General features: G+C 59.7%; 58 protein-coding genes and 1 pseudogene (2 of these 59 cut by a window edge). 31 read left to right on the top strand and 28 right to left on the bottom strand.

Annotation, left to right across the window (positions count from 1 at the left end):
* The 6 genes from K5E40_RS12015 to K5E40_RS11990 form a co-directional block, all read left to right on the top strand.
* On the top strand, nt 1-454 hold the final stretch of the coding sequence (locus tag K5E40_RS12015; RefSeq protein WP_221730917.1) for an alpha/beta fold hydrolase. It extends 1,997 nt beyond the left edge of the window; 454 of the gene's 2,451 nt are visible here — the last part of the coding sequence; the start codon falls outside the window, past its left edge; it ends in the stop codon at nt 452-454.
* Nucleotides 451-1,179: a hypothetical protein gene (locus K5E40_RS12010; protein WP_221730916.1), complete on the top strand. Its 729-nt coding sequence runs from the start codon at nt 451-453 to the stop codon at nt 1,177-1,179. Before K5E40_RS12015 ends, K5E40_RS12010 begins: the two co-directional genes overlap by 4 nt.
* Nucleotides 1,180-1,216: 37 nt before the next feature.
* Complete coding sequence (locus K5E40_RS12005) at nt 1,217-1,717, top strand: hypothetical protein (RefSeq protein WP_221730915.1); 501 nt, start codon at nt 1,217-1,219, stop codon at nt 1,715-1,717.
* Between the two features lie 96 nt (nt 1,718-1,813).
* Nucleotides 1,814-2,215, top strand: coding sequence for a hypothetical protein (locus K5E40_RS12000; RefSeq protein ID WP_260455738.1), 402 nt, complete (start codon nt 1,814-1,816; stop codon nt 2,213-2,215).
* Nucleotides 2,202-2,534 carry a hypothetical protein gene (locus K5E40_RS11995; protein ID WP_221730913.1) on the top strand — a complete coding sequence of 111 codons (333 nt, stop codon included), beginning with the start codon at nt 2,202-2,204 and terminating at the stop codon, nt 2,532-2,534. The genes K5E40_RS12000 and K5E40_RS11995 overlap by 14 nt, the downstream gene beginning before the upstream one ends.
* A complete protein-coding gene (locus tag K5E40_RS11990; protein ID WP_221730912.1) occupies nt 2,515-2,676 on the top strand; it encodes a hypothetical protein in 162 nt (53 codons plus the stop codon). Before K5E40_RS11995 ends, K5E40_RS11990 begins: the two co-directional genes overlap by 20 nt.
* Before the next feature lie 114 nt (nt 2,677-2,790).
* Here the strand turns inward: K5E40_RS11990 and K5E40_RS11985 are convergent, their stop codons facing one another.
* Both K5E40_RS11985 and K5E40_RS11980 read right to left on the bottom strand, forming a co-directional pair.
* Nucleotides 2,791-3,162, bottom strand: a complete 372-nt coding sequence (locus tag K5E40_RS11985; RefSeq protein WP_221730911.1) for a DUF6124 family protein — start codon at nt 3,160-3,162, stop codon at nt 2,791-2,793.
* Between the two features lie 388 nt (nt 3,163-3,550).
* Nucleotides 3,551-4,168, bottom strand: coding sequence for a hypothetical protein (locus tag K5E40_RS11980; protein WP_221730910.1), 618 nt, complete (start codon nt 4,166-4,168; stop codon nt 3,551-3,553).
* Between the two features lie 231 nt (nt 4,169-4,399).
* Between K5E40_RS11980 and K5E40_RS11975 the strand changes: the two genes are divergently transcribed.
* Nucleotides 4,400-4,783: an SCP2 sterol-binding domain-containing protein gene (locus K5E40_RS11975; RefSeq protein ID WP_221730909.1), complete on the top strand. Its 384-nt coding sequence runs from the start codon at nt 4,400-4,402 to the stop codon at nt 4,781-4,783.
* Nucleotides 4,784-4,959: 176 nt separating this feature from the next.
* Nucleotides 4,960-6,315, top strand: coding sequence for a hypothetical protein (locus tag K5E40_RS11970; protein WP_221730908.1), 1,356 nt, complete (start codon nt 4,960-4,962; stop codon nt 6,313-6,315).
* A 97-nt stretch (nt 6,316-6,412) separates the two neighbouring features.
* Here the strand turns inward: K5E40_RS11970 and K5E40_RS11965 are convergent, their stop codons facing one another.
* The 6 genes from K5E40_RS11965 to exbB form a co-directional block, all read right to left on the bottom strand.
* A complete protein-coding gene (locus tag K5E40_RS11965) occupies nt 6,413-7,813 on the bottom strand; it encodes an aminoacyl-tRNA deacylase and HDOD domain-containing protein (RefSeq protein ID WP_221730907.1) in 1,401 nt (466 codons plus the stop codon).
* Nucleotides 7,814-7,892: 79 nt separating this feature from the next.
* Entirely contained in the window at nt 7,893-9,968 is a 2,076-nt protein-coding gene (recG, locus tag K5E40_RS11960; protein WP_221730906.1) for an ATP-dependent DNA helicase RecG, read from the bottom strand.
* 9 nt (nt 9,969-9,977) lie between these two features.
* On the bottom strand, nt 9,978-10,907 hold the full coding sequence (locus K5E40_RS11955; protein WP_201229284.1) for a hydrogen peroxide-inducible genes activator: 930 nt from the start codon (nt 10,905-10,907) through the stop codon (nt 9,978-9,980).
* A gap of 267 nt (nt 10,908-11,174) precedes the next feature.
* Nucleotides 11,175-11,921 (bottom strand): energy transducer TonB, encoded by a 747-nt coding sequence (locus K5E40_RS11950; protein ID WP_221730905.1) that lies wholly within the window; start codon nt 11,919-11,921, stop codon nt 11,175-11,177.
* Entirely contained in the window at nt 11,918-12,346 is a 429-nt protein-coding gene (exbD, locus tag K5E40_RS11945) for a TonB system transport protein ExbD (protein WP_221730904.1), read from the bottom strand. The genes K5E40_RS11950 and exbD overlap by 4 nt, the downstream gene beginning before the upstream one ends.
* Before the next feature lie 6 nt (nt 12,347-12,352).
* Nucleotides 12,353-13,345, bottom strand: a complete 993-nt coding sequence (gene exbB / locus K5E40_RS11940; RefSeq protein ID WP_221730903.1) for a tonB-system energizer ExbB — start codon at nt 13,343-13,345, stop codon at nt 12,353-12,355.
* Nucleotides 13,346-13,533: 188 nt separating this feature from the next.
* On the opposite strand from exbB, the gene K5E40_RS11935 reads away from it, so the two are divergent.
* The gene (locus K5E40_RS11935; protein WP_221730902.1) at nt 13,534-14,391 is read left to right on the top strand and encodes an SDR family oxidoreductase; all 858 of its coding nucleotides are present in this window, start codon (nt 13,534-13,536) and stop codon (nt 14,389-14,391) included.
* A 141-nt stretch (nt 14,392-14,532) separates the two neighbouring features.
* Here the strand turns inward: K5E40_RS11935 and K5E40_RS11930 are convergent, their stop codons facing one another.
* From K5E40_RS11930 to K5E40_RS11905, 6 genes are all read right to left on the bottom strand, one after another.
* Nucleotides 14,533-15,273 (bottom strand): hypothetical protein, encoded by a 741-nt coding sequence (locus K5E40_RS11930; RefSeq protein ID WP_221730901.1) that lies wholly within the window; start codon nt 15,271-15,273, stop codon nt 14,533-14,535.
* 69 nt (nt 15,274-15,342) lie between these two features.
* Nucleotides 15,343-15,723: a RidA family protein gene (locus K5E40_RS11925; protein ID WP_221730900.1), complete on the bottom strand. Its 381-nt coding sequence runs from the start codon at nt 15,721-15,723 to the stop codon at nt 15,343-15,345.
* A 24-nt stretch (nt 15,724-15,747) separates the two neighbouring features.
* Nucleotides 15,748-17,853, bottom strand: a complete 2,106-nt coding sequence (gene spoT, locus K5E40_RS11920; RefSeq protein ID WP_007920338.1) for a bifunctional GTP diphosphokinase/guanosine-3',5'-bis pyrophosphate 3'-pyrophosphohydrolase — start codon at nt 17,851-17,853, stop codon at nt 15,748-15,750.
* Nucleotides 17,854-17,910: 57 nt separating this feature from the next.
* Nucleotides 17,911-18,174 (bottom strand): DNA-directed RNA polymerase subunit omega, encoded by a 264-nt coding sequence (gene rpoZ / locus K5E40_RS11915; RefSeq protein WP_003177259.1) that lies wholly within the window; start codon nt 18,172-18,174, stop codon nt 17,911-17,913.
* 167 nt (nt 18,175-18,341) lie between these two features.
* Nucleotides 18,342-18,962, bottom strand: a complete 621-nt coding sequence (gmk, locus tag K5E40_RS11910; RefSeq protein WP_221730899.1) for a guanylate kinase — start codon at nt 18,960-18,962, stop codon at nt 18,342-18,344.
* 12 nt (nt 18,963-18,974) lie between these two features.
* A complete protein-coding gene (locus tag K5E40_RS11905) occupies nt 18,975-19,838 on the bottom strand; it encodes a YicC/YloC family endoribonuclease (protein WP_221730898.1) in 864 nt (287 codons plus the stop codon).
* A 270-nt stretch (nt 19,839-20,108) separates the two neighbouring features.
* On the opposite strand from K5E40_RS11905, the gene rph reads away from it, so the two are divergent.
* From rph to gltS, 3 genes are all read left to right on the top strand, one after another.
* The gene (gene rph / locus K5E40_RS11900; RefSeq protein WP_095187917.1) at nt 20,109-20,831 is read left to right on the top strand and encodes a ribonuclease PH; all 723 of its coding nucleotides are present in this window, start codon (nt 20,109-20,111) and stop codon (nt 20,829-20,831) included.
* Nucleotides 20,832-20,859: 28 nt separating this feature from the next.
* Nucleotides 20,860-21,228 (top strand): DUF4870 domain-containing protein, encoded by a 369-nt coding sequence (locus K5E40_RS11895; RefSeq protein WP_221730897.1) that lies wholly within the window; start codon nt 20,860-20,862, stop codon nt 21,226-21,228.
* Between the two features lie 403 nt (nt 21,229-21,631).
* Complete coding sequence (gltS, locus tag K5E40_RS11890; protein WP_221730896.1) at nt 21,632-22,840, top strand: sodium/glutamate symporter; 1,209 nt, start codon at nt 21,632-21,634, stop codon at nt 22,838-22,840.
* An 80-nt stretch (nt 22,841-22,920) separates the two neighbouring features.
* Here the strand turns inward: gltS and K5E40_RS11885 are convergent, their stop codons facing one another.
* A complete protein-coding gene (locus tag K5E40_RS11885) occupies nt 22,921-23,700 on the bottom strand; it encodes an exodeoxyribonuclease III (protein WP_007920349.1) in 780 nt (259 codons plus the stop codon).
* Between the two features lie 82 nt (nt 23,701-23,782).
* Between K5E40_RS11885 and pyrE the strand changes: the two genes are divergently transcribed.
* A complete protein-coding gene (gene pyrE / locus K5E40_RS11880; RefSeq protein ID WP_221730895.1) occupies nt 23,783-24,427 on the top strand; it encodes an orotate phosphoribosyltransferase in 645 nt (214 codons plus the stop codon).
* A gap of 70 nt (nt 24,428-24,497) precedes the next feature.
* Here pyrE and argB read toward each other — a convergent pair whose 3' ends face one another.
* The 4 genes and pseudogenes from argB to coaBC form a co-directional block, all read right to left on the bottom strand.
* Nucleotides 24,498-25,403, bottom strand: a complete 906-nt coding sequence (gene argB, locus K5E40_RS11875; RefSeq protein WP_221730894.1) for an acetylglutamate kinase — start codon at nt 25,401-25,403, stop codon at nt 24,498-24,500.
* A 17-nt stretch (nt 25,404-25,420) separates the two neighbouring features.
* Nucleotides 25,421-26,824: pseudogene (locus K5E40_RS11870) on the bottom strand (phosphomannomutase/phosphoglucomutase); the annotation flags it as partial.
* A 240-nt stretch (nt 26,825-27,064) separates the two neighbouring features.
* Nucleotides 27,065-27,520, bottom strand: coding sequence for a dUTP diphosphatase (dut, locus tag K5E40_RS11865; protein WP_221730892.1), 456 nt, complete (start codon nt 27,518-27,520; stop codon nt 27,065-27,067).
* Nucleotides 27,521-27,525: 5 nt separating this feature from the next.
* Entirely contained in the window at nt 27,526-28,734 is a 1,209-nt protein-coding gene (gene coaBC, locus K5E40_RS11860; protein ID WP_221730891.1) for a bifunctional phosphopantothenoylcysteine decarboxylase/phosphopantothenate--cysteine ligase CoaBC, read from the bottom strand.
* A gap of 135 nt (nt 28,735-28,869) precedes the next feature.
* Here coaBC and radC point away from each other — a divergent pair, with 135 nt between their 5' ends.
* The gene (gene radC / locus K5E40_RS11855) at nt 28,870-29,544 is read left to right on the top strand and encodes a RadC family protein (RefSeq protein WP_221730890.1); all 675 of its coding nucleotides are present in this window, start codon (nt 28,870-28,872) and stop codon (nt 29,542-29,544) included.
* Nucleotides 29,545-29,681: 137 nt separating this feature from the next.
* Here the strand turns inward: radC and K5E40_RS11850 are convergent, their stop codons facing one another.
* A complete protein-coding gene (locus K5E40_RS11850) occupies nt 29,682-31,268 on the bottom strand; it encodes an ABC transporter substrate-binding protein (protein WP_221730889.1) in 1,587 nt (528 codons plus the stop codon).
* Between the two features lie 80 nt (nt 31,269-31,348).
* On the opposite strand from K5E40_RS11850, the gene K5E40_RS11845 reads away from it, so the two are divergent.
* From K5E40_RS11845 to rpmG, 3 genes are all read left to right on the top strand, one after another.
* Complete coding sequence (locus K5E40_RS11845) at nt 31,349-31,525, top strand: hypothetical protein (protein WP_221730888.1); 177 nt, start codon at nt 31,349-31,351, stop codon at nt 31,523-31,525.
* A 191-nt stretch (nt 31,526-31,716) separates the two neighbouring features.
* Entirely contained in the window at nt 31,717-31,950 is a 234-nt protein-coding gene (gene rpmB, locus K5E40_RS11840; protein ID WP_007920377.1) for a 50S ribosomal protein L28, read from the top strand.
* An 11-nt stretch (nt 31,951-31,961) separates the two neighbouring features.
* Nucleotides 31,962-32,117: a 50S ribosomal protein L33 gene (gene rpmG, locus K5E40_RS11835; RefSeq protein ID WP_016772554.1), complete on the top strand. Its 156-nt coding sequence runs from the start codon at nt 31,962-31,964 to the stop codon at nt 32,115-32,117.
* A 74-nt stretch (nt 32,118-32,191) separates the two neighbouring features.
* Here rpmG and K5E40_RS11830 read toward each other — a convergent pair whose 3' ends face one another.
* Entirely contained in the window at nt 32,192-32,401 is a 210-nt protein-coding gene (locus K5E40_RS11830) for a hypothetical protein (protein ID WP_221730887.1), read from the bottom strand.
* 161 nt (nt 32,402-32,562) lie between these two features.
* Nucleotides 32,563-32,925 (bottom strand): cupin domain-containing protein, encoded by a 363-nt coding sequence (locus tag K5E40_RS11825; protein ID WP_221730886.1) that lies wholly within the window; start codon nt 32,923-32,925, stop codon nt 32,563-32,565.
* Nucleotides 32,926-33,162: 237 nt separating this feature from the next.
* On the opposite strand from K5E40_RS11825, the gene K5E40_RS11820 reads away from it, so the two are divergent.
* Entirely contained in the window at nt 33,163-34,656 is a 1,494-nt protein-coding gene (locus K5E40_RS11820) for an aldehyde dehydrogenase (RefSeq protein WP_221730885.1), read from the top strand.
* A 185-nt stretch (nt 34,657-34,841) separates the two neighbouring features.
* A complete protein-coding gene (locus K5E40_RS11815) occupies nt 34,842-35,987 on the top strand; it encodes an MFS transporter (RefSeq protein WP_221730884.1) in 1,146 nt (381 codons plus the stop codon).
* A gap of 30 nt (nt 35,988-36,017) precedes the next feature.
* On the opposite strand, the gene K5E40_RS11810 is transcribed toward K5E40_RS11815, so the two are convergent.
* Entirely contained in the window at nt 36,018-37,586 is a 1,569-nt protein-coding gene (locus K5E40_RS11810; protein ID WP_221730883.1) for a phospholipase D family protein, read from the bottom strand.
* A gap of 332 nt (nt 37,587-37,918) precedes the next feature.
* Between K5E40_RS11810 and K5E40_RS11805 the strand changes: the two genes are divergently transcribed.
* From K5E40_RS11805 to K5E40_RS11790, 4 genes are all read left to right on the top strand, one after another.
* The gene (locus K5E40_RS11805; protein WP_221730882.1) at nt 37,919-38,578 is read left to right on the top strand and encodes a DUF1120 domain-containing protein; all 660 of its coding nucleotides are present in this window, start codon (nt 37,919-37,921) and stop codon (nt 38,576-38,578) included.
* A 163-nt stretch (nt 38,579-38,741) separates the two neighbouring features.
* Nucleotides 38,742-39,449 (top strand): fimbria/pilus chaperone family protein, encoded by a 708-nt coding sequence (locus tag K5E40_RS11800; RefSeq protein ID WP_221730881.1) that lies wholly within the window; start codon nt 38,742-38,744, stop codon nt 39,447-39,449.
* Nucleotides 39,449-41,890, top strand: coding sequence for a fimbria/pilus outer membrane usher protein (locus K5E40_RS11795; RefSeq protein WP_221730880.1), 2,442 nt, complete (start codon nt 39,449-39,451; stop codon nt 41,888-41,890). The genes K5E40_RS11800 and K5E40_RS11795 overlap by 1 nt, the downstream gene beginning before the upstream one ends.
* Nucleotides 41,891-41,904: 14 nt before the next feature.
* A complete protein-coding gene (locus tag K5E40_RS11790) occupies nt 41,905-42,444 on the top strand; it encodes a hypothetical protein (RefSeq protein WP_221730879.1) in 540 nt (179 codons plus the stop codon).
* A gap of 138 nt (nt 42,445-42,582) precedes the next feature.
* Here K5E40_RS11790 and K5E40_RS11785 read toward each other — a convergent pair whose 3' ends face one another.
* On the bottom strand, nt 42,583-44,007 hold the full coding sequence (locus tag K5E40_RS11785; RefSeq protein WP_221730878.1) for a PLP-dependent aminotransferase family protein: 1,425 nt from the start codon (nt 44,005-44,007) through the stop codon (nt 42,583-42,585).
* A gap of 179 nt (nt 44,008-44,186) precedes the next feature.
* On the opposite strand from K5E40_RS11785, the gene K5E40_RS11780 reads away from it, so the two are divergent.
* A complete protein-coding gene (locus K5E40_RS11780; RefSeq protein ID WP_221730877.1) occupies nt 44,187-44,432 on the top strand; it encodes a DUF1127 domain-containing protein in 246 nt (81 codons plus the stop codon).
* 116 nt (nt 44,433-44,548) lie between these two features.
* Here K5E40_RS11780 and K5E40_RS11775 read toward each other — a convergent pair whose 3' ends face one another.
* On the bottom strand, nt 44,549-45,859 hold the full coding sequence (locus K5E40_RS11775) for an FAD-binding oxidoreductase (protein WP_221730876.1): 1,311 nt from the start codon (nt 45,857-45,859) through the stop codon (nt 44,549-44,551).
* A gap of 147 nt (nt 45,860-46,006) precedes the next feature.
* On the opposite strand from K5E40_RS11775, the gene K5E40_RS11770 reads away from it, so the two are divergent.
* Nucleotides 46,007-46,360 (top strand): YkgJ family cysteine cluster protein, encoded by a 354-nt coding sequence (locus K5E40_RS11770; protein ID WP_221730875.1) that lies wholly within the window; start codon nt 46,007-46,009, stop codon nt 46,358-46,360.
* A gap of 112 nt (nt 46,361-46,472) precedes the next feature.
* Here the strand turns inward: K5E40_RS11770 and K5E40_RS11765 are convergent, their stop codons facing one another.
* Nucleotides 46,473-46,961 carry an Lrp/AsnC ligand binding domain-containing protein gene (locus K5E40_RS11765; RefSeq protein ID WP_221730874.1) on the bottom strand — a complete coding sequence of 163 codons (489 nt, stop codon included), beginning with the start codon at nt 46,959-46,961 and terminating at the stop codon, nt 46,473-46,475.
* Nucleotides 46,962-47,114: 153 nt separating this feature from the next.
* Here K5E40_RS11765 and dadA point away from each other — a divergent pair, with 153 nt between their 5' ends.
* The 6 genes from dadA (at nt 47,115) to K5E40_RS11735 (ending at nt 53,206) form a co-directional block, all read left to right on the top strand.
* A complete protein-coding gene (gene dadA, locus K5E40_RS11760) occupies nt 47,115-48,419 on the top strand; it encodes a D-amino acid dehydrogenase (protein WP_221730873.1) in 1,305 nt (434 codons plus the stop codon).
* Nucleotides 48,391-48,744, top strand: coding sequence for a RidA family protein (locus K5E40_RS11755; protein WP_221730872.1), 354 nt, complete (start codon nt 48,391-48,393; stop codon nt 48,742-48,744). Before dadA ends, K5E40_RS11755 begins: the two co-directional genes overlap by 29 nt.
* 94 nt (nt 48,745-48,838) lie before the next feature.
* On the top strand, nt 48,839-49,912 hold the full coding sequence (gene alr, locus K5E40_RS11750) for an alanine racemase (protein WP_221730871.1): 1,074 nt from the start codon (nt 48,839-48,841) through the stop codon (nt 49,910-49,912).
* A gap of 88 nt (nt 49,913-50,000) precedes the next feature.
* The gene (locus tag K5E40_RS11745) at nt 50,001-50,549 is read left to right on the top strand and encodes a cupin domain-containing protein (RefSeq protein ID WP_221730870.1); all 549 of its coding nucleotides are present in this window, start codon (nt 50,001-50,003) and stop codon (nt 50,547-50,549) included.
* 182 nt (nt 50,550-50,731) lie between these two features.
* On the top strand, nt 50,732-51,148 hold the full coding sequence (locus tag K5E40_RS11740; protein WP_221730929.1) for a cytochrome c5 family protein: 417 nt from the start codon (nt 50,732-50,734) through the stop codon (nt 51,146-51,148).
* Between the two features lie 135 nt (nt 51,149-51,283).
* Complete coding sequence (locus K5E40_RS11735) at nt 51,284-53,206, top strand: acetyl-CoA hydrolase/transferase C-terminal domain-containing protein (RefSeq protein WP_221730869.1); 1,923 nt, start codon at nt 51,284-51,286, stop codon at nt 53,204-53,206.
* Between the two features lie 126 nt (nt 53,207-53,332).
* On the opposite strand, the gene K5E40_RS11730 is transcribed toward K5E40_RS11735, so the two are convergent.
* Both K5E40_RS11730 and rep read right to left on the bottom strand, forming a co-directional pair.
* The gene (locus K5E40_RS11730) at nt 53,333-53,905 is read right to left on the bottom strand and encodes a xanthine phosphoribosyltransferase (protein WP_007920398.1); all 573 of its coding nucleotides are present in this window, start codon (nt 53,903-53,905) and stop codon (nt 53,333-53,335) included.
* A 60-nt stretch (nt 53,906-53,965) separates the two neighbouring features.
* On the bottom strand, nt 53,966-54,368 hold the end of the coding sequence (gene rep, locus K5E40_RS11725; RefSeq protein ID WP_221730868.1) for a DNA helicase Rep. Its footprint extends 1,607 nt past the window's final position; only the last 403 of its 2,010 coding nucleotides appear in the window; the start codon falls outside the window, past its right edge; the stop codon is at nt 53,966-53,968.

Here is a 54,368-nt window from a genome sequence, read left to right as displayed (position 1 = left end):
GCGCGGCTACTACCTGCAAGTGCGCGAGTGGTATCGCGACAACCTGATGCGCATCTTCTTCCGCCTGCACCACGCCATGCCGTTGGCGGATCGCGAGCATTGGTTCGCGCCGCATCCCGACGTTCGAAGCCGCGACGGCAGCTTCTGGCAGGACGGTCGCGAAGGTGCGGAGCAGGCCACCGGGTTCATGATTTATCCGGGGCAGGTGCGGGGCATCCTCGGCGAGGATATTTTGCTTGAAGACACCCTCGATCCGGGGCGTCATGCGCACTATCAAGCCGCGCGGGCGGTGATTGCGCGAATGGGTGGGCGGTTGTCCCATGGCTCGACGTTGCTGCGGGAGTTGCGCAAGCCGTCGGCGGTGATGCCGCAGGTTGATCCGGCGTGGGTGGGGTGTGAGGTGGTGTATCGGGATGGTGAGTTGGAATTGATGAATTCGAAGGATATGAAGTGAGCATTCAAGGCTTTCGCGGGTTGCTCTTCGGTTTGTTTGCGCTTGCACAAACGGGCTATGGCGTTGCCGCAGATACCGTGCTGCTCGGTAGCGCGCCCGGCCAGTCGACCATTGCCAGCGGCCCTGCCGAGACCGTTGTCGACATGGGCTCTTGCCGCTTTTCCATGCCGCTGGTGCAGGACCAATGGTTGACGTTCGACGATTTCTATCCGGTGTTTGTCGCGGCCAAACAACTACCCAAACCCTCCAGCGCCCCTCGGCTGTGGCAAGCGCAAACGTCCAGTGGCGCCGAGTGGCACTTCGAGAAACCTGCCAACCTCAGTCAGCCGTGGTTTGGCCTGATGTGTGAAAACACTGAGTACTTTTCCCTTCTCACCGACTGGAAACCTCCAGAGGACGATGCGTTTGCGGTGCAAGTACTGCGTGATGACAACGACCGGAGGTGCCCGGCGACGCTCACCGATCAGGGCTGGGTGCCCAATTCGCTGGCGGGTCGCGCGAACACCTACACCTTCGAGCAATGGGGCGGGGAAAAGTCGTCGGGGTTCATCTTCGGTTTCCACGACAAGTCACGACGCCATATCACCCGCGTCGCCTTTTGCCTGCTGCGGGGCAAAGACGTGCTGATCGGCTCGGCGGAATCAGGCTCAGCCACGCCGTTGTCGATCAGCGCCCAAGGGTTCGAACAGATCAAGACAGCGGTGCGTGGCATTGCCTTCCAATGAACATCCCGACGGTATGTCGCATAGATGGAGTTACAGCGTGAAAGGATTTTCGGTTTTACTCAGCGTCATCTTGTTGGTCGCCGCTTCACTGGCATTCGCCGCCGACCCCGACTTCAAGGATTACCCCGTCACACCAGTTTTCACCGGCACCCACCATGCACTGGTGCCGCAGGAAAACAGTAATCCGGTGATGGACAGTGCGCGATCAAAAGCCTTGAAAGGCAAGGTCAACTTCGCCGGCCATTACATCCTTAACCCGTTGGGTTGTGGCGGCGGTGCTATTTGCGCCGAAGTGCTCGATGCACAAACCGGTGAAGTCGCTGGCGGGCTGCCGAATGCCTACGACGGCAGCACGTTCGCCATGCTCTACCAACCCGACAGCCGCTTGATTTTCATCACAGGGATTTCCCTTGATGGCGAAGTAGACGCACAGGGCAATTCGCTGGAGAGCGTTAACCGCGACCGTTACTACGAGTTTGTGAACAACGAGTTTCGATTGCTGACGATAACCGACACGGACTCGCCGCCGTTTGAATAAGGATGATGGGATGAACCGTTTTTTCATTCGGCCCGTGCTGAGTGTGCTTCTGCTTCTGCTTTTGCCTTACGCCATGCGTCCTGCCGATCGGTGACGGTGGATGACGCAGAAACCCACCTCATCCCGGTCTGCTCAGACCAAACGATCAACATCGGCGGCAAGGTGCTGCGGCGTGATGTCGGCAAGGTTTCGCAACTCACCTCCGACGGTGCGAAGACGAAGATGCTGAGCAACGTGGTGGTGGCAATGGATTGCGTGACAGGCAGCAAGGGCTGCCTTGTTTCAATCGGCGGCTACGGCGGTTGCGGTGCCTGTCCGGAGTGGCGCGGCTATTACTCGACGGCGGGGCGATTGGAGCAGTACAGCTTCGATAATAACCAGCGCTCATTTGGCTCGAAGGGTTCGCGAGAAGCACTGATTGAGGCGTATGGCGTTAGCAAAAGACAACTGCAATCGGAGAGCCCTGCAGTGAAAAGGATTGAATATGGCCAGCCTTAAGTGGGTGTTGATCGGCAGCCTGTTTGCCACCGCCAGTGCCTTTGCCGAAGAGCCACCAATAGTCGGTATCGACGGGCACACCGTGACGTTACAGGCAAAAAAGTGGACTTCACCTGTGGTGGAGTCTGCCACTGCCTGGTTCACGGCGAATGGAAAGACGTTTACGCTCTTCCATGCCGGCATTGGTACTCAGGCCTATCCCGAATGGCTTAGTCCCGATAAGAAAGCGTTGTTGGCGACCCCGGTGGAGTACGGCGTAGTCATAGGTGAGAACGGTGAAGAAATAGCGAGAGGTTTCCATGAAAAAGTCCAAACATGAACCCAAGCCTATGATGGCTGCCCGGTTCCAGGCTGAAGCTCGTGAAGCTTTGGCCAAGCGTTCCGGTAAGCGCAGCCGCTTTCTGGATGTTGCTCTGTCCAACGGCTGTGATTTCGAGCCTGTCGGTCGACTGGCCGGTTGAAGGTTTTTGATTCTCAAAAAAGCTGCCCTGATTGGCAGCTTTTTTGTGTCTGGATTTTTGCAGGCAATTGCAGAAAGGGGACTTAACGTCCCCTTTCTGCATCCGCAAATCGCTTCACGGCTTGGTCGGCGTACTGCGCACTTCAATGTGGTCGAGCATGCCTTCGACCATCAATCTCACGCCGTCCGACATTCTGCTCAGTGCCAGCGCGACTGAGCGGCGTGAGCCTTCGAGGTCGTCGGCCAGGTCGGCGGAAATGACGCTGATGGACAGAAGGTCTTCGGAGGCGTTGGCCATGAGGGCTTCGGCGTCGGTTCCGGGGGAGAGGCTGAAGAGGCCGCCCTGGCGTTTTGGTCGTGGTTCGACGGCGGGTTTGAAATGGTGATCGAGGGCGCGCTCGGCGGCTTCGTGGAATTTCTTTGATTCCAGAGATTCGTAGGGCGAAACGTCTGGGTTTTTTGGGGGATTGGGTGTTGGTTTGATCATTCGGTCTTACTCCAGTTAAAGAAGCCGACACCGTTTCGCTCGCACTTCGAAAGTGGTGGCAGCTGTGCATAGGTGTGCAAGACCGGTGGAGTAACCCGGCAGACCCGAAGGTCTCCCATACACAGCAGCCATAACGATCCGCGAGCATAGGAAAACGCTCGGCGAATTGCCATAACCAATGTGTACTCCCGCCGGACTTGCACGTCCGTATCGCCGATTTTGAGGCGACACACAGAGCCTATCCACATCGCACCAACTCGCCTAGTTCATGAACACCCCGGCGCTTTGCAGGAAATTTCCCATAGGTTTGCGGGGTGGAAGATCAAAAGATCGCAGCCTTCGGCGGCTCCTACAGAAATGTGTGTCGGCAGGTGTAGGACCGAGGTTATTAGCCGACCTTAAATATATAGATATCCCGGATGCCCCAACCCCAGTAGCAATCGCGTAGCTTCTGCCTTACTTCTTGTGCGACCACGGCGTTGGTGGCACCAGCCTGCCAGCTATACCGACCCTCGTTAACATCAAGAAATTGATAGATCCCAGCTCCAGTACGCACCATGGCGACAGTGTGCCCCCAGTTCTGTGCGGTGGCGGGTTGGTTGGCATCGGAGCCAAACATAACGATGACCGCGCCGCTGCCCGCAGCTAATGCAAGGTGAGGGGCCATTTGAATGAGGCTATGAACGTGATGGGCATGAAACGGCCGTCCTTGGCGTCGCGCCGGGTCTTCGATAAATCTTTGGGTGGGGGATGCGGCAATCTGCAGATACTGGGCATATTGGGCACCACCCCAATTGCCTCTGAGTGCATATTCCCATCTGAGGGCATAGGCCCTTTGGTGAGACACCCCACGCAAATACGCAGTCTCGATATCCCAAGGTTGATTTTGCAATGTGGTAAGAACCCACTCAGTCGACATGGCATGACAGACGCCACCCAGACTTTGAAGATCTATGACATTGGTGTTGAGCCACGTTACTTGATCAAGCGGAATGTCCAAATTCATCGAATCTTCCTTTTTCGATTGGTTGGAAAACTGGGGGGATGACCCAAACGGCACGATTGTGGGTATAGCACACAAAACCAGCGCAGGTAGTTGCCTGGCGAGATGGCGTGACTTGGCAGTCATCATGCGAGAAAAGCGCGGCATCGTCTTCTAACCATCGGCGATAGTGGCGAATCTTTCCGAATCCCTTAAACTGCGCCGGCCGTTCATTTTCCTTTTGAGGCTGTGCGCATGAAATTTCGTTTTCTTCTGTGGATGCTGGGTCTGTTGATGGGTAAGGCCAGTCGGACAAATCCTGCGTTCCAGCAGCAGTTGGGTGACAAGGCATTGGTGTTTCAGCTACAGACCCTGGACGGGAAAGTGGCGCGGCATTTCGTGGTGAAGGATCAGCGGATCACCAGCAAGTCCGGCACGTATGCCGAGCCTGCGTTTGCGATTGCCTTCAAAGATGCGGCATATGGCTTTGCCACGATGCAGGCGAAGAACAAGCAATTGGCGTTCATGCAGGGGATTCAGGACAAGTCGATCCAGATCAAAGGCAACCCGGCGCTGGTGATGTGGTTTCAGGGGCTGACCAAGTATTTGAAGCCGAGAAAGGCCAAGCCGAAGGCTTGATTGTTGGCGCGAGGGGAGCTTTGCGGTTCTCAGCCTTGGCCTCTGGCGTGGGTGTTTTGGCTTTCAAAGACAGTCGAACTGTCATTTCTATCAGGTGTGGACGCGCCATTGGCAGTGTTCTACTCAAGTTAGAGTCTCGTAGCGCGGGACTTCCCGAAACTTGCTGGAGCACCCACATGGCTCAATCCACATGTACCACCCAGGCAGGCACGCTCGATCCCTCCTTTGCCAATGACGGCGTGCTCAATTGGGGCTTCCCCGAATTTTCTGCTAAGGCCCCGCAAGCGGTCATTTCGTTGCCTGACGGCAAGTTGTTTGCAGTGAGTCGCTCGTCCGGGAGGCCTGCCAGTTTTGTGGTAGTTCGGTTGACCGCTACCGGGGAGCTTGATTCAGGGACGGGGTTTGGTCAAAACCAGCAAGGTTTTACCGAGATATCTCTTCCCGGTACGCACGTTAACTTCATTTACGGCATTAGTCTGTTAGCGGATTACGGGGTGCTGATTACTTGTCAGTACCAGAGCGAAGAGAATCTCGCAGATGCAGTCGTTCGCCTGTTAAAGGATGGTCGTCTTGACGAACGCTTTGGTGAGGGCGGAGTTGTTTTTTTCGATCCTCTGAGTGGCGGAACACCTGAGCAAGTGCTTGGAATCCAAGCGAGAATCGCCGAACGAAGAGCCGCAGGCGATGGCCTCAAAGAGCTCAGGTTCAGTAGTCCATCTCCAACTACGGCAGTTGAGCAAACGGATGGCAAGATCGTCTTGATGACCTCGGCGGCTGATTATTCTGTCGGTGAACTCAAGGGCTTGGTCGTTCGGTTAAATCCGGATGGCACGTTCGATAAGTCGTTTAACGAAACCGGTAGTGCTTTCGTCCAACTAGAAGGGGTCATCGAAAATTACGGTAGAGGCTTGGCCGCCCAGCTAGATGGCCAACTAGTCGTATTTGGTGAATATCGTACTCATGGCGATCCCGGCTGGTACGTCACACGCTTTAACGCGGATGGAAAACAAGACGTGCAGTTTTCGACCTTGATGTTGCCAAACCCGGGATATCTCTTGTCGATTTACAGCATTGCGGTAAGGGAGAAAGATGGCTTGATCGCCCTCGTCGGCGGGCTATTTGAAACTGTTCATACAGGGGTGGGAGCAATTTTGGTATTGAACCGTGACGGTGCATACAACTTGGTGTTTAACCAAGGGAAGCCCTTGTATTCCAAATTGATGGACATGGGCCAGCAGTGGAGCCGTTGTGCGTTTGGCTCAGAGGGGGGCGGTCGTTTGATTCTGTCGGGAACCGGGGGGAGCGAATTTGTGACCGATCACACATTTTCGATCAGTGCGCGTTACTTACTGACTGGGGAACTGGATCTGACATTCAACAAACAAGGTTGGGTGGTGTTCGATGATCGGGACGGATTGGAAGTGGCCAGAGATATGGCAATCACCGCAGACGGTCGGATTGTTGTATGCGGTGAAGTGGTATCCAGACAGGGTTCAACCCAAGGTGGTTGGATAACTCGATATCTGGGGTGAAGGGTCGGCAGTCAGGTCAAGTTGCATTCATCGCGGGCAAGCCCGCTCCCACAGGGATCGCGTAGATCTTGTGGGAGTGGGCTTGCCCGCAATGCGTTTAGGCCTGGCTGAACTGCGAGGCCAGTTCGCGCAGCAGAACTTCAGCTTCAAGCACTTTGCTGACGACGTCGTTGGCTTTATCGCGGGTCAGGCCGACGCGTTCGAGCAGGGCGTCGGGGATGTCTTCATCCGGGCCGGAACCGATGCCACGGCTGCGGAGCAGGCGCACGGCCAGGCACACGAGGTTCGGGTATTCGGCGTAGGCGCCGTCGTAGCTTGGGTCGTGCTGGAAGCGCAGGGCGGTGGCCAGTTCGTCCGGCATGTCCCAGTAGCGCATCAGCCACGAGCCGATCTGTTCGCGGCTGATGCCCAGCAGGTGTTGCTCGACATAGCTGTGGCACAGGTGCGGGTTGACCTCCAGGTGGCGGCAGATCAGCGAGAAGTGCGGCGGGAATACGTGGGCCAGCAGCAAGTAACCGAAGTTGTGCAGCAGACCGGCCAGATACGTCAGACCGGCCTCCGGGCGCTGGGCGCGCGGCATGGCGCGGGTCAGGCCTTCGATGACGGCGGCGGTGTAGATCGACTGCTGCCAGTACGGCGTGGTGTGCTGCGGGTGGTCTTTGGGCAGGCTGAGGGTCTTGCCGAGGGCCAGGCCCAGCGCGAGGTTGATCACCAGGTCGAAGCCGAGCACACGGACGATCGCGTCTTCCACCGAACGAATCTTGCCCGGCGAAGCGTAGTACGGCGACGCTGCCCAGCTCACCACTTGCGCGGCCAGCGCCGGGTCGGTTTCGACCACGCCGGTGATGTCGTCGATGGTGGCGTTGGGGTCGACGCGCAGTTTGATTATTTTCTGTGCTGTTTCGGCCAGCGGCGGAATCTCGATGGTCGCTTCCAGACGTTGCTGGATGCGCCGCGCGGTGAACGCCTGCACGGCCTGGGTAATTTCCTCGCGGTCATCGTCCGGGCGGTCGAGGTTCGGGCGGATGCTGCTCAGGGCTTCGCCGAAGTTGGCGGCGCTGGCCTTGGTCAGCATGGTCTTGAAGGCTTCGCTGGTGATTTCCAGCAGCAGGCCCGGCTCGCCGGAGTTGATCAGCAGCTTTGGCTCACGCAGCAGGCTTTCTTCGTAGAGGCACGGCGAACTGGTCAGCGCCGGCAGGCCCGGCAGCAGGCTTAGGCTGTGCTTGCCGAGCATCTTTTCCAGGCGCTCGGTGGACACGGCGGTCAGGCGCCGGCCCGTCAGTTCGGCGAGGCGATTGAGGTCCAGCAATTGGCTCTGCGGAAACAGCACCATCAGCGCGCCGACGGCGTCGTCCAGCAACACGGCTTGTACCTTGCGCGATGCATTGAGGCCGTGGTGGTCGAGCACTTCTTCGTAGGCGATGCCCAGCTTGCCTAGCAGCAGCCGAATGACAGACGGCGCGTGCGGGGATTCGGGGGCGAGAGCGGCTTCGGTCATGATCTGTATCCGTTTTTGAAACAATGGCAGGAGTATAACCAGCTTGGTCAGAACGATCTGTCAGAAACTGCGACGGTGCTCACACTTGGCCGTATTGCTGCCCATGACGCAGCCAACGGTCGAGCAAGGGGCTGACGTGGGTCGGCCAGCGTTCCAGCAAGGCTTGTGCGGCGTCGCGCACGGCGGGCAGCAGGTCGGCGTCGCGCATCAGGTCGGCGACCTTGAATTGCAGCAGGCCGGTTTGGCGGGTGCCGAGCATTTCGCCGGGGCCGCGCAGTTCGAGGTCTTTTTCGGCGATGACGAAACCGTCGTTGGTCTCGCGCATGATGCCCAGTCGCTGGCGACCGATCTGTGACAGCGGCGGATGGTAGAGCAGCACGCAATGGCTGGCCGCGCTGCCACGACCGACGCGGCCGCGCAGTTGGTGCAACTGCGCGAGGCCGAGGCGTTCGGGGTTTTCGATGATCATCAGGCTGGCGTTGGGCACGTCGACGCCGACTTCGATCACCGTGGTGGCGACCAGCAGTTGCAGGTTGCCGGCCTTGAATTCAGCCATGACGGCGGCTTTCTCGGCGGGTTTCATACGCCCGTGAATCAGCCCGACTTTCAGCTCGCCGAGGGCGAGGGTGAGGTCTTCAAACGTGGTTTCGGCAGCCTGACAGGTCAGCTCTTCGGACTCTTCGATCAGCGTACACACCCAATAGGCCTGACGTCCTTCGGCGCAAGCACCGCGCACCCGTTCGATGACTTCGACGCGGCGCGTATCAGTCACCAGCACGGTGTTGACCGGGGTGCGGCCGGGCGGCAGTTCGTCGAGGATCGAGGTGTCGAGGTCGGCGTAAGCGCTCATCGCCAGCGTGCGTGGAATCGGTGTGGCGGTCATGATCAGTTGATGCGGGCACATGCGCCCGCCGACGCCTTTTTGCCGCAGTGCCAGCCGTTGCTGCACGCCGAATCGGTGCTGTTCGTCGATGATCACCAGCGCGAGGTTCTTGAACTGCACTTCGTCCTGGAACAGCGCGTGAGTGCCGACCACCATTGGCGTGCCGCTGGCGATCTGCTCCAGCGCGGCGACGCGGTTCTTGCCCTTGAGCTTGCCGGCCAGCCAAGCGACTTCAATGCCCAGCGGTTCGAGCCAGCGCTTGAAGGTGATGAAGTGTTGTTCGGCGAGGATTTCGGTGGGCGCCATCAGGGCGACTTGAAAACCGGCCTCCAGCGCTTGCAGCGCGGCGAGGGCAGCGACCACGGTTTTACCCGCGCCAACGTCGCCCTGAATCAGCCGCAGCATCGGTTCGTGCTGACTGAGGTCGTAGGCGATTTCGTTGCCCACCCGTTGCTGGGCGCCGGTCGGGCTGAAACCGAGGTTGGCCAGGTATTTGGGCGGCAGTTTTGTGGCTTTGGGCATCGCCGGCGCACGCAGGGAGCGCATGCTCTCGCGCAGACGCTGCTGAGACAGTTGATGGGTCAGCAGTTCTTCGAAGGCCAGACGATGTTGGGCCCAGTGATGACCGAGGGCGAGTTCATCGACGTCGGCATCAGCCGGTGGGTTGTGCAGGTAGCGGATCGCATCGGCCAACGGTGCCAGTTGATAGTCGCGAGCGAGTTCGGTCGGCAGCCAGTCGGGCAGGGTGCTGGGCTTGAGCAGGGTCAGGGTCTGCATGCACAACTGGCGCAGGCGCGCTTGGGTCAGGCCTTCGGTGAGCGGATACACCGGGGTCAGGGTTTCATCCACCGGCGGCGGCTCGTCGCCAGTGATGGCGCGGTATTCGGGGTGGTAGATTTCCAGCCCCGAGGCGCCGGGCCGGGCTTCGCCGTAGCAGCGAATCCGCGTGCCGCGCTTGAGGCCTTCTTTTTGCGCGTTGCTGAAATGGTAGAAGCGCAGGCTGAGGCCGCCGGTGCCGTCCTGCAAGCGCACGACGAGGCTGCGGCGCCGGCCCATGACCACATCGGCGCCGCTGACGGTGCCTTCGACCACGGCGTCCTGTCCCGGCCGCAAGTGGCCGATCGGCACCACGCGGGTGCGATCCTGATAGCGCAACGGCAGGTGGAACAGCACGTCCTGGAGGTTCTCCAGACCGACCTTGGCCAGTTTCTCGGCCATGGCTTCGCCGACACCCTTGAGTGCCGTCACCGACACTTGCGACAGCTCCGTCATGACGCTCGCTTAACCGGCTGTAACCGGTGCCGCTGGCTTGGCCACCGAGCACAGGCGAATGGAGTCGGCGAGGATCTCGATGGCTTTCGGGCGCGGGAAGCTCGCGCGCCAGGCAATCGCTACGGTGCGGAAGGGCACCGGCGGCGACAGCGGCCGCACTTCGATCACGCCCGGGGCGTAGTGGTGGCTGTCGACTGCCGACAGCGGCAGGATCGAGATGCCCAGCCCCGACGCGACCATGTGGCGAATGGTTTCCAGCGAACTGGATTCGACCGTGGTGTGCTTGGCGCCATCGTTGCCCTTGGTCAGGGTCGGGCAGGCTTCGAGGACTTGATCACGGAAGCAGTGGCCTTCGCCGAGCAGCAGCAGGCTCTTGTCGTTGAGCAGGCCGGCGTCGATGGTTTCTTTTTGCGTCCACGGGTGCTGTGCCGGCATCAGGACGTAGAACGGCTCGTCGTAGAGTTGCAGGGTCAGCACGTCGGCTTCGTTGAACGGCAGGGCGATGATGATCGCGTCGAGCTCGCCGTTGCGCAGTTTGTCGCGCAGCACGTGGGTGAAGTTTTCTTCGATGTACAACGGCATCTGCGGGGCGACCCGGTGCAGTTGTGGAATCAGGTGTGGGAACAGGTACGGGCCGACGGTGTAGATCGCGCCGACTTTGAGTGGGGCGGTCAGCTGGTTTTTGCCGGCCTGGGCCAGTTCGCGAATGCCTTGGGCCTGCTCAAGCACTTTCTGCGCCTGGGCGACGATGCCTTCGCCGACCGGGGTCAGGCGCACGGCGCTTTTGCTGCGCTCGAAAATCAGCACACCGAGTTCGTCTTCAAGCTTTTTCACGCCCACCGAAAGGGTCGGCTGGCTGACGTGGCAACGCTCGGCCGCGTGGCCGAAGTGCTGCTCTTGGGCGAGGGTAACGATGTAGCGTAATTCTGTGAGGGTCATAGCAAGCGTCCATGAAGATGCGGGCCAAGCATACCGGCTGCGATCGATAGACGCACGTTATCAGACTGAGGGCGGCGTGCGACACCAGGCAATGTGGGGTTTGCCGCTGGCAGATAGGCAAAAGGCACCTTTCGGTGCCTTTATTTCGGATCCAGGGGGCGACGCATAACCCTTGTGGGAGCGGGCTTGCTCGCGAATACGGTGTGTCAGATAGATTTATATCGACTGACACGACGCCTTCGCGAGCAAGCCCGCTCCCACACTGGATCAGCGGCGTTTCTCAAGTGAGTAAACAAACGGCGCAACAATTTCGATCGAGCCATTGTTCAACATGTCGGCCGGTGGCTTGGGCAGCGGTTGGGCGCGGCGGATCATTTCCAGGGTGGCCCGGTCCAGATCGGCGTTGCCGGAACGGCCCACCAGTTCGAACGACAGCACGTTGCCTTCGCCATCGACCACAAAACGCAGACGGTTAGTCCCGGTCTTGTTGCGTGCCCGGGCGCTGTCCGGGTACTTCTTGTACTTGGACAAATGCGCGAGCAGAGAGCTTTGCCAACTGGCCTTGGCGGCCATTTGGGCGGGCGACGGGCCCGGTGCAGGTTGGGCGGTTTTCTCCGTCGGTGCGGGGGGCGGTGGCGTGTCGGCCGGTTTTTCCTCGGAAGGCTTTTCCTTGGGTGGATCGGGCAGCTTCTTCTCGACCGGTTTCGGCGGTTTCGGCTTTGGTTTCGGTTTGGGCTTTTGCACCGCAATTTCGGCTTTTGGCGCTTCAGCCAGTTTCGGAATCGGCAACTCTTCAACCGGAGCCGGTGGCTGCGGCGGTGTGACGACTTTCGGCGGAGCCGGCGGTGGCGGGGCTGGGACCGGTGCCAGCTCGACCATCATTGCCTGCGGTGGCAATTCGATGGGCGGGCGGGCAGTCCAGTTCAGTGCCAGCGCGATGGCCAGCGCATGAACGCCCAGCACCACGGCGAGGCTGGCGCCGTAACGCGTCAGTTTATGGCGCGTCGTGATCATTTCTTGACTGCGCTCTCGAGGCCGACCAGACCCACTTTCAGGTAACCGGCGGCGCGCAGGTTGTCCATCACGCTCATCAGGTCGCCGTAATCCACGCCTTTGTCAGCCTGGAAGAAAATGGTGGTGTCTTTTTTGCCTTTGGTCCGGGCGTCGAGGGTGGCGCCGAGGGCTTCGGGCGTCACTTCGTCCTCGCCGAGGAACAGGCGCTGGTCAGCTTTTACACTGAGGAACACCGGTTTCTCTGGCCGCGGCGCCGGTTTGGCGGTCGAGGCAGGCAGGTCGACTTTGATGTCCACGGTGGCTAACGGCGCGGCCACCATGAAGATGATCAACAGCACCAGCATCACGTCGATGAACGGCGTGACGTTGATTTCGTGGTTCTCGGCCAGATCGTCGTCTGCGCCTTCTTTCAAATGCAGGCCCATGGCCGATTACCCCACTTTCACCATGTGCGGTTGCGAGCTGCGCTCAGGCTGGTGATCGAGGTCACGGCTGACCAGCAGCAGCACCTGTGCCGACGCATCGGACACCTGCGCCTTGTAACCGGCGATGGATCGGGCGAACACGTTATAGATGACGACCGCTGGAATCGCGGCAACCAGACCGAGCGCGGTAGCCAGCAGTGCTTCAGCGATACCGGGTGCCACGACGGCGAGGTTGGTGGTTTGGGTTTTGGCGATGCCGATGAAGCTGTTCATGATGCCCCACACGGTGCCGAACAGGCCGACAAACGGCGCGGTGGAACCGATGGTGGCCAGCACGCCGGTGCCGCTGCTCATGTTGCGACCGCAGGCAGCTACCAGGCGCTCGAGACGGAAGCTGACGCGTTCCTTGATGCCTTCTTTCTCGCGGCTGTTGGTCGACAGGCGCATCTCTTCAAGGGCGTCGTGAACCAGCAGATTGGCGAGGGTGCCTTCCTTCGCCGCAGTGGTGCTGGCTTCTTTAAGGGTGGCGGATTTTTTCAGTTGAGCGATTTCACCACGCAGACGACGCTTGGCACCCATCAGCTCAAAGCCTTTGGCGATCCAGATGGTCCAGGTAATGATCGAAGCAATGGCCAGACCGATCATCACGATTTTCACGATAATGTCGGCGTTCTGGTACATGCCCCATGGCGACAGGTCGTGGGCCATGCCCAGGGAGTTGTCGGCTTCCAGTTGTTGCGGGTCGACCTGCTTTGCCAGTTCACCGAACTTGGCCAGGGACGCTTGTACTTCTGGCGGCAGTGAAGAGGTGTCGACGCTGCCGTCTGGATTTCTCGGCACGTCCTGTGGAGTGGTGGCGGCCGATTGGTTGGCAGCGGGGGCAGTGGCGTCAGCAAAGGCTGCAACCGGCGCCAGCATCAGGCTGAGCAGCAGAGCTGCAACCGCACTCCAGGCGCGAGGTCGTGTGGTTGGCGAAGCGGGGATTTGATTACGTGTCATGCTGGCCGGACCTGAGATAGAAAAACGTTGTTGCTCTTCCAGGCCTCGTGAGGCCGAGAACAAAAGTGGCGTGCATTATTGCAATTAATTCTTGTTAACAAAAGTAATAGAGTATCTTTTTTTCCTTGATTGCTAGCCGCTTGTCTCGTGCCAAGGCTAGTCTGTCCCTTTCCGATGGGAGTTTTTTGATGTCCGCGCCTTCTGTTTTGATTGCCGGTTGTGGTGATGTCGGCAGTCGTCTTGCCACGCAACTGTTGACCGCTGGGTGGGAGGTTCATGGCCTGCGCCGTGATGTCTCGCGTTTGCCGGACGGTGTCATCGGTGTTGCCGGCGACTTGTTCAATGAAGACTGCCCGGCGACCTGGCCAGTGGGCGCTGTGGATTACCTGGTGTATTGCGCAGCGGCGACCGATCACGACGAGGCCGGCTATCGCGCGGCTTATGTGCAGGGTTTGCAGAACGTGCTGAGCTGGCTGGACGACTATGGGCAGGTGCCTGATCGACTGATCTTTGTGTCCAGCAGCAGCGTTTATGGGCAGCTGGACGGAGAGTGGGTGGATGAGACTTCCGAGACCGTCGCCACTGGTTATTCAGGTCGATTGATGCTGGAGGCGGAGCAGGTGGCGCTCAACAGTGGCATCCCGGCGAGCGTCTTGCGGCTGACCGGCATCTATGGTCCGGGCCGTGAATGGCTGCTGACCCAAGTGCGGCGCGGTTATCGTGTGGCCGTCGAGCCGCCGCTGTACGGCAATCGCATTCATGCCGATGATGCGGCGGGATTGTTGGCGTTTTTGCTGGAGGCGGATCGCCGCGGTGTGGCGCTGGATCCGTTTTACATCGGTGTCGATGATGCGCCGGCGCCGCTGGCCGAAGTGGTAGGTTGGTTGCGCGAGTATCTCGGTGTGACCGAGTGGGCGGAGGACGCCAGCGTGCGGCGTACCGGCAGCAAGCGTTGCAGCAATGCGCGGGCTAAAGCGTTGGGTTGGGTGCCGAAGTATTCAACTTATCGCGAAGGCTACGCAGCGATCCTCGAGGGAAAATGCTGACTCCCAGGCACCCCTGAAAACAACTGTGGGAGCGGGCTTGCTCGCGAAGAGGGAGTGTCAGGCAACTTTAATGTCGACTGATCCACCGCTTTCGCGAGCAAGCCCGCTCCCGCAGGTTTATGTGCTGTTCTCAGCGCGTGCTTACTGCTTCTCGAGCAACCACTTGCGCTCGCCCGGCGTGTACTGCGGCATTTCATCCGCCAGTGCCGTGTTCACCGCCTGGAAGATCTCCAGTTCCTTGCCCTTGCGCGCAAAGATATAGGCATTGCCCTGACCGTTGAGCTGCAGCCACATGTTGTCATTGGTGCTGCTCATCGACGCGCAGTCACCTGCCAGGCACAAGGCGTAGCGGTCGGCGCCAGGCAGGCCCGAGACCTGACCGTCAGCCTGGAATTGCACCGTGCTGCCTTCGCCCTGGCCACTGACGATTGTCCAGTTGCCGCCCATGTAGGCGGAATACAGCGCGCGTTCGAAGCTGGCACCGATCGGCGCGCCTTCCGGCACGGGAATCTGTGCACGGTCGAAAACCTGTTCCGGTTCGTTTTCGCTCGCGGCCTGTTCCAGTTGGCTGCCGTCGCGCTTCAGCTCGCTGGCGGAGCTGCCATAGAAGTCGACTTTCCAGGCGCCGGACTGTTCGCCCAGCAGCCGTCCTTCGACATTCTCAAAACCGTTGGTGTAGCGGGCCTGACCGGCCTTGGTGTTGACGTCCCACTCCAGGTTCGGGCCGTAAGCCTGAAGCGCCTCGCGCAGGGGGGCGCCCTTGGCTGCGGCATCGATCGCCACCTGGTTGATCCAGGTGCCGCTGATGTCACGGTCGGCAGGGTTGCTGGCGCAGCCGCCGAGGAAAATGGCGAGCAACGGGAGAGCTAGCGCTTTGCGCATGGTGGAATCCTTTCAAAACCTTTTCTTGCTGGGCAGTCGGCGCGGCGTATGAAGGCCGCGCCATGCGCATCACTCGATGACCAGAATGGCATCCATTTCAACCTGCGAGCCTTTCGGCAGGGCAGCAACGCCGATGGCGGCGCGGGCCGGGTATGGCTGGTCGAAGTACTTGCCCATGATCTCGTTGACCTTGGCGAAGTGGCTCAGGTCGGTGAGGAAGATGTTCAGTTTGACGATGTCCTTGAACGTACCGCCGGCGGCTTCGGCAACGGCTTTGAGGTTCTCGAACACCTGAACGGTCTGGGCTTCGAAGCCTTCAACCAGTTCCATGGTTTTTGGGTCCAGAGGAATCTGGCCCGACATGTAGACCGTGTTGCCAGCCTTGATCGCCTGGGAGTAAGTGCCGATGGCGGCCGGGGCCTTGTCGCTGGTGATAACAGTCTTGGTCATGTATGACTCCTTGTAATGGTTGAGTTATGCACGCATGCGGGTGATGCGGATCACCCCGGTCAAGGCGCGCAGTTTCTTGATCACGCGGGCCAGGTGCACACGGTCGTGGACGCTGACCACCAACTGGACGACGCTGATGCGACCATCGCGTTCGTCCATGCTGATTTTCTCGATATTGCCGTCGGCCGCGTTGACGCTGCTGGCGAGCAGGGCGATCAGGCCGCGCTGGTGTTCCAGCTCGACGCGCAGTTCGACGTTGAATTCGCCGGTGACATCCTTGGCCCACGAGAGCTGGATGCATTTTTCCGGGTTGTGCCTGATTTCGCTGATGTTGCGGCAGTTGTCCAGGTGCACGACCATGCCTTTGCCCGCCGACAGGTGCCCGACAATCGGGTCGCCCGGGATCGGCGTGCAGCATTTGGCGTAGCTGAGTACCAGGCCTTCGGTGCCGCGAATCGCCAGCGGGCCTTCCGGGCTCGGTAGTTGTTCGCCTTCGCCGAGCAGGCGGCGGGCGACCACATAGGCCATGCGGTTGCCCAGGCCAATGTCTTCAAGCAGGTCTTCGATCAGTTCGAGGCGGTACTCGGTGAGCATCGCCTTGACGCGTTCGGCCGGGATCTTCTCCAGCGAACTGTCGAAACCGTTGAGGACTTTGTTCAGCAGGCGTTCGCCGAGACTGATGGATTCGGAGCGGCGTTGCAGTTTCAACGCGTGACGAATGTGCGTGCGCGCCTTGCCGGTGACCACGAAGTTGAGCCACGCCGGGTTTGGACGCGCGCCGGGAGCGCTGACGATCTCGACCGTGGAGCCGCTTTGCAGCGGTTCGGACAGCGGTGCGAGACGGCGGTTGATCCGGCAAGCGATGCAGCTGTTGCCGACGTCGGTGTGCACTGCGTAAGCGAAGTCGACCGCCGTGGAGCCTTTGGGCAGCTCCATGATCCGGCCTTTTGGCGTGAACACGTAGACCTCGTCCGGGAACAGGTCGATCTTCACGCTCTCGATGAATTCCAGCGAGTTACCGGCACGCTGCTGCATTTCCAGCACGCCTTTGACCCATTGACGGGCGCGGGCGTGAGTGCCTTTCGGTTGTTCGTCACCGCTGGATTTGTACAGCCAATGGGCAGCGATGCCGTTGTTGGCCATCTCTTCCATTTCGCGGGTGCGGATCTGAATCTCGATCGGTACGCCGTGCATGCCGAACAGTGTGGTGTGCAGCGATTGGTAGCCATTGGCCTTGGGGATCGCGATGTAATCCTTGAAGCGCCCTGGCAACGGTTTGTACAAATTATGTACAGCGCCTAGCACGCGGTAGCAGGTATCGACCTTGTCGACGATGATCCGGAACGCATAGACGTCCATGATTTCGTTGAAGGCCCGACGCTTGCCGCGCATTTTCTTGTAGATGCCGTAGAGGTGTTTCTGGCGACCGCTGACTTCGCCCTGGATGCCATCGATAGCGAGGCAATGACCAAGGGACTCTTCGATCTTGTTGACGATTTCCTTGCGGTTGCCCCGGGCGCGTTTGACTGCCTGGTAGATCCGCGCGGAACGCATCGGGTGCATGGCTTTGAAGCCAAGGTCTTCGAATTCGATGCGGATCGCATGCATGCCCAGCCGGTTGGCGATGGGCGCGTAGATTTCCAGGGTTTCCTTGGCGATGCGCCGGCGTTTTTCGCCGGACAGCACTTCCAGCGTGCGCATGTTGTGCAGGCGATCGGCGAGTTTGACCAGGATCACGCGAATGTCGCGCGCCATGGCCATGGCCATTTTCTGGAAGTTTTCCGCTTGGGCTTCGGCCTTGGTCTCGAAGTTCATCTGGGTCAGTTTGCTGACCCCGTCGACCAGCTCGGCCACGGTTTCACCGAACTGCGCTTGCAGCGCTTCTTTAGCGATACCGGTGTCTTCGATCACGTCATGCAGCATCGCGGCCATCAAACTCTGATGGTCCATGTGCATGTCGGCAAGAATGTTCGCCACCGCAAGAGGATGCGTGACGTACGCCTCGCCGCTGCGACGGCGCTGGCCGTCATGGGCTTGTTCGGCGTAGAAATACGCTCGGCGGACCAGGTTGACCTGGTCGTTGCCGAGGTAGGTCGATAAGCGATCGGCGAGGGCGTCTATGCTCGGCATGATGACTCCTGCCGTAAGCTGTGACCCCGCGCCGTGCTACGTCGACCAGGCATAGGCTTAGACGGCCTCGTTGGACTCGTCCTCGAACGCTGCGAACAGCGGTTCGTCTTCAACGATTTCAGCGTTGGCGATGAACTCGTAGCTCATCAGGCCTTCAGCGATTTCACGCAGGGCTACAACGGTAGGCTTGTCGTTTTCCCACTGGACCAGGGGCTCTTTGCCGCCGGTGGCCAGTTGACGGGCACGCTTGGTAGAGAGCATGACCAGCTCAAAGCGGTTTTCCACGTGTTCTAGGCAGTCTTCAACGGTTACGCGGGCCATGGTATTCCTCGGAGCGAATGCAATATGCGCGCTGCCCGGTTGGGCGAGCGGACTGAACAGTTTAAAAAATCACCAGCGTTTAGGGAAGCGCTGATTTTTTGACCAAGCCCTTCAACGCGCTGCAAGTGCCAATGTAAAGCGCTTGCAGCGGTTTTGGGAAGTGCTGTTTAGCCGAGCAATTCGGCCAGCAATTTACCGTTACGCTGCTGCTGACGCTTCTGGATCAACTGATTGGCACGGAAAATTGCCTTCAAATCATCCAGAGCATGGGCAAAATCGTCGTTGATGATCAGGTAGTCGTAGTCGACGTAGTGGCTCATCTCGCTAACGGCTTCGCGCATGCGGCCGTCAATGATTTCGTCGCTGTCCTGGCCACGATTGGTCAGGCGCTGGTGCAGGGCCTGCAGCGATGGCGGCAAAATGAAGATCGAACGTGCCTGCGGCATCAACTTGCGCACTTGCTCGGCGCCTTGCCAGTCGATTTCCAGAATCAGGTCGTGGCCTTCATCCAGTGTCTGTTGCAGGTGGCTTTGCGAGGTGCCGTAGAGATTGCCGAAGACTTCGGCGCGCTCGAGAAAATCACCGTGCTCGATCATCTTCACGAACTCGTTGCGTTCGACGAAGTGGTAGTTCACGCCATTCACTTCACCCGGGCGCATGGCGCGAGTGGTGTGGGAGATCGATACGCGAATCTCCGGATTGGCATCGGTCAACGCCTTGACCAGGCTGCTCTTGCCCGCACCCGAGGGCGCGGAAATGATGTAAAGGGTGCCAGTGCTGTGGGTCATGTCGGGGTAGCCTTACTCAATATTCTGCACTTGTTCGCGCATCTGCTCGATCAACACCTTGAGGTTGACGGCGGCTTGGGTGCTGCGCGGGTCGAAGGCCTTGGAGCCCAGTGTGTTGGCTTCGCGGTTGAGTTCCTGCATCAGGAAGTCCAGGCGACGCCCGGCCGCCCCGCCGGACTTGAGGACCCGGCGAACTTCGATGATGTGAGTGCTCAGGCGATCCAGTTCTTCGGCCACGTCGCTTTTTTGCGCGAGCATGACCATTTCCTGTTCGAGACGCTGCGGATCCATCTCGGCTTTCATGTCGCTGAAGCGATCAAGGACCTTCTGGCGCTGGGTGGCAAGCATCTGCGGCACGAGTTCGCGCAGGGTCACGACGTCCTCTTCGATGGACGTCAGGCGCTCGTTGATCAGTCGCGCCAGTTCCGCGCCTTCACGCTCGCGGCCGGCCTTGAGCTCTTTCAAGCCTTGATTGAACAGCGCCAGCGCGTCGGCATTCAGGGCTTGCGGATCCGTCGCGTCAGCAACCAGAACGCCAGGCCAGGCCAGCACTTCCAAAGGGTTCAGTGCGGCAGGGTTCTTGATCAGGCCCGCCACGGTTTCGGCGGCGGCGACCAGTTGCGCGGCGCGTTCGCGATCGACTTGCAGCGGTTTGCCGGTGCTTTCTTCGGTGAAGCGCAGAGTGCATTCCAGTTTGCCCCGCGACAGGCCTTGACGCAGCGCCTCACGCACGGCGCCTTCGAGGTCGCGAAAGGACTCAGGCAAACGCAGGTGCGGTTCCAGATAGCGGCTGTTGACCGAGCGCAACTCCCAGCTCAGGGTCCCCTGGACGCCGGCTTTTTCGACGCGGGCGAAGGCGGTCATGCTGTGCACCATGGCGGTGACCTCGCAATGCAGATCGGCGCGGAACGTGAGCTCCGCAGGCGCGATATCAATGAATTTAAGCCGACTGGCAGCAAAGGCGCAGGATTGTAGCGCAGTGCGGCGAAGGCGCCCAAACACACGGTGTGACAAAGGGCTGCAGCCCGTCGGTAATGCGTGTTTCAGGGCCTTCGGTCGTCGGCCCGATTTTTTAACCCGTGCCCAGTGGCGGTGCACCGCTCTATAATGCTCGGCAGTTTTCCGTCCCCAGTACAGGTATCTCCTATGAAACGTCCAAGTGGTCGCGCTGCCGATCAGCTCCGCTCGATCCGCATTACCCGCAACTACACCAAACACGCCGAGGGATCCGTACTGGTCGAATTCGGTGATACCAAAGTCATCTGCACCGTCAGCGTCGAAAATGGCGTGCCGCGTTTCCTCAAAGGCCAGGGCCAGGGCTGGTTGACCGCTGAGTACGGCATGCTGCCTCGCGCCACTGGCGAGCGTAATCAGCGTGAAGCCAGCCGTGGCAAGCAGGGCGGCCGCACACTGGAAATCCAGCGCCTGATCGGCCGTTCACTGCGCGCTGCGCTGGACATGTCCAAGCTGGGCGACGTGACGCTGTACGTCGACTGCGACGTGATCCAGGCTGACGGCGGTACCCGTACTGCTTCCATCACGGGCGCCATGGTTGCGCTGGTCGACGCACTGAAAGTGATCAAGAAGCGTGGCGGCCTGAAGGGCGGCGATCCGCTCAAGCAGATGATCGGCGCTGTGTCTGTGGGCATGTATCAGGGCGAGCCAGTGCTGGATCTGGACTATCTTGAAGATTCCGCGGCCGAGACTGACCTCAATGTGGTGATGACCAGTTCCGGTGGCTTCATCGAAGTGCAAGGTACGGCTGAAGGCGCGCCGTTCCAGCCTGAAGACCTTAACGCCATGCTGGAACTGGCCAAGAAAGGCATGAACGAAATCTTCGAACTGCAAAAGGCTGCACTGGCCGACTGAGCAGGTTCGAAGCCGCAAGGAGAACGCGATGAGTGATGAGCAAGAGTTGCTGCCCAAGCCAAGCCAGGAGGTTCGTCAATGGGCAATGTTTTGTCACTTGTCCGCCTTGCTGGGGTTCTGGATTCCGTTTGGGAGCCTGATTGGGCCGCTGATCTTGTGGCAGATGAAGCGCGAGACGGATCCGTTCATCGATGCCCAAGGCAAGGAAGCGCTTAATTTCCAGATTACCGTCGCGATTGCCTCGGCGATCTGCCTGTTGCTGATGTTGCTGGTGATCGGCTTCTTCCTGTTTGGTTTGTTGGCCATTGGTGCGCTGGTACTGACGATCATTGGGGGCGTGAAGGCCAATGAGGGCTTCCCGTACCGCTATCCGTTCACTTGGCGATTGATCAAATAACGATCAATGCGCTCCCCTCGTGTGAGCGGCCGATGATGTTCGCAATGCGTTAAAACAACTGCCCTGACTTGTCAGGGCAGTTGTATTTTTGCAACTGAATTAACGTCTTTGATGTGTAGGAAAAATCTGGCTGCGATCAGCGGTAGTGTGGGTTTATATATAACTATCGTTTCTACACTTTTAGTCACAACTGCAATGGTTCAGTGTCGTTCATGTACTTGGCAATAAGACTGGCCGATTGTTAAAGTTGCTGCACGTCATATTTCGTTAGAAATATTTCGATATATTCAAGCCATCGAAGGTCCTTGAATCAAAAGCAATCAGTGTTGAGAAAATCAGCCGATTCAATAGGCGTGCCCAGGTAAAAAGTTCGCCTCTGAATATATAGCCAAGAATAATCCCAATGATTCAGCTCGATTTTTATGGAACGCTCGTGGCCGCCTCTTTAGTGTTGCTACTGGGGCGCGGACTTGTTACTCGTGTTGGTTTTTTGCGCAACTACAATATTCCCGAACCCGTAGCCGGTGGCCTGGTAGTTGCCTTGGCGCTTCTGTTAATGCGCACGCTTGATATTGAAGTGCGCTTCGACACTTCGCTGCAAACGCCCTTGATGCTGGCGTTTTTCGCCACCATTGGCCTGAGTGCGGATTTCGCCAGCCTGAAGAGGGGCGGTCGCGTCGTTGCGATATTTCTACTCGCGGTTGCCGGGCTTCTGGTCGTGCAGAACGCCATGGGAATCGCAATGGCCACAATGCTCGGACTCGATCCGCTGATGGGCCTGCTGACAGGTTCCATCACCCTGGCGGGCGGTCACGGTACTGGCGCCGCGTGGGGAACGGTATTCAGTGAGAAGTACGGTCTGGCTTCCGCCTCGGAGTTGGCGATTGCCGCTGCGACCTTTGGCTTGGTGCTGGGTGGTTTGATTGGAGGCCCGGTTGCTCGTCTGCTGATCAAGCGTGTGCAAGTGCCCGGTTGCAAAAGTCAGGACGCGCCTCGGCTGCCCAAAGGCTTTGAGCAGCCAAACAAGGAGCGCTCGATTACGCCGTTTTCATTTATCGAAACGCTCGCGCTGATCGCGGTCAGTCTTTTGGCTGGCAATCTGTTGAATGGCTGGTTGCAGGGGACAGCGTTCGAGTTGCCGACGTTTGTTTGTGTCCTGTTCGTGGGTGTGGTTTTGCGCAATGGGCTTTCGGCGCTGGGCCTGTATCAGGTATTCGAGCGTGAGGTCTCGGTGCTGGGCAATGTCAGCCTGTCGCTGTTTTTGGCTATTGCCCTGATGTCGCTCAAACTATGGGATCTGGCGGCGCTGGCGTTGCCGATCTTCATCATCTTGGCGATGCAGGCCTTGGTCATGGCGCTATTTGCGATTTTCGTAACGTTCCGAATGATGGGCAGCAATTACGATGCGGCCGTGCTGGCGTCAGGGCATTGCGGTTTTGGTCTCGGTGCGACGCCAACGGCCATTGCCAACATGCAGGCGGTAACGCAGCGCTACGGACCGTCGCAGATAGCGTTTTTGGTGGTGCCCATGGTGGGAGCGTTCTTCATCGACATCATCAATGTCATCGTGATCAAGTTGTACCTGGTCCTGCCGTTTTTTGCTGTGGTCTGAGGTTCGGACTGCTTGAATCCGAGACATAAAAAATGCCCGTATCTTGCGATACGGGCATTTTTTCAACTGTGAATCGACGCTTAGATGGTCAGCGTCCAATCGTAGTCGACGATCAGCGGCGCATGCTGCGAGAACCGTGGCTGACGCGGCAGGCGTGCACTGCGCACAAAGCGCCGTAGGCCTGGGGTCAGGATCTGGTAATCGAAGCGCCATCCCAGATTCAGCATCTCGGCCTGTTCGTTGTCCGGCCACCAGCTGTACTGGTCGCCTTCACGGCTGACTTCACGCAGGGCATCGACATAGCCCATGTTGCCGACAATCTCGTCCATCCAGGCGCGTTCTGGCGCCAGGAAGCCCGGGGATTGCTGGCTGTCGCGCCAGTTCTTGATGTCTAGCTTCTGCTGCGCAACATACAGCGAGCCACAATAAATGTACTCGCGACGTTTGCGCCGCTGTTTGTCCAGGTACTTGCCGAAGTCGTCCATGAGCTTGAACTTCTGGTTCAAGTCCTCATCGCCGTTCATCCCCGAAGGAAGCAGCAAGGTGGCAATACTGACTTTGTCGAAATCTGCTTGCAGGTAGCGCCCGTAGCGGTCGGCCGTCTCGAAACCGAGACCGCTGATGACAGCCTTCGGTTGCAACCGCGAATACAAAGCCACGCCACCTTGGGCAGGGACTTCAGCATCGCAGGCATAAAGGAAGTAGCCATCCAGTTGGAAGGCTGGGTCATCCAGTTCAAAGGCGGAGGCACGGGTGTCCTGCAGGCAGATGACGTCGGCATTCTGTGCTTGCAGCCAACTGAGCAAACCACGCTCGACTGCAGCCTGAATACCATTGACGTTCACACTGATGATCCGCATAAATGGCCCCAAAAATCGCGTGCGTGTATGATACACGGCGTCAAGCTAATTAGCTAAATCCGTGGTATTTGGGGTTTTTTTCATGCAAGCGTATCAGCGCGATTTCATTCGTTTTGCCATCGATCGCGGCGTTTTGCGCTTCGGTGAGTTCACCCTGAAGTCCGGGCGCACCAGTCCTTACTTCTTCAACGCCGGCCTGTTCAACACGGGCTCGGCCTTGGCCCAGCTAGGGCGCTTCTATGCCGCAGCCATTGCCGAAAGCGGTATTTCCTTCGGCGTTTTGTTTGGCCCCGCCTACAAAGGCATCCCGCTGGCGGCGACCACTGCTGTCGCACTGGCCGAGCATCACGACCGTGACCTGCCATGGTGCTTCAACCGCAAAGAAGCCAAGGCCCACGGCGAAGGCGGCAGTCTGGTCGGCGCTCCGCTGACGGGCGACGTGCTGATCATCGACGACGTGATCACCGCTGGCACCGCGATCCGCGAAGTGATGCAGATCATCGCTTCCCAGGACGGCGCCAAGGCCGCCGGCGTGCTGATCGCCCTGAACCGTCAGGAGCGTGGCAACGGTGAGTTGTCGGCAATCCAGGAAGTGGAGCGCGATTTCGGCATTCCGGTGATCAGCATTGTTTCGTTGAATCAAGTGCTGGAGTTCCTCGCTGACGATCCGCAGCTCAAGCAGCATTTGCCAGCCGTGGAAGCGTACCGCGCCCAGTTCGGCGTCTGATCGCTGAAAGCAGGCAAAAAAAGACCCCGCTCAGTCTGGCTGAGCGGGGTCTTTTCGTTTGCGCGACTGCTTACGGACGCTTGCGATTGCTGATCAGCGTACCCACACCGGTGTCGGTGAAGATTTCCAGCAGGATCGCGTTCGGTACGCGACCGTCGATGATCAGCGAGCTGCCCACGCCACCCTGAACCGCTTCCAGTGCACAGCGGATCTTCGGCAGCATGCCGCCGTAGATGGTGCCATCGGCGATCAGGTCGTCGACCTGTTGGGTGCTCAGGCCGGTCAATACCTGGCCAGACTTATCCATCAGGCCGGCGATGTTGGTCAGCAGCATCAGTTTCTCGGCCTTCAGCGCTTCGGCGACTTTGCCGGCCACCAGATCTGCGTTGATGTTGTACGACTCGCCGTTTTCACCCACGCCGATTGGTGCGATCACCGGGATGAAGTTGCCTTTGACCAGCAGGTTCAGCAGTTCGGTGTTGATCCCGACCACTTCGCCCACCTGACCGATGTCGATGATTTCCGGCTGGGTCATCTCCGGGGTCTGGCGGGTGACGGTCAGCTTCTTCGCGCGAATCAGCCCGGCGTCTTTACCGGTCAGGCCGATGGCGCTGCCGCCATGACGGTTGATCAGGTTGACGATGCTTTTGTTGACTTGGCCGCCGAGGACCATTTCCACCACGTCCATGGTCGCGGCGTCGGTGACGCGCATGCCATCGACGAAATGGCTTTCGATCGACAGGCGCTTGAGCAGATCACCGATCTGCGGGCCGCCGCCGTGCACGACCACCGGGTTGATGCCCACGGCTTTCATCAAGACGATGTCGCGGGCAAAGCCGGTTTTCAGCTCCTCGCTTTCCATCGCGTTGCCGCCGTATTTGATCACCAGGGTCTTGCCGACATAACGTCGGATGTAAGGCAGCGCTTCGGACAGGACCTGGGCGGTGTGGGCGGCGGCTTCGCGTTCGAGGGTCATTCAGGGCTCCGGGTGGATCAGAACGGTAGTTGGAGATCAGGTGCAACGCGTTTCAGTTGGGCGTGGAACACATCTTTGATGCGCTGCAATTCAGCCTCGTCATCGGCCTCGAAGCGCAGCACCAGCACCGGTGTGGTGTTGGACGCGCGCACCAGGCCCCAGCCTTTGGCGTAATCGACCCGCACGCCGTCGATGGTGGTCAGGTCAGCGCCTGCGCCCCACTGTGCGTCGTGCAGAGCATCAATGATGCTGAATTTGCTCTCTTCGGTCACATGGATATTGATTTCAGGCGTAGAAATATCGTTCGGGAAGGTCGCAAACAGCTCTTCGGCGGTGGATTTTTCCTTGCTGAGGATTTCCAGCAGCCGTGCGGCGCTGTAAATGCCGTCATCGAAACCGAACCAGCGCTCCTTGAAGAAGATGTGCCCACTCATCTCACCGGCCAATAGAGCGCCGGATTGTTTCATTTTCTTTTTGATCAACGAATGACCAGTCTTCCACATGAGCGGTCGACCGCCGTATTCCTTGATCAGCGGTACGAGGCGGCGGGTGCATTTGACGTCGAAGATGATTTGCGCGTCAGGGTTGCGTGCCACCACGTCACGGGCGAACAGCATCAGCAAGCGATCGGGATAAACGATGCTGCCGGTGTTGGTCACCACGCCGACACGGTCACCGTCGCCGTCGAAGGCCAGACCGATGTCGGCGTTGGTTTCCTTGACCTTGGCGATCAGGTCGACGAGGTTCTCAGGTTTGCCCGGATCCGGGTGATGGTTGGGGAAATTGCCGTCGACTTCACAGAACAGCGGGATGACTTCGCAGTTCAGCGCTTCGATCAGTTGCGGAGCGATTACGCCGGCCGCGCCGTTGCCGCAGTCGACCACGACCTTCATGCGACGGGCCAGTTTGATGTCCTGGACGATTTCGGTGTTGTAACGGTCGAGGATTTCGACCTCGGTGACGCTACCCGGACCGCTGCTCAGATTGTTGGTCTTGAGGCGTTCGTGCAAGGCCTGGATCTGTTCGTTGGCGAGGGTGTCGCCGGCGATCACGATCTTGAAGCCGTTGTAGTTCGACGGGTTGTGGCTGCCGGTGAGCATCACCCCGGATTTGCCGGCCAGGACGTTGGCGGCATAGTAAAGCGCGGGGGTTGGCACCAGGCCAACATCGCTGACGTGGCAGCCGCTTTCGGCGATGCCGCGGATCAGTTCGGCCACCAGTTCCGGGCCGGACAACCGACCGTCGCGGCCGACGGAGACGTTCGGCTCGCCCTGAGCAAGGCTCTGCGAACCTATGGCACGGCCGATCCAGTAAGCGGTTTCAGCATTGAGGAATTCCGGCACGGTGCCGCGAATGTCATAGGCGCGAAAGATGCTGTCGGGAAGCTGTGGGGCAAGCTTGGCGGGGGTGCTCATCTGCGGAAGTGCTCCATCTCGAAAGTGGCGGGACAGACCGACGATTCACTCGGCGGCAGGCTCAAACTGAAGGGTATGACGGCGTTTTTCACAGAGAGTTCGTGGTGTGAAAGGGCCATGACGCCTCGTCTGGCGTGGCTTTACGCCGGCAAAACCCTGATTTTCGGTGTTAAACCTTTCAGATGATCGGCCTGAAATTTCCCCCTCTGCAGGAGCTGCCGAAGGTGGCGACAGCTCCTGCGTGGATCATTGGGTGCCGGTGTGGCCAAAACCGCCAGTGCCGCGCTCGGTTTCGACAAACGCTTCAACCATTTCGAAATGCGCCTGCACCACGGGCACCAGCACCAGTTGCGCCAGACGTTCGCCGACGGTCATGGTGAAGTCGGTCTGGCCACGGTTCCAGCAGGACACCATCAGCGGACCCTGGTAATCGGAGTCGATCAAGCCAACGAGGTTGCCCAGCACAATGCCGTGTTTGTGGCCCATTCCCGAGCGCGGCAGGATCAGGGCGGCGAGGTTCGGGTCGCCGATGTAAACCGACAGACCGGTAGGGATCAGCACGGTTTCACCCGGTTTGATCACGATGTCCTGTTCCAGCATGGCGCGCAGGTCGAGGCCGGCGGAGCCCGGGGTGGCGTATTGCGGCAGCGGGAATTCGGTACCGATGCGTGGGTCGAGGATCTTGGCTTGCAAAGCGTGCATGTAAATTAAACCTGGTTCAGACGTTCGGCGATAAAAGTGACCAGTTGGCGAGCGATCTTGCTCTTGCTGGTCTGGGCGAAAACCGTGGCGTGCAGCTCACGGTCAATCACGCTGCAGGCGTTTTCTTCGCTGTTGAAACCGATGCTCGGGTTGGCGACGTCGTTGGCGACGATCAGATCGAGATTCTTGTCCTTCAGCTTGCGTGCAGCGTAGTCGAGCAGGTGTTCGGTCTCGGCGGCGAAGCCGACACTGAACGGACGGTCGGGACGGGTCGCGATGGTGGCGAGGATATCCGGGTTACGCACCATTTGCAGGACGAAGCCGTCACCGCTCGTAGGATCTTTCTTGAGTTTTTGCGGGGCGACGACTTCCGGACGGTAGTCCGCTACCGCTGCCGAGGCGATGAACACATCGCACGGGATGGCCGATTCGCACGCGGCGAGCATGTCGCGGGCGCTGACCACGTCGATGCGCGTGACGCGATCCGGGGTCGGCAGATGCACCGGGCCGCTGATCAGCGTGACACGGGCGCCGGCTTCCACCGCCGCTTCGGCCAGGGCAAAGCCCATTTTTCCGGAGCTGTGGTTGGTGATGTAGCGCACCGGGTCGATGTTTTCCTGAGTCGGACCGGCGGTGATCACCACATGTTTGCCGGTCAGCGCCTGGCGCTCGAAGCAGTCCGCCGCGCATTGGGCCAGATCGGTGGCTTCCATCATGCGGCCCATGCCGACATCGCCGCAGGCCTGGCTTCCGGAGGCCGGGCCGAAAGTCTTCAGGCCACGGCTCTCCAGCCGTTGCAGGTTGGCTTGGGTCGCCGGGTCGCGCCACATCGCTTGATTCATTGCCGGAGCGACAGCCACGACAGCGTCGGTGGCCAGCACCAAAGTGGTCAGCAAATCATTGGCAATACCTTGAGCCAGGCGCGCGATCAGGTCGGCGGTGGCCGGGGCGATCAACACCAGATCAGCCCATTTCGCCAGCTCGATGTGGCCCATCGCCGCTTCGGCGGCCGGGTCGAGCAAATCCAGATGAACCGGGTGCCCGGACAAGGCTTGCATGGTCAGCGGGGTGATGAACTCGGCGCCGCCGTGGGTCATGACCACGCGCACTTCGGCGCCCTGGTCGATCAGGCGACGAACCAGATCAGCGCTCTTGTAGGCCGCGATACCGCCGCCGACGCCCAGAACGATGCGTTTCCGATACAGCCGCTGCATAGGTCTGCCTTTCATATCGTGGGTGACATACGTGGCGAAACCCCCTCCCCAGGGTGAATTCGCCCGCAAAAAAGATGGGCTACGATATCACAGCGACCGCTACGGAACAGCGGCGCCCACAGACAGGGAAGTGCTATGAGTATTCGTGATTGGCCTGCGGCGGAACGGCCGCGGGAAAGGTTGTTGGAACACGGTGCGGCGAGTCTTTCGGACGCTGAGTTGTTGGCTATTTTCCTGCGGACCGGATTGCCCGGAGTAAGCGCGGTGGATCTGGCACGACAACTGTTGACTCGGTTCGGCAGCCTGCGTTTGCTGCTTGAGGCCGATCAGGACGCATTCAGCAAACAATTGGGCCTGGGGCCAGCGAAGTTTGCTCAGTTGCAAGCGGCTCAAGAAATGAGCAAGCGTCATCTGGCCGAGCGATCACGGCAGAAACCGGCGCTGGAAAACCCTCAAATCGTTCGTGATTACCTGAAATCCATGCTGCGCCACGAGCCTCACGAAGTGTTTGGTTGTCTGTTTCTCGACTCCAAACATCAAGTGCTGACATTTGAGGCGCTGTTTCGCGGCTCGATCGACAACACCAGCGTGCATCCCCGGGAAGTGGTGAAACGGGCCCTTGCAAACAATGCTGCGGCCGTGATCCTGTGCCACAACCACCCGTCAGGAAACTCTGATCCCAGTCAGGCGGATCGGCTGCTGACCAAGCGCTTGCAAAAGGCGCTGGAGCTGATTGATGTGCGGGTGCTGGATCACTTCATCGTCGGCGACGGGGAGCCGTTGTCGATGGCGGAGAGTGGCTGGATGTAAATCTGGCGGGGCGATGCAAACCCCCTGTGGGAGCGGGTTTGCTCGCGAAGGCGGTGGGTCAGTCAATAAACGTGTTGGCTGAACCGACCCCTTCGCGAGCAAGCCCGCTCCCACGGTGGGGGATGTGCTGTGTCAGGTTACTTGAGCGTGACCTTGGAGTAGTCCTGCCGTCCAAACGGGCTGACGGCGTAGCCCTGGACATCCTTGCGCGTCAACGCGAAGGCCGTCGGGTGCGCCAGCGGCAGCCATAGCGCCTGCTGCTGGATCTGCGCCTGTGCCTGCTCGTAGAGCTTGCTGCGCACGCCTTGCTCGCTGGTGGTCTTGCCCGCGCTGATCAGCTTGTCCAGATCGGCATTGCAGTAGCGGGCGAAGTTGGTACCAGATTTGACCGCCGCGCAGGAAAACTGCGGCGTGAGGAAGTTGTCCGGGTCGCCGTTGTCGCCAGCCCAGCCCATGAACAGCAAGTCATGCTCGCCGGCCTTGGCGCGGCGAATCAATTCGCCCCATTCGATCACGCGGATTTCCGCCTGAATGCCGATTTCCGCCAGGTCCGATTGCAACATCTGCGCGCCGAGGCTTGGGTTGGGGTTGAGCAGGCTGCCGGACGGACGCGTCCAGATGGTGGTCTGGAAGCCGTCCTTCAAGCCTGACTTGGCCATCAGATCCTTGGCTTTCGCCACGTCGTAAGGATACCCCGGCAGGTTTTTCGCATAGCTCCAGGTGTTCGGCGGATAAGGGCCGTTAGCCGCTTCGGCGGTGTCTTCGAACACGGCTTTGATGTAGTTGGCCTTATCGAAGGCAAGATTGATTGCCTGGCGCACTTGCGGCTTGTCCAGTGGTGGATGTTGGCTGTTGATGCCAACGAAAGCAGTCATGAACGCGTCAGTCTTTTCGACTTTCAGCGTCGGCTCTTTCAGCGCTGCCTGCACGTCCAATGGCTTCGGCGACAAAGCGATCTGGCACTCGTTGCGCCGCAGTTTTTGCAGGCGCACGTTGGCGTCCGGGGTGATGGCGAAGATCAGTGGATCAACCGATGGCTTGCCAGCGAAATAATCCGGGTTGGCCTTGTAGCGGATCGAGGCGTCTTTCTGGAAACGGGCGAACACGAACGGGCCGGTGCCGATCGGTTGGCTGTTGAGCTTTTCCGTCGCGTTGGCCTTTAGCAATTTTTCAGCATATTCGGCGGAATAAATCGAGGCGAAACCCATGCTCAGGGTTGCCAGAAAGGTCGAGTCCGGGTGATCGAGGGTAAAACGCACGGTCAGCGGATCCAGTGCGTCGATTTTCTTGATCAGCGCTGGCAACTGCATCGACTGAGCATGCGGAAAGCCACTCTGGGCGACTTTGTGCCACGGATTGGCAGGGTCGAGCATGCGGTCAAAGCTGAATTTGACGTCTTCTGCTGTCAGTTCGCGGGTCGGCTTGAAGTAATCGGTCGTATGAAACTTCACCTGCGGGTGTAGCTTGAACACATAAGTCAGGCCATCGGTACTGACTTCCCAGCTGTCGGCCAGGCTCGGGACGACTTTGCCGCTGGCCGTGTCGAAGTCCACCAAGCGGTTCATCAGTACGTCGGCCGAGGCGTTGGTGGTGGTCAGTGAGTTGTACTGCACCACGTCGAACCCTTCAGGGCTGGCCTCGGTGCAAACGCTCAGCGCGGCGGCCTGGGCCAGAGGGCTCAGCAGGAGCGGTGCGAGCAGCAGGGGTAGGGCAGCGAGGCGCATGGTCGGTTTCCTTTTACAGATCGAAGGCCCATCTGCAAGTGCAGTCTGGAAAAGGCCTACCCTAGAGGTCTGGATTACAAATGACTATCCCCATTTTGCATTTTCAGGGCACAGTGCTATCCGTTTTTCAGACTGCGTGGCTTCGTAAAAAGTCCGAAACGCCCGCGCAGACGTTTTTCTGCGACGAGCGGTCAAAATCGATGCCGGCCTTTATCCAAAGCGTTCGCAGCCTGAAAAAGCGCCTTTTTACCGATTGATTGCACACCGATTGTTGTTGCTTCCCGGTCTTTCTGGTATAAAGCAGCGCTCTTTTCTAGGGGCCCGGTTCCTTCACTGTAGGTGTAGCCGGTAAGACCTCTAAAGAAACGCGGCGCCTGGCGCCAAATGACTGAGAGATTAAGCGGCCAACCCATGCCGGGTTGGGCATGTGGTTTTAGAGGGCTGAGGCATGTCGAGAGTATGTCAAGTTACCGGTAAGGGTCCGGTGACTGGGAATAACATTTCCCACGCAAACAACAAAACCCGTCGTCGTTTCCTGCCGAACCTGCAGCATCACCGCTTCTGGGTTGAAGAAGAGAAACGTTTTGTGCGTCTGCGCGTATCTGCCAAAGGCATGCGTATCATCGACAAGCGTGGCATCACTGTCGTGCTCGCCGAACTTCGCCGCGATGGCAAGATTTAAGGGAGCTAATCATGCGTGAATTGATTCGTTTGATCTCGAGCGCCGGTACTGGTCACTTCTACACTACCGACAAGAACAAGCGTACTACCCCGGACAAAATCGAGATCAAGAAATATGATCCGGTTGTTCGCAAGCACGTGATGTACAAGGAAGGCAAAATCAAGTAATTGATTTTTCCCGACTTACAAAAAAGGCCCGTATCTCACGATGCGGGCCTTTTTTGTTGCCTGGAAATGACCGATCAGCCGCAGATGATCTCGATGATTTCATTGCGTTCATTCACCAGTACGCGGATGCGATCTGGATCAGTGCGCAGGTTGTACATGCCGTCCGGTACCTCAAGGCGATATTTTTTTGCCCCGGCAGCGTTGCATGCGGCCAACAGGTTGTCAGGGGTGGCGGTATCGCCGAGGAAGAAATTGGCGTTGCTGAGGTTGCAGTCGTTGGGCATGAAGCCTCCTTGCGTTCATTTGAGAGAAGGGCGCCTTGCGTCAATCCTGTCGGCACTGGCTGTGTCGTTATGGGCTTTGACGTTGAAAGTTGGCGCCTTCGCGAAGCTTCTCTCAAAGCTCCTGTCCAAGTCCTACCGGTCTCGTCACCTTCTGTGTCAGATCACGCCTTCTGTTCGAAGATCACATAGATCTTGCGGCAGGCTTCCAGCACTTCCCAAGTGCCACTGAAACCCGCCGGAATCACGAAACGGTCGCCCATACGCAGAGTCTTGGCATTGCCGTCGCTGTCACGCAGCACCGAAACGCCCTGCAAGATTTCGCAGTATTCATGCTCTGTGTAATTCACTGTCCACTGGCCTACCGCGCCTTCCCACACGCCAACGTTCATTTGTCCACAAGGGCTGTCGTATTGATTGAACACCGCTTGCTCGGGATCCCCTTTGAGCACTTTGGCTGGGTCCGGGCGATAGCGTTCGGCTTCGCTGGTTGTCAGGCTGATGTCGACGACGTTCTGGATGCTCATTGTTGTTTTCTCCCGTGATGACGGCGCGTTGGCTGGAATGGGCCAAAGTCTATGTTTATTAAATTGAACACCGCAAGGCCGTATAGCGCGCTTATGTCAAATATATTGAAACAAACCCGGCCGCTGGTTTAGGGTGGCGGGTGCCTTGGGCCGAAATGCAGGCTGGCCGGGCAGAATTCCTGAGGACGCTGGCGATGATCGTGCGGCGTTCGTATTGAACAAGAGGAGGACACTTAAATGACCACCCTGACTCGTGCCGACTGGGAACAACGCGCCCGCGACCTGAAGATCGAAGGCCGCGCCTACCTCAATGGCGAATACACCGACGCCGTCTCCGGCGAGACCTTCGAGTGCATCAGCCCGGTCGATGGCCGTCTGCTGGGCAAGATTGCCAGCTGTGACGCCGCCGATGCCCAGCGCGCCGTGGAAAACGCCCGCGCCACTTTCAATTCCGGCGCTTGGTCGCGCCTGGCGCCGACCAAGCGCAAAGCCACCATGATCCGCTTCGCCGGCCTGCTGAAACAGCACGCCGAAGAACTGGCCCTGCTCGAAACCCTCGATATGGGCAAGCCGATCAGTGATTCGCTGTACATCGACGTTCCGGGCGCGGCGCAAGCGCTGAGTTGGAGCGGTGAAGCGATCGACAAGATTTACGACGAAGTCGCGGCGACCCCGCACGATCAACTGGGTCTGGTAACCCGCGAGCCAGTGGGCGTGGTGGGCGCCATCGTGCCGTGGAACTTCCCGCTGATGATGGCCTGTTGGAAGCTCGGCCCGGCGCTGTCGACGGGTAACTCGGTGATCCTCAAACCGTCGGAAAAATCCCCGCTGACCGCCATCCGCATTGCGGCACTGGCTGTTGAGGCCGGTATCCCGAAAGGCGTGCTCAACGTGCTGCCGGGCTACGGCCACACCGTTGGCAAGGCGCTGGCTCTGCACAACGACGTCGATACGCTGGTGTTCACCGGGTCGACCAAGATCGCCAAGCAACTGATGATCTATTCCGGCGAATCGAACATGAAGCGTGTTTGGCTGGAGGCCGGTGGCAAGAGCCCGAATATCGTCTTCGCCGATGCCCCGGATCTGCAAGCCGCCGCCGAATCCGCCGCCAGCGCGATTGCCTTCAACCAGGGCGAAGTCTGCACCGCCGGTTCGCGTCTGTTGGTCGAGCGTTCGATCAAGGACAAATTCCTGCCGATGGTGATTGAGGCGCTCAAAGCCTGGAAGCCAGGCAACCCGCTGGATCCGTCGACGAACGTCGGCGCGCTGGTGGATACCCAGCAGATGAATACTGTGCTGTCGTACATCGAGTCCGGCCATACCGACGGTGCCAAACTGGTCGCGGGTGGCAAGCGCATCCTGCAGGAAACCGGTGGGACCTACGTTGAGCCAACGATTTTCGACGGTGTGAGCAATGCAATGAAGATCGCTCAGGAAGAGATCTTCGGCCCGGTGCTGTCGGTCATCGCGTTCGATACCGCTGAAGAGGCGATCCAGATTGCCAACGACACGCCGTACGGCCTGGCTGCTGCGGTGTGGACGCAGGACATCTCCAAGGCGCACCTGACCGCCAAGGCGTTGCGTGCCGGTAGCGTGTGGGTCAATCAGTACGACGGCGGCGACATGACCGCACCGTTCGGTGGCTTCAAGCAGTCGGGCAACGGCCGCGACAAATCGCTGCACGCGTTCGACAAGTACACCGAGCTGAAGTCGACCTGGATCAAGCTGTAAACCCTTGAGGGAGCCCGGTTGTCCCGGGCTCTCTGACGAAGCGCGGATCCCTGTGGGAGCGGGCTTGCTCGCGAAAGCGGTGTATCAGTCAGCACATCTGCTGAATGTGAAACCGTCTTCGCGAGCAAGCTCGCTCCCACATTGGTTTTGTGGTGAAAACAAGAATATCCACAGGAGCGTGGAACATGCGTTGGGCGACGTATTTCGCCGTGTTGGCGTCTGTCTTGAGCGTCGGTCTGGCCTTGGGGGTCAGCATGCCGCTGGTGTCGTTGCGTCTGGAGGGTTGGGGTTATGGCGCCTTCGCCATCGGCGTGATGGCGGCGATGCCGGCGATTGGCGTGCTGTTGGGGGCGAAGATCTCCAGTCATCTGGCGGCGCGTTTCGGCACGGCCAATCTCATGCGTCTGTGCCTGTGGGCCGGGGCGCTGTCGATCGGTTTGCTGGCGCTGTTGCCGAGCTATCCGATCTGGCTGGTGTTGCGGCTGATGATCGGCGTGATCCTGACCATCGTTTTCATCCTCGGCGAGAGCTGGATCAACCAACTGGTGGTCGAGCAATGGCGCGGGCGGCTGGTGGCGCTGTATGGCAGCAGCTATGCGCTGAGCCAATTGTCTGGCCCCTTGCTGCTGGGAGCGCTCGGCACCGATAACGATTACGGCTTCTGGGTCGGTGTGGTGTTACTGACAATTTCGCCCTTGCTGTTGCTGGGCCGCAGTGGTGCGCCGAGCAGTGAAGCAAGCAGCGTGACGTTCAGTGACCTGTGGCGCTTCGCCCGCGAGCTGCCGGCGATTGCCTGGGCGGTGTCGTTGTTTGCGGCGTTCGAGGCGATGATCCTGACGCTGCTGCCTGTTTATTGCCTGCGCCAAGGCTTCACCGCAGAAATCGCCCTGGCGATGGTCAGTACCGTGGTGGTCGGCGATGCGTTACTGCAATTGCCGATTGGTGCGTTGGCTGATCGTCTATCCCGCAGAACGCTGTTTACCGGGTGCGCCGTCGTGTTGCTGCTGTCGAGTCTGGCGATTCCGTTGCTGATCGATACGCTGTTGATCTGGCCGTTGTGGGTGCTGTTCGGCGCCAGCGCTGGTGGACTGTTCACGCTGTCGCTGATCCTCATCGGTGAGCGTTATCGCGACGATGCGCTGGTGCGTGCCAATGCGCACATCGCGCAACTGTGGGGCGTTGGCTGCCTGGTCGGGCCATTGGCGGCGGGGGCGGGCAGTCAGTGGATCAGCGGCCATGCGCTGCCGTTGTTGATGGCGGCAGGGGCGTTTGGCCTGGTGATTCTGGTGTCGCGCCAAGGCGCGTTTGGCGCGGTGGCCGAGCCTGCCTGAATGCTTGCGGGGGAATACCTCTGGCCGTGGCTACAGCATTCGCTCAAGGCCGACGGTGGTGCTGAACCACGCATTGAACCGTCGCCACCAACTCCCCGGTTCTTTGGTCAGGGTGTGCATCTGGCCGTTGTCCTCGGTCACCCAGACAATCTGCCCGTTCTCAAGCGTTGCCTCGTAACTCAATGCCGGTGCCATGCCTTGCAGGGCCAAATCGCGCACATGCTCGGCCAGTTCAGGGCTGTCCACCAACACCCCGACTTCGGTGTTCCACAGTACTGAGCGCGGGTCGAAGTTGAATGAGCCGATGAACGACTTCTGTCGGTCGAAGATCATTGCCTTGCTGTGCAGGCTGGAGTCCGAGCCGCGAAACGATTTGCTGTAAAAAATATGCGGGCCGCTGCCGCCACCATCACCGGGCTGGCGACGCAACTCGAACAGTTTCACGCCATGCTCCAGCAGCGCTTTGCGATAGGGGGCATAGCCGCCGTGTACGGCCGGCACATCGGTGGCTTCCAGCGAATTGGTCAGCAGTTGCACCGAAACGCCCGCGTCGGCACGTCCGGTCAGGTACACCAGCCCTGGCTGGCCGGGTACGAAGTACGCCGAAACCATGATCAGTTCTTTGCTGACGCCCTTCAGCTCCGGCGCCAGTTGCGTGGTCAGCAGCAATTGCGGATCAGGCTCAGCTTTGGCCAGCACCTTGCTCGGTGCATCCCACAGCGCCTGGTTCCAGGCCCAGATCAGCTCCTTGCGCCAGATGTCCATGCGTGGTTCGGTCTTGAACTTCATCAACTGCTGATACAGCGCGTGATTCTGCTTGCGGGTGTCCTCCAGCGATTCTTCCAGGCGTGTGCGGGTGTTCTGCAGATCCTTGGCTGAGGGTTTGCTGGTTAGAAATGCTTCGATCGGTTTGCTCAGCGCGCTGTTCCAGTACTGATCGAAGCTGTGCCCGAGTTGCTCGGCCACAGGTCCCATGCTGAGCATGTCGATGTCGGTGAAATTCAGGTTTGGCTCGGCATCGAAATACTCGTCGCCCAGATTACGCCCACCCACGATGGCCGCGCTGTTGTCCGCCAGCCACAGCTTGTTGTGCATTCGCCGGTGTTGCAGCGACAGATTGAACAGGCGCCCGGCCGCCCGGGTCACGCCAGTGCTGCGCCCCAGATTCAGCGGGTTGAACAGGCGGATCTGGATCTGCGGATGCGCCGCCAGCGTGGCGATGATCTGGTCCAGGCCGTCGCTGGTGGTGTCGTCGAGCAGGATTCGTACGCGCACGCCACGGTCGGCAGCCTTGAGCAGTTCCTCAACCAGCATCCGCGTACTGATGCCGTCGTGGACGATGTAGTACTGCAAGTCGAGACTGGTTTGCGCGTGGCGGATCAGTTCGGCGCGGGCAGTGAACGCTTCGGTGCTGTTGGACAGCAGGCGGAAGCCGGACTGTCCCTGATGGGGCGCCGCCTGCGTTTGAATTGAACGACCGAATGCAGATTCCTTCGCCGGCAGGGCCTGGCTTGGCGTCCGGGGAACATCGAGCGTGGTGCACCCGCTCAGCAGCAGGGCGACCAGCAGTGCAAGCGCAAGGGCGTGTCTGGAACTCAAGTCAGATCTTTCCGAATGTTGGCGGGGCCTGGAGTATGGCACGGCGGGCGTGACGTGTTATTCGGCGGAGCCGGCGCGCCAACTAGAGCAGCTTGTAGTCTATGACTGTCGGCAGGAGGGAAGTTCTTCAACAGATTGAGGAATTTTCCGGCTCACATCAGCTACGTCTTGTAGCGATTTTTCCGGTGTCGATTGTTACTTCGCCTTACATCACTCCTATACAGCAATCGGAATAATGACGGCGCTGATTCTGATGCAGGATCTTTCCTGTTTTTACTCAGAAAAAGCGCAGATGAATGTCATCTTTCGATTCTTATGGAGTGAGAATTTTCATGCGTAATACCTTTCGTGCAATGGCTGTTGCAAGCGCGCTCTGTCCAGCACTGGTCATGGCTGACTCAACAGATCTGACCATTACCGGGACGATCATCCCGACCTCCTGCACCCCTGCTTTTTCCGGCGGCAACTTGGTAGACCTGGGCAACATCCCTGCCGCATCGCTGAACCGCGATCGTCAGACCGAACTGACCAACCGCAATATCACCTTGAGCGTCAGTTGCTCGGCGTCCGCGCCGATGGCCATCAAGGTGCATGACAACCAGGCCCATACTCAACGGCCGGGCATCGTTGTCGATGGCACCGATTGGAAGATGTACATCTTCGGCATCGGTGAGGTGGACGGCAACAAGATCGGCGGCTATGGCTTGCGATTCGGCAGACCCTCCGTCGATGGCGAGTTGTCGAGTGTGATGTACAAGCAAGGTACAAGCGCCAATTGGAGCGAACCGGAGACTGCCACGCTCCTGGGTAAAAACTATGAGGGCAACCTGCGTTATTCCTGGGGGCGCAGTACGGCCGCAGGCCCTCTGCCCGGAATGGTGCATACCTTCCCCATGACGCTGGTGCCCGTCATAGGCCCGACGTCGAGTCTGCCGATTACCTCTGACATTTCACTCAACGGTTCGGCGACGTTCGAACTGCTCTACCTCTGAGGGCAAGGCACTGCCGCGAACCGCGGTCGGGCAGTGCCGCATAAGTCACAGAACCCCTCGATGGGCTTCGGTGGCGTCCAGGCTTGTCATTTCCAATCAACACAATCGGCTGGCTCGTTGTCCGGCGCTGATGGCGTCTGCGCGCTTGCCTGTGGAGCCTTACATGAACGCCTTTGTGCGCAACACCATCGCCAGCATGTTGCTGGTTTCTTTGTGGGTGCCCGATCCAGTTCGGGCGGCGGGGATGGTTCCCGAAACGCCCGTCGTCGTGCTCGATGAAGGCGTCGGTGAAGCAGGGATCAATGTGCTCAACAGCGAGTCACATCCGGCGCTGCTGCACACCTCCATCGAAGACGTGCCGCAAGACACCGAATCACTGTTATTACTGACGCCGCCGGTGGCGCGCGTCGAACCCGGGACCACGCAGCGTGTGCGGTTCATCCTGCGCAGCGCCGAACCGCTGCAAACCGAGCGCCTCAAGCGTGTGGTGTTCGAGGGCATCGCGCCGCAAGACTCGACCGGCAAAGCCCAGGTAAGCCTGAGCGTGCGGCAGAACATTCCCGTCATCCTGCGCCCGGCCAAATTACCGGTCGACCGCGAACCCTGGAAACATCTGGTCTGGACGCGCCAGGGCAGCGTGGTCCAGGTGCGTAATCCCAGTCCGTATGTCGTGCGTCTTGGCCACGCGGTGAATTTGCTGCCGGGAGAGCAGGTGATCGATCTGGGGCGCACGTACGTGTTGCCCGGTGAGCAACTGACGTTGAGCGGTACCGTCGACCCAGGCCGTCAGCCGACACAAGTCCGATTGTTCCCGGTGACCACTTACGGATTTGCCATCGAGCACGTTGACGCGCCGTTGGTGCTGGACTGATGCACGGGAGGCGCTGGGCTGGCGTTTTGCTGGTCATCACTTGCGTGTGTCCGCTGATGCACCGTCATGCCGTTTCAAGTGACACCCGGGCAGCGCCGGCCGCGGTGCAGTTCAATCAGGATGTGCTCAGGTCTCGCGGGCTGGATCCGCATCTGGCCGAGTATTTCAGCCAGGCACCGCGTTTTCGCGAGGGTGCGCAAACCGTAACGCTGGCGGTCAATGGTGTGCCCAAGGGGCGGTTGCGGGTGACGTTCGATGCAGCAGGCGATCTGTGTTTCGCGCCGCTTTTGCTGGCGCGTGGCGGCATCAGGGCGGATCACGTCGAGTCGGAGCCCGGTTCGGGATGCGAACTGTTTGCCCGACGGTTTCCACAAGCCGTGGTGCAAGCCGATCCTTCTCGGGAACACATCGATCTGCTGATGCCGACCGATACGCTGCTGCCCGATCATCCGGCGCAACGGCGTTTCTTCAACGGCGGTACGGCCGGGCTGTTCAACTACGATGCCTTGCTGCTCGGCAGTCGGTTCGCCGGGCAATCCAGCCAGTACCGCAGCCTCAACAGTGAACTGGGTTTGAACACGGCTGACTGGTCCTTTCGCAGCCGTCAGGCTTACAGCGAATTCGCCGGGCAGGGCAGCCTCGAACACCTGTATGCCTACGCTTCACACACCTCGGAACGCTATCAGGCCAACCTTCAATTGGGGCAATTGAACATGGTCTCGCCGCTGTTTTCCGGTGAGGCATTCAACGGTTTTCAGGTGCAGCCCGAGATGGCACTGATGGAACTGGACGAGGACAGCGCCGGAGCCAGAGTCGAGGGCATTGCCTACTCCGCCGCGAGAATCGAGGTCAACCAGAACGGTGCGCTGATCTATACCACCCTAGTGCCCAGCGGCCCCTTCACCCTGGTGGGTTTGCCACTGCTCAGTCAGAGCGTGGATCTTGAGGTCACGGTGCACGAAGAGGACGGTCAGCAGCGGCGCTTTATTGTCCCGGCGACGCAACGGCGTAGTGCGCTGCCGGGCAGGGTGGCGGGCTATGGACTGGCCGCGGGAAAGGTGCGGCGCTACGCCGGCGACGCGCGTGATGCACCGTCGTTTGCTGCCGCCAGTAAGGACTGGCGCCTGAGCCCGCGCTGGCAGGCCACGGCCGGTGCGATGTTCGGCAACGGCTATCAATCGATGGGTTGGGCGATGCAGGGCGCCGTCGGTGAGCGCCTCGTACTGAGCGGTCGGCAGGTGATGTCGCGGGCCCAGGATCAAGCACTGTCCGGCACCCAGGTGCAGTGGGCGGCGAATGGTTTGTTAGGCGAAAGGCTGTCGGCCAGTCTGGCGCTGACTCAGCAGACCCGGGATTTCCGCACGCTGTCCGACACCGCGTGGAACCCGCGCGATGATCAGCCGTTCCAGCGCGTGCGCAATCAACTGAGTGCGAGCCTCAGTGCGGGCAGTCTGACTCTGGGCGGTTTCTCTGGCAGCTACTCGCGGTTTTCAATGTTCGACGGCACGGCGACCTCACGGGTCGCCGTTGCCTGGTCGCAGATGATTCGTCGGGCCAATGTCTCTTTCACCTTGGAGCGGGATATCGCCGGGGTCGCGGACGATGCCCGAGGTACGGCGGCTTATCTGAGCGTGAGTGTACCGCTGGGATCGCAGCGGACGTTGCGCGGTTACGTGCGCAATGACTCGGTCGGCGGCACGCGCAGCGGCCTGCGATTCAACGAACAAGTCAGCGATACCCTGGCCTACAGCGTCGGCGCCGAGCGGCCGGATAATGGTCAAACGGGTTTCAACGGGCGGGTCAATCTGTTGCCCCGATACAGTCAGCTGGATGCGGGTTACTCGCGCAGCGGTAGCGGTGACGAGAGCTATGACGTCGGCCTGCGCGGCGGTGCGCTGGTGCATGACGCCGGCGTGACGCTGTCGCCTTATCCGCTGCGCGAGACCTTCGCATTGCTCAAGGCGGGCGACAGCGCCGGGGTGCGCCTGATCACCCCGCGGGGCCCGGTCTGGACCGACCGTTCCGGCCATGCCGTGGCAGCCAGCCTGCCGGCCTACAGCAAGGGGCGTGTGGAGATCGACACCGCCAGCCTGGGACACAACGTCGATGTACATAACGCCTATCAGGAGGTCGAGGCTGGACGTGGCGCGGTGCCGCGCCTGGCGTTCGACATGGTCACGGCTCGGCGGGTGCTGTTAGAGGTGCGCACGGTGGATAACGTGTGGGTCGACAAGGGGCTCGGCGTGTTCGACGCACAGGAGCAATACATCACCAGCGTGCTGGGTGCCGGACAGATTTTTCTGTCCGACGTACAGCCTGACCTCGAACTGTATCTGCGCCTTCCGGACGGTCAACGCTGTCGACTGGAGTTCGCCATGAGCGAGGCGCGTGACCCTTATGCGCTGTACGAAACCGCGCAGGCCCTCTGCCGGACTGTCTGAAAAAGGAAAGCACCATGCACGGCATCAAAAACCGAGTAGCAGGGGTTGTATGGCTGTGCCTGTTGACGCACATGGGATGGGCGCAGGCCCGGTCCGATTGCAGCGTCAGACTGGGCCCGGCCGTCGTCGATTTTGGCCGCACGACACGCGGGCAACTGCTGGCGCAGTCACCGCCGGGTGATCCATTGAGTTTCGGATTGCGTCGTGCTCAGGCCAACGTCCAGTGCGAACAACCAGGCCCGTTGCGCTTGACGCTGGTCGCGCCAGCGGCTAATGCCGGGCAATACCGCTTTGGTGCGGGCACGCTCAGCGTGCGGGTGCTAACCGTGCGGGTGGACGGTAAAGCGGTCGACTGGATCAGTGACGGGCAGGCCCCCGCGGCGGATGCGCGCACTCTGCAACCTGGCGCCAGCCTGATACCGGCGGTCGCGGGAATGGGTGTTGAAGGCCGAAGCCTGGAAGTCGAACTGGAACTGGAAGCGCACGCCACCTCGGCAGCCACACGGGTCAGCGACCTGACCCGATTTGAAACCCGGCTGAGTTTTCGTCAGTAAGGTCATGCTGTTAGGTTAAAAAATGAGGGGAAGTGAAGCGTCAGGTGTGGTGAGGGGGCTTGCTCCCGCTTTTACAGAGAACGAGGAGGACTGCTGCGCAGCCCAGTGGGCGCAAGGTCCCTCGCCACAGCCTATGTGTCAGTTGCCTTCCTCGGCGAGCAGCCTGGTGGCCGCCGCGCCGACCTTGCGCACCGCCTCTTCGATCTGCGGTGTCGGTTTGGCAGCGTAGTTCATTCGCAGGCAATTGCGGTACTTGCCCGAGGCGGAAAAAATGCTGCCGACCGCAATCTGCACGTTCTGATCATGCAAGGCTCGATTGAGTTTCAGCGTGTCAAAACCCTCCGGCAATTCGACCCAGAGAATGAAGCTGCCTTGCGGGCGACTGGCGCGAGTACCCGCCGGAAAGTAGCGCGTGACCCAGTCAATCATTACGTCGCGACTGCGCTGGTATTGTGTGCGCATCCTGCGTAAATGCGGTTCGAAGTGGCCTGCTTTGAGAAATTCGGCAATGGCAATCTGTGGTTGCGGCGCGGTGGAGCCAGTGCTGATGTATTTCATGTGCAGCACCCGTTCCAGATAACGACCGGGTGCTACCCAGCCAATACGCAGCCCGGGTGCCAGTGTCTTGGAAAATGAACTGCACAACAGCACGCGGCCGTCTTCGTCGAAGGATTTGATGGTGCGCGGACGTGGGTAGGTGTAGGCCAGTTCGCCATATACATCGTCCTCGATGATCGCCACGTCAAAGCGTTGCGCCAGCGTCAACAACGCACGTTTGCGCGACTCCGGCATGATGTAGCCCAGTGGGTTGTTGCAGTTTGGGGTGATCTGGATGGCTTTGATCGGCCATTGCTCCAGCGCCAGTTCCAGGGCTTGGAGGCTGATGCCGGTGAGCGGGTCGGTGGGGATTTCCAGGGCTTTCATGCCCAGGCCTTTGAGGGTCTGCATGGCGCCGTGAAAGCTCGGCGAATCCACCGCGACGATGTCACCGGGTTCACAGATCGCGCGGATGCTGGTGGACAGCGCTTCGTGACAACCGGTCGTGATGACGAGGTCGCTGGCGTTCAACTGGCAACCCGAGTCGAGCATCAGCCGAGCGATCTGCTCGCGCAGTTCGAGGGTGCCGTGGATGTTGTCGTAATACAGACCGGGCATGCCCTGGCGGCGGCTGATCTGCGCCAGTCCGCGCAGCAGCGGTTTCATGGTCGGCGAGGTGATATCGGGCATCCCGCGTCCGAGTTGCACCACATCCTTGCGCGGCACCGCGCGAATCAATTCCAACACCTGATCCCACTGCGAGATCTCCACCGGGCGCTGCGCCGGACGCCCGACGGCGGGCAGCTCCGGCAACTCGCGACCGACCGGCACGAAATACCCGGACTTGGGCTTCGGTGTGGCCAGGCCGCTGTCCTCGAGCACGCGATAAGCCTGCTGCACCGTGCTGAGACTGACGCCATGTTCTACGCTCAAGGCGCGCACCGACGGCAGGCGATCACCCGGACGGTAGAAGCCTTGTTCGATGCGCGTGCCGAGCAGTTCGGCGAGGTTCACATAAAGCGTCATGGCACTGCCTCGATGCAGATGATTCGATAAACCAGTACAGATGCGGCGTAAATCGACAATTCAGTGGCAGAAACAGCAAATCTGTATGGAGTTAATGCAGATTGTTTGGATCTGTAATGCTTTTGCCGGCCCGCGCATCATGGAATCTCTGGCGACCCAAGTAAACAGGAGCGACAAAAATGAACGGCTTGAGCGATGTGCGGCTGACGTTACACAGTCAGGAACTGGTGGCAGGGCAGGAGGACAGTACGTGGAATGCGGCCATGCGCAACGCGCCATCCGGCCTGAGTCGCTGGGGTCTGATCTGGCATCGTCTGCACACGCGCAAGGTGTTGCTCGGCCTGACGCCGGAGCAACTCAAGGATGTGGGGCTGACCCGCGAGCAGGCGCAGGAGGAAGGGTTGAAGCCGTTCTGGCGGATCTGAAATCTGTATTGTTTTTGCGGGCCTCTTCGCGAGCAATCCCGCTCCCACGGGAAATGCATTCCTGGTGTGGGAGCGGACTTGCTCGCGAAGGCTTATTCAAGGCCTCAACAAAAATATCAGACCAACTCTTTGAGCCGATGCCACAACATCCCCAGCGCCAGCAGCGGCGAACGCAGATGCTTGCCGCCCGGGAAAGTGATGTGCGGCACCTTGGCAAACAGATCAAACCCGCCGCTGTGTTGCCCGCAGATCGCCTCAGCCAGCAGTTTGCCCGCCAGGTGCGTGGCGTTCACCCCGTGGCCGGAGTAGGCCTGGGCGTAATACACATTCGGCTGATCGTTGAGCCGGCCAATCTGCGGCAGACGGTTGGCGCCGATGCCGATCATCCCGCCCCACTGATAATCGATCTTCACCCCGGCCAGTTGTGCAAACACTTGGAGCATCTTCGGCTGCATGTAGGCGGCGATGTCCTTCGGATCGCGCCCCGAGTAATGGCAGGCGCCGCCGAACAGTAGGCGACGATCGGCCGAGAGGCGGTAGTAATCCAGTGCTACCCGCTGATCGCAGACCGCCATGTTCTGCGGCAGCAAGCTGTGCGCCAGCTCCTCAGTCAAAGGCTCGGTAGCGATGATGTAGCTGCCGGCGGGCAAAACTTTGCCGCTCAGTTGTGGGTTGAGATTGTTGAGGTAGGCGTTGCAACCGAGCACCAGCGTTTTCGCGCGTACCGAACCCTGCGCTGTGTGCACCTTCACTTCAGAGCCGTAGTCGATGCGGGTCACCGCCGAATGCTCGAACAGTTGCACCCCCAGTTGCTGCGCCGCTGCCGCTTCACCCAACGCCAGATTCAATGGGTGAAGATGCCCGGAACCCATGTCGATCAGCCCGCCAACGTAGCGTTTGGAACCGACCACGGTGTGCATTTCATTGGCTTGCAGCAAACGGGTTTCGTAGCGATAGCCCAGACCGCGCAGTTCTTCGGCGTCTTGGGCAAAGCCTTCGAGGTCGGCGGGTTTGTTGGCGAGGTCGCAGTAGCCCCAGGTCAGGTCGCACTGGATCTGAAAACGCTCGACGCGCTGGCGGACGATGTCCACCGCTTCCAGGCCCATGAGCTTCATCTGCCGCACGCCGTCGGTGCCGATGACATTGGCAAATTGATCGAGACCGTGGCCGACCCCGCGAATCAACTGCCCGCCGTTACGACCACTGGCGCCCCAGCCAATCCTGTGCGCCTCCAGCAACACCACGCTGAGACCGCGTTCGGCCAGCTCCAGTGCCGTGTTCAGCCCGGAAAACCCGCCGCCCACCACGCACACGTCTGCAATCACTTCGCCTTGCAGTCTTGGGTGATCGGGCTGCGGCAGGCTGCTGGCGGCATAGTAGGAGGCAACGTGGGGTTGGCTCGCGAGGTTTCGGGCGCGGGCATTCATGGGCATCATCCAACGGCTAAGTGTCGAGAAAATTTGACGGAGCATAAGCCGCACGCCCGAAGACGGGCAACACTGGTCGCCCGTTGCTGTCTGGATCACGGCTTTTGCGGCACAATTGCCGCCTATTCTCCGTAGGTCACTGTTTCGATGAGCTGCAACAGCCAGAAAATCCGCACCCTGCGTCAGCAGATCCCCACATTCGAGTGCGTGCCGGGCTGCCATGACTGCTGCGGGCCAGTGACCACTTCACCCGAGGAGATGGCCCGCCTGCCGCGCAAGACCCGTGCCGAGCAGGATGCGGCGATGGAAGAACTGAACTGTGTGCACCTGGGGCCGAATGGCTGCACGGTATATGGCGAGCGGCCGCTGATTTGCCGGTTGTTTGGTACCACCAAAACCTTGCCATGCCCGAATGGTCGGGGCCCGGTCGAGTTGATTCATCCGCGCGCTGAAAAGCAAATCTTCGAGTACATGGCGGCGAATCGGCAGGTGTTGGTTTAACGGGTTCACTGTTGACCGAGTCGCGGCCCTTGCGAGCAAGCCCGCCCGCACATTTGGAATGCATTCCAGCATGGGCATGCTCGCGAAGAGGCCGGTACAGGCACCGTCAAGCTCAGTCAGGAACCGGCAGGCTCAAACTTTCCTTAACCTCTTCCATCACGATATAGCTCTTCGACTCCCGCACATGCGGCAGCTTGAGCAGGATGTCGCCGAGCAACTTGCGATACGAGGCCATCTCGGAAATTCGCGCTTTCACCAGATAATCGAAATCCCCTGATACCAAATGACATTCCAGCACATGGGGCAATTTCAGCACCGCACGTCGGAACTCTTCGAAAGTATCGCCGGATTTGTAGTCGAGGCTGATCTCGACAAATACCAACAGACTACCCTTCAAGTGCTGAGGATTGAGCCGAGCGTTGTAGCTCATGATGATCCCTTCGCGCTCCAGACGTCGAACCCGTTCGGTGCACGGCGTGGTGGAGAGGCCGACTTTTTCCCCGAGTTCGGTAAAGGAAATCCGCCCGTCCGCCTGCAGGATCCGCAAGATGTTGCGGTCGATCTTGTCCAGCTCACGTTTGGTCTGAGTGTTGGTACGCATAGGGGATGCGCCTCCGTGAAAAGGGTTTTTGCCGAGAATTGTCGCCAAATATAGGCGCTTATATAGTGAAAAGCACTGGCATTTATTTTTTACACTGCGCTCATCATTGCTCTAACAACACGTCGGCGGTCAGCCGCGATGAGGGATACAAAAATGCGCGTCATGGTCTTGGGTAGCGGCGTCATCGGTACCGCCAGTGCTTATTATCTGGCCCGTGCCGGGTTTGAAGTGGTGGTGGTCGACCGGCAGCCCGCCGCGGCCATGGAGACCAGTTTCGCCAACGCCGGCCAGGTTTCGCCGGGTTATGCCTCGCCGTGGGCCGCGCCGGGTGTGCCGCTCAAGGCCATCAAATGGCTGCTGCAACGCCACGCACCGCTGGCGATCAAGGCCACCGCCGACATCGACCAATACCTGTGGATGGCGCAAATGCTGCGCAACTGCACCGCCAGCCGATACGCGGTGAACAAAGAGCGCATGGTGCGTCTGTCCGAGTACAGCCGCGATTGCCTCGACGAATTACGCGTTGAAACCGGCATCGCTTACGAAGGCCGAAGCCTCGGCACCACCCAATTGTTCCGCACCCAGGCACAACTCGACGGCGCCGCCAAAGACATCGCCGTGCTGAAAGAATCCGGTGTGCCGTTCGAAGTTCTGGATCGCGCCGGCATCGCCCGGGTCGAGCCAGCGCTGGCTGGCGTTACTGACATCCTCGCCGGCGCGCTGCGCCTGCCGAACGACCAGACCGGCGACTGCCAGATGTTCACCACCCGTCTCGCCGAAATGGCTGTGAAGCTGGGTGTTGAATTCCGTTTCGGCCAAGACATCCAAAAGCTCGACTACGCCGGTGATCGCATCAACGGCGTGTGGATCGACGGCAAGCTGGAAACCGCTGACCGCTATGTCCTGGCCCTCGGCAGCTACTCGCCGCAGTTGCTCAAGCCGTTGGGCATCAAGGCGCCTGTTTACCCGCTCAAGGGTTACTCGCTGACCGTGCCGATCACGAACCCGGCGATGGCCCCCACCTCGACCATTCTCGACGAGACCTACAAGGTCGCGATCACCCGTTTCGACAACCGCATCCGCGTCGGTGGCATGGCCGAGATTGCCGGTTTTGACCTGTCGCTGAACCCGCGTCGACGCGAAACCCTGGAGATGATCGTCAACGACCTTTATCCTCAGGGCGGCAATCTGGCCGAGGCGAGTTTCTGGACCGGCCTGCGTCCGACCACGCCGGACGGCACGCCGATTGTGGGCGCCACACCGTTCAAGAACCTGTTCCTCAACACCGGTCACGGCACGCTCGGTTGGACCATGGCGTGCGGTTCCGGTCGTTTGTTGGCCGACCTGATGGCGAAGAAAAAGCCGCAGATCAGTGCCGAAGGCCTCGATATTTCCCGTTATGGCAGCAAAAACCAGGAGTCGACCCAGCATGTCAATCCATCGCCAGCTCACCAATGAGCGCATGAGTCAGATCGTCAGCCACAACGGCACCGTGTTTTTGGCCGGGCAGGTCGGCGACGACTTCGATGCCGGGATTGAACAGCAGACCCGCGATGTCCTTGCCAACATCGAGCGGTTGCTGGATCTGGCCGGGACTGACAAACAGCATCTGCTGTCGGCGACGATCTACCTGAACGACATTGAGGCGCACTTTGCCGCAATGAACTCAGTGTGGGATCAGTGGCTGCCCAAAGGCGCCGCGCCGGCCCGTGCCACTGTCGAGGCGAAGATGGCCAAGCCGAGCATCCTGGTCGAGATATCCATCGTCGCCGCGCTGCCGTAACCGTTTCAAAGATCCCTCTGCCGGTGCTGTCAGCGGTTCACCCCGTCAGCCAGCGCCGGTTTTTATTCCCATGACCGCCTAGAAGTCTGCCGCCATGCGTCCTGCCCGTGCCCTGATCGACCTTCAAGCCCTGCGTCACAATTACCAAATTGCCCGCGAAGTCACCGGCGCCAAGGCGCTCGCGGTGATCAAGGCCGATGCCTACGGCCACGGCGCGGTACGCTGCGCCCAAGCGCTGGAAGCTGAGGCTGACGGTTTTGCCGTCGCGTGCATCGAAGAGGCTTTGGAACTGCGCGCCGCCGGTATTCGTGCCCCGGTGTTGTTGCTTGAAGGGATTTTCGAGGCCGATGAGCTGGCGCTGATCGTTGAGCACGATTTCTGGTGTGTGGTGCATTCGCTGTGGCAGCTCGAAGCGATCGAGCAGGCCGCGCTGAGCAAACCGATCACTGTGTGGTTGAAGCTCGATTCCGGCATGCACCGTGTCGGTCTGCATCCCAAGGATTACCAGGCGGCCTATCAACGACTGCTCGCCAGCGGCAAAGTGGCGAAGATCGTGCTGATGAGTCACTTCGCCCGTGCCGATGAACTGCACGGGCAGAGCAGCACCGATCAAGTCGCGGTCTTCGAAGCCGCGCGCCTGGGTCTCGCCGCCGAAGTCAGCCTACGCAACTCGCCCGCCGTGCTCGGTTGGCCGCAGATCCACAGCGACTGGGTACGCCCGGGCATCATGCTTTACGGCGCCACACCGTTCGAAGACGCCAACGCCCTGGCCGAGCGCCTGCAACCGGTGATGACTCTCGAATCAAAAGTTATCTGCGTACGCGAATTGCCGGCCGGCGAACCCATTGGCTACGGCGCCAAATTCATCACGGATAAACCGATGCGCATCGGCGTGGTCGCCATGGGTTACGCCGATGGCTACCCGCGTCAGGCACCGACCGGCACGCCTGTGTTGGTGGCCGGCAAACGCAGCCGCCTACTCGGACGGGTATCGATGGACATGCTGTGCATCGACCTGACGGATGTGCCGGAAGCCGAGCTGGGTTCGACTGTCGAGCTGTGGGGCAAAAACATCCTCGCCAGCGAAGTGGCGAAGTGGGCCGACACCATTCCTTACCAGATCTTCTGCAACCTGCGTCGGGTGCCAAGGCTCTATTCCGAGGGTTGAGGCTGCTGGTGGGCCCAAGTGTTGTAAATACTGAACGCTGTCGCCATGATAACGCTCAATATTCTTACAACATCAGGAGGCTCCAGCCTTGGACGTCGGTGAACGACTGCAATCGATCCGCAAGCTCAAAGGGCTTTCCCAGCGTGAACTCGCCAAGCGCGCGGGCGTCACCAACAGCACCATTTCGATGATCGAAAAGAACAGCGTCAGCCCTTCGATCAGTTCGCTGAGGAAGGTTCTGGGCGGCATTCCCATGTCCATGGTCGAGTTCTTCTCCGAAGAAATCCTGCAGGAACAACCGACTCAGATCGTCTACAAGGCCAACGAGCTGATCGACATTTCCGACGGCGCCGTGACCATGAAACTGGTCGGCCGTGCACACCCGAGCCGGGCCATCGCATTCCTCAACGAAATCTACCCACCAGGCGCCGACACCGGCGAAGAGATGCTCACTCACGAGGGTGAGGAAACCGGGATTCTGGTGGAAGGTCGTCTGGAACTGGTGGTGGGCCTCGAAACTTTTATTCTCGAAGCCGGCGACAGCTACTATTTTGAAAGTACCAAGCCGCATCGTTTCCGCAATCCGTTCGACTTGCCCGCGCGACTAATCAGCGCAGCCACGCCGGCGAATTTTTAAACAAAGAGGCGCCAGGCCACTATGGCGAAGGCACCCGAACCGTTTTAGCGATGTGCAACAAGACCCCTTTAACTTTGGGGTTGTTTCAGTGTGGCGGGCTACCCGCTATACTTGCGCCCGCCTGCGAACCGTGGCCGCAGGCGTGAATAGCCACCATTGAGGGTGAACGCGTGAACCTAATTATGAAAATGCTGGCTGCACCAGCAACCGTACTGGCCCTCTGGGCTGTCAGCGCTCAAGCTGCGACGAATGACGACATTGCCAAGCGCCTGGAGCCCGTAGGCCAGGTGTGTGTACAAGGTCAGGAATGCAAAGGGATGGAAGTGGCAGCGACCGCCGGCGGCGGTGGCGGGGCGAAAACCCCGGACGAAGTGATTGCCAAACATTGCAACGCTTGCCACGGCACAGGTCTGCTGGGCGCACCGAAAATCGGTGACACCGCCGCCTGGAAAGAACGCGCCGATCACCAGGGCGGTCTCGACGGCATCCTGGCCAAAGCCATCACTGGCATTAACTCGATGCCGCCGAAAGGCACCTGCGCCGACTGCACGGATGACGAGCTCAAGGGCGCTATCCAGAAGATGTCCGGCCTGAAGTAAGGCGCTCTTTTGATGGAAAAAACCGTCTTCGGACGGTTTTTTTGTGCCTGCGATTCAGACCCTGGGCTGTTCATTGCAGCAAAGTAGCGGCAAGCTCGGTCTACCTCTATTGACGCAAAGGGCGGGAGGCTTCAGATGGTGCAGTTGTGTTCGATCGAACAGGCAGTGGATGACGTGCTCGCACGGTTGCCGGCGCATATCCACATGGGCTTGCCGCTGGGGCTGGGCAAACCCAATCATTTCGTCAACGCGCTGTACCGGCGGCTCAAGGAACTTCCGGAGCGACAACTGACGATCTACACCGCCCTGTGTCTGGGTCGGCCGAGCCTTGGCGACGGGTTGCAGAAACGCTTCATCGAGCCCTTCGTAGAGCGCGTCTTCGGCGATTACCCGGAATTCGATTTCCTCGCTGACCTGCACCGCGACAGCCTGCCCGCCAACATCCGCATCGAACAGTTTTTCATGCAGCCCGGCAGCCTGCTCAATAGTCCCCCGGCCCAGCAGGACTATGTCAGCAGTAATTACAGCCATGCCGCCCGCGACATCAACGCCGCCGGCCTGAACCTGGTCGCGCAGTTGCTCGCCAGCAGCAGTGAGCATCCCGACCGCTTGAGCCTGAGTTGCAACCCGGACATCACCCTCGACCTGTTGCCGATGATCGCCAAGCGTCGCGCGGCGGGAGAGACGATTTTGCTGGTCGGCCAAGTGCATACCGATTTGCCGTACATGCCCGGCGATGCCGAGGTCGATATCGACACCTTCGACTTTTTGATCGACGAGAAGGACAGCACCACATTGTTTTCCACGCCGAACATGCCGGTTGGCTTTCAGGATCATTTCATCGGCCTGCATGCCAGTACGCTGGTGCGTGACGGCGGCACGTTGCAGGTTGGCATTGGTTCTATGGGCGATGCACTGACGGCTGCGTTGCTGGCACGCCAGGCGGATAACGCCGGATATCGGGCATTGCTGGCCGACGTGAATGTCAGCCAGTGGGCGCAATTGATTGAACGCGAGGGCGGCACCGCACCGTTCGCCAAAGGCTTGTACGGATGCAGTGAAATGTTCGTCAACGGCCTGCTGGTCCTGGCGGACGCAGGGATCATCCGGCGCAAGGTCTACCCGGACGTGCACACGCAAGAGCAGGCCAACGCCGGCACCCTCGACGAGTCAGCGCAGCCTGACGGCATCTCGGTGCACGGCGGCTTCTTCCTCGGCCCGCGCAGTTTCTACGAGCGCTTGCGTGAGCTGCCCCAGAGCAAGCGCCTCGAATTCAACATGACCCGCATCAGCTATATCAACGAACTGTACGGGCAGGAAGAACTCAAGCGTCTGCAGCGCCTCGATGCGCGATTCATCAACACGGTGTTCACCATGACCTTGCTCGGCGCGGGTGTGGCCGATCAACTGGAAGACGGACGGGTGCTCAGCGGTGTCGGTGGGCAATACAACTTCGTCGCTCAGGGCCACGCGTTGCACGATGCACGCTCGATTCTGATCCTGCGCAGTTGGCGCGAGTCCGGTGGCGACGTGAGTTCGAACATTGTCTGGGAGTACGGCCACTGCACCATCCCGCGTCATCTGCGCGATATCGTGGTGACCGAGTACGGCATTGCCGATCTGCGCGGCAAGACCGACGCAGCGGTGATCGAGGCGTTGCTCAATATCAGCGATTCGCGCTTCCAGGCGGGGCTGATCGAACAGGCACAGACAGTCGGCAAACTGCCGAAGGATTTCCGTATTGATCCGCGATTTGCCGATAACACACCGCAACGCTTGCAGGCGATTGCCGCGCGACACCCGAACCTGTTTCCGGAGTATCCGTTGGGCTGTGATTTCACGATGATCGAGCGGGATCTGTTGCGGGCGCTGAACTGGTTGAAGAGCAAGTTCAAGCTGACTGAGATTCTGGAACTGGGCAAGGCTGCGCTGGATGCGCCAGACGCTTCAACATTCCCTGAACACCTGGAGCGGATGCAGCTCAAGAATCCGGAAGGGTTAAAGGATGACCTGTTCCAGCGCCTGCTGCTCACGGGCCTCAAAGCCACTGCGAACTAACGGCCTGCTGCAAAACCAACTGTGGGAGCGGGCTTGCTCGCGAAAGCGGTGAATCAGTCAACCAGGATCTCGACTGACACTAAGCATTCGCGAGCAAGCCCGCTCCCACAGGGGGGCGGTGTGGCTTTATTCGATGAAGGTTACGACGCCGTCCTTCAGCGATTTAACGCGAGCCAGCGATTCAACGCGGTAGCCCTGTGAATCCAGCTCGGCGCGGCCGCCCTGGAACGACTTCTCGATCACAATGCCCAGGCCGGCGACGGTGGCGCCAGCCTGCTTGATGATCGAAATCAGCGCCTGGGATGCCTTACCGTTGGCCAAAAAGTCGTCGATGATCAGCACGCGGTCGCTGCTGGTCAGGTGACGCGGGGAGATGGCCACGGTGCTTTCGGTCTTTTTGGTGAACGAATAAACGGTCGCCGACAGCAGGTTTTCGGTCAGGGTCAGGGACTGTTGCTTGCGGGCGAAGATCACCGGCACGCCGAGGTTCAGACCGGTCATGATCGCCGGGGCGATGCCCGACGCTTCGATGGTGACGATCTTGGTGATGCCGGAATCCTTGAACAGCGAGGCGAATTCGTCGCCGATCAGCTTCATCAGGGCCGGGTCGATCTGGTGGTTCAGGAAGGCGTCGACCTTCAGGACCTGGTCGGAAAGCACGATGCCTTGTTCGCGGATTTTCTGGTGCAATGCTTCCATGAAGCTGTCCTCATTTGGCGCTTTGTGCGCCGAAGGTCTAGTAAAAAAAAGTGGTCAATTCTAGCGCTTTAGCATCGCGCGTATATCGGCCAATGCGTTGTTGCCGCGCACGGCTTTGACTTCGGTCGGTGTGTCGTCGTTGCCTTCCCACGCCAGATCGTCCGGTGGCAGCTCATCGAGGAAACGGCTGGGCGCGCAATCGATGATCTCGCCGTACTGCTTGCGCTTGGCGGCGAAGGTGAAGGCCAGGGTCTGACGGGCGCGGGTGATGCCCACGTAGGCCAGACGGCGTTCTTCTTCGATGGTGTCGGCTTCGATGCTGGAGCGGTGCGGGAGGATTTCCTCTTCCATGCCCATGATGAACACGTAGGGGAATTCCAGACCCTTGGACGCATGCAGGGTCATCATCTGCACGCCTTCGGCGCCGTCCTCTTCTTCCTGCTGGCGCTCGAGCATGTCGCGC

Origin of the sequence: Pseudomonas baetica (assembly GCF_019733355.1) — a bacterium.
GTDB lineage: Bacteria > Pseudomonadota > Gammaproteobacteria > Pseudomonadales > Pseudomonadaceae > Aquipseudomonas > Aquipseudomonas baetica_A.
The sequence above is the reverse complement of the archived record's forward strand: the minus strand, read 5'-3'. Positions and strand labels throughout refer to the sequence as shown.

What these genes read in the sequence shown, in the direction of transcription:
- K5E40_RS11995 (WP_221730913.1), top strand. Translation starts at nt 2,202, where the DNA reads ATGGCCAGCCTTAAGTGGGTGTTGATCGGCAGCCTGTTTGCCACCGCC.
- K5E40_RS11990 (WP_221730912.1), top strand. Translation starts at nt 2,515, where the DNA reads ATGAAAAAGTCCAAACATGAACCCAAGCCTATGATGGCTGCCCGGTTC.
- K5E40_RS11985 (WP_221730911.1), bottom strand. Translation starts at nt 3,162, where the DNA reads ATGATCAAACCAACACCCAATCCCCCAAAAAACCCAGACGTTTCGCCC.
- K5E40_RS11980 (WP_221730910.1), bottom strand. Translation starts at nt 4,168, where the DNA reads ATGAATTTGGACATTCCGCTTGATCAAGTAACGTGGCTCAACACCAAT.
- K5E40_RS11975 (WP_221730909.1), top strand. Translation starts at nt 4,400, where the DNA reads ATGAAATTTCGTTTTCTTCTGTGGATGCTGGGTCTGTTGATGGGTAAG.
- K5E40_RS11970 (WP_221730908.1), top strand. Translation starts at nt 4,960, where the DNA reads ATGGCTCAATCCACATGTACCACCCAGGCAGGCACGCTCGATCCCTCC.
- K5E40_RS11965 (WP_221730907.1), bottom strand. Translation starts at nt 7,813, where the DNA reads ATGACCGAAGCCGCTCTCGCCCCCGAATCCCCGCACGCGCCGTCTGTC.
- recG (WP_221730906.1), bottom strand. Translation starts at nt 9,968, where the DNA reads ATGACGGAGCTGTCGCAAGTGTCGGTGACGGCACTCAAGGGTGTCGGC.
- K5E40_RS11955 (WP_201229284.1), bottom strand. Translation starts at nt 10,907, where the DNA reads ATGACCCTCACAGAATTACGCTACATCGTTACCCTCGCCCAAGAGCAG.
- K5E40_RS11950 (WP_221730905.1), bottom strand. Translation starts at nt 11,921, where the DNA reads ATGATCACGACGCGCCATAAACTGACGCGTTACGGCGCCAGCCTCGCC.
- exbD (WP_221730904.1), bottom strand. Translation starts at nt 12,346, where the DNA reads ATGGGCCTGCATTTGAAAGAAGGCGCAGACGACGATCTGGCCGAGAAC.
- exbB (WP_221730903.1), bottom strand. Translation starts at nt 13,345, where the DNA reads ATGACACGTAATCAAATCCCCGCTTCGCCAACCACACGACCTCGCGCC.
- K5E40_RS11935 (WP_221730902.1), top strand. Translation starts at nt 13,534, where the DNA reads ATGTCCGCGCCTTCTGTTTTGATTGCCGGTTGTGGTGATGTCGGCAGT.
- K5E40_RS11930 (WP_221730901.1), bottom strand. Translation starts at nt 15,273, where the DNA reads ATGCGCAAAGCGCTAGCTCTCCCGTTGCTCGCCATTTTCCTCGGCGGC.
- K5E40_RS11925 (WP_221730900.1), bottom strand. Translation starts at nt 15,723, where the DNA reads ATGACCAAGACTGTTATCACCAGCGACAAGGCCCCGGCCGCCATCGGC.
- spoT (WP_007920338.1), bottom strand. Translation starts at nt 17,853, where the DNA reads ATGCCGAGCATAGACGCCCTCGCCGATCGCTTATCGACCTACCTCGGC.
- rpoZ (WP_003177259.1), bottom strand. Translation starts at nt 18,174, where the DNA reads ATGGCCCGCGTAACCGTTGAAGACTGCCTAGAACACGTGGAAAACCGC.
- gmk (WP_221730899.1), bottom strand. Translation starts at nt 18,962, where the DNA reads ATGACCCACAGCACTGGCACCCTTTACATCATTTCCGCGCCCTCGGGT.
- K5E40_RS11905 (WP_221730898.1), bottom strand. Translation starts at nt 19,838, where the DNA reads ATGGTGCACAGCATGACCGCCTTCGCCCGCGTCGAAAAAGCCGGCGTC.
- rph (WP_095187917.1), top strand. Translation starts at nt 20,109, where the DNA reads ATGAAACGTCCAAGTGGTCGCGCTGCCGATCAGCTCCGCTCGATCCGC.
- K5E40_RS11895 (WP_221730897.1), top strand. Translation starts at nt 20,860, where the DNA reads ATGAGTGATGAGCAAGAGTTGCTGCCCAAGCCAAGCCAGGAGGTTCGT.
- gltS (WP_221730896.1), top strand. Translation starts at nt 21,632, where the DNA reads ATGATTCAGCTCGATTTTTATGGAACGCTCGTGGCCGCCTCTTTAGTG.
- K5E40_RS11885 (WP_007920349.1), bottom strand. Translation starts at nt 23,700, where the DNA reads ATGCGGATCATCAGTGTGAACGTCAATGGTATTCAGGCTGCAGTCGAG.
- pyrE (WP_221730895.1), top strand. Translation starts at nt 23,783, where the DNA reads ATGCAAGCGTATCAGCGCGATTTCATTCGTTTTGCCATCGATCGCGGC.
- argB (WP_221730894.1), bottom strand. Translation starts at nt 25,403, where the DNA reads ATGACCCTCGAACGCGAAGCCGCCGCCCACACCGCCCAGGTCCTGTCC.
- dut (WP_221730892.1), bottom strand. Translation starts at nt 27,520, where the DNA reads ATGCACGCTTTGCAAGCCAAGATCCTCGACCCACGCATCGGTACCGAA.
- coaBC (WP_221730891.1), bottom strand. Translation starts at nt 28,734, where the DNA reads ATGCAGCGGCTGTATCGGAAACGCATCGTTCTGGGCGTCGGCGGCGGT.
- radC (WP_221730890.1), top strand. Translation starts at nt 28,870, where the DNA reads ATGAGTATTCGTGATTGGCCTGCGGCGGAACGGCCGCGGGAAAGGTTG.
- K5E40_RS11850 (WP_221730889.1), bottom strand. Translation starts at nt 31,268, where the DNA reads ATGCGCCTCGCTGCCCTACCCCTGCTGCTCGCACCGCTCCTGCTGAGC.
- K5E40_RS11845 (WP_221730888.1), top strand. Translation starts at nt 31,349, where the DNA reads ATGACTATCCCCATTTTGCATTTTCAGGGCACAGTGCTATCCGTTTTT.
- rpmB (WP_007920377.1), top strand. Translation starts at nt 31,717, where the DNA reads ATGTCGAGAGTATGTCAAGTTACCGGTAAGGGTCCGGTGACTGGGAAT.
- rpmG (WP_016772554.1), top strand. Translation starts at nt 31,962, where the DNA reads ATGCGTGAATTGATTCGTTTGATCTCGAGCGCCGGTACTGGTCACTTC.
- K5E40_RS11830 (WP_221730887.1), bottom strand. Translation starts at nt 32,401, where the DNA reads ATGCCCAACGACTGCAACCTCAGCAACGCCAATTTCTTCCTCGGCGAT.
- K5E40_RS11825 (WP_221730886.1), bottom strand. Translation starts at nt 32,925, where the DNA reads ATGAGCATCCAGAACGTCGTCGACATCAGCCTGACAACCAGCGAAGCC.
- K5E40_RS11820 (WP_221730885.1), top strand. Translation starts at nt 33,163, where the DNA reads ATGACCACCCTGACTCGTGCCGACTGGGAACAACGCGCCCGCGACCTG.
- K5E40_RS11815 (WP_221730884.1), top strand. Translation starts at nt 34,842, where the DNA reads ATGCGTTGGGCGACGTATTTCGCCGTGTTGGCGTCTGTCTTGAGCGTC.
- K5E40_RS11805 (WP_221730882.1), top strand. Translation starts at nt 37,919, where the DNA reads ATGCGTAATACCTTTCGTGCAATGGCTGTTGCAAGCGCGCTCTGTCCA.
- K5E40_RS11800 (WP_221730881.1), top strand. Translation starts at nt 38,742, where the DNA reads ATGAACGCCTTTGTGCGCAACACCATCGCCAGCATGTTGCTGGTTTCT.
- K5E40_RS11795 (WP_221730880.1), top strand. Translation starts at nt 39,449, where the DNA reads ATGCACGGGAGGCGCTGGGCTGGCGTTTTGCTGGTCATCACTTGCGTG.
- K5E40_RS11790 (WP_221730879.1), top strand. Translation starts at nt 41,905, where the DNA reads ATGCACGGCATCAAAAACCGAGTAGCAGGGGTTGTATGGCTGTGCCTG.
- K5E40_RS11785 (WP_221730878.1), bottom strand. Translation starts at nt 44,007, where the DNA reads ATGACGCTTTATGTGAACCTCGCCGAACTGCTCGGCACGCGCATCGAA.
- K5E40_RS11780 (WP_221730877.1), top strand. Translation starts at nt 44,187, where the DNA reads ATGAACGGCTTGAGCGATGTGCGGCTGACGTTACACAGTCAGGAACTG.
- K5E40_RS11775 (WP_221730876.1), bottom strand. Translation starts at nt 45,859, where the DNA reads ATGAATGCCCGCGCCCGAAACCTCGCGAGCCAACCCCACGTTGCCTCC.
- K5E40_RS11770 (WP_221730875.1), top strand. Translation starts at nt 46,007, where the DNA reads ATGAGCTGCAACAGCCAGAAAATCCGCACCCTGCGTCAGCAGATCCCC.
- K5E40_RS11765 (WP_221730874.1), bottom strand. Translation starts at nt 46,961, where the DNA reads ATGCGTACCAACACTCAGACCAAACGTGAGCTGGACAAGATCGACCGC.
- dadA (WP_221730873.1), top strand. Translation starts at nt 47,115, where the DNA reads ATGCGCGTCATGGTCTTGGGTAGCGGCGTCATCGGTACCGCCAGTGCT.
- K5E40_RS11755 (WP_221730872.1), top strand. Translation starts at nt 48,391, where the DNA reads ATGTCAATCCATCGCCAGCTCACCAATGAGCGCATGAGTCAGATCGTC.
- alr (WP_221730871.1), top strand. Translation starts at nt 48,839, where the DNA reads ATGCGTCCTGCCCGTGCCCTGATCGACCTTCAAGCCCTGCGTCACAAT.
- K5E40_RS11740 (WP_221730929.1), top strand. Translation starts at nt 50,732, where the DNA reads ATGAAAATGCTGGCTGCACCAGCAACCGTACTGGCCCTCTGGGCTGTC.
- K5E40_RS11735 (WP_221730869.1), top strand. Translation starts at nt 51,284, where the DNA reads ATGGTGCAGTTGTGTTCGATCGAACAGGCAGTGGATGACGTGCTCGCA.
- K5E40_RS11730 (WP_007920398.1), bottom strand. Translation starts at nt 53,905, where the DNA reads ATGGAAGCATTGCACCAGAAAATCCGCGAACAAGGCATCGTGCTTTCC.